The following is a 54,471-nucleotide window of genomic DNA, read 5'->3' on the forward strand; positions in this document are numbered from 1 at the left end:
CCCAGCCATCGCTGATCCTCCAATTTGCGGGACAAACTATCCCAGTTGGTGGACCACTTTCAGGGGGCTATTCCATCCGGTCATATTCGACTTCGGGGTAGTCGATGTTTGTCCGGTCGAGCGCGGCAAGGTCGATCAGCAGCACGCCAGAGGCATGGTCATAGGAGACGCTGTTGAGGTCGTCGGCCAAAGCGGTGGGAATATAGGTGTCCGACGGGGTATCGGAGTCCGGCGTATCGGCGTTGTCGGCAGCCCCGAAGTTGAACGGCTGCCCGTCGCCGCAGGCTGCCAGGAAGGCAAGGGTGCTCAGGGTCTGAACATCCGGGGCCTCTCTGCTCTGCCTCTTTCGAATTCGGCGTCAGAATCCGCGCCTTGGGGTTGAAAGTCAACGTTGGACTGGTGGTTTCCCCCTTGGGCGGCGCAATGTGCGGCAATTCGGCGTCAAACCACAGCATATGGAGGTTCCGCCACGGCCCCCCGTCACATATAGTGGCGGCTGAATCATTCAGCCGGAGGACCCCCGATGCCCGTCACCCCCGAACAGCAGGCCGAGATCGACGCGCTGCGCGCCAGCCCGAAACAGACCCTGCGGGCCGTGTCCGACGGGATGGAGGCGCATCTTTACAAGGTGAACCCGGTGCTGGACCACGGCTTTGTCCGGGTCATCGATTACATGGGCGACGATGCCGCCATCTGTCAGGCGGCGCGGGTCAGCTATGGCAAGGGCACCAAGTCGGTGCAGAACGACGAAGGGCTGATCCGCTACCTGATGCGGCACTGGCATTCGACCCCCTTCGAGATGTGCGAGATCAAGCTGCATGTCAAACTGCCGGTCTTCGTCGCGCGGCAGTGGATCCGGCACCGGACCGCCAACGTGAACGAATACTCAGCCCGCTATTCGATCCTCGACCGGGAATTCTACATCCCCGAACCGGACGCGCTGGCGGCGCAATCGGTGGTCAACAATCAGGGCCGGGGCGAGGCGCTGTCGGGGGAAGAGGCCGCGCGGGTGCTGGAATACCTCAAGGGCGACGCGGCGCGCTGCTATGACCATTACGAGGAAATGATCGGGCAGGAGGGGCAACAGGGGCTGGCCCGCGAACTGGCCCGGATGAACCTGCCCGCCAACATCTACACCCAATGGTACTGGAAGGTGGACCTGCACAACCTGTTCCACTTCCTGCGACTTCGGGCGGACGCCCACGCGCAATATGAAATCCGGGTCTATGCCGAGGAGATCTGCAAGCTGGTCGCCGATTGGGTCCCCGCCGCCTATGGCGCCTTCGAGGACTACCGGATGGGCGGCGCCACACTCTCCTCCCGCGCGATTGACTGCGTGAAACGTATGCTTAAAGGTGAAGAGGTCACGCAGGAAAGCTCTGGCATGAGCAAGGGCGAATGGCGGGAGTTCATGGAGGTGGTTGAGGGGTGAGATATGTCACCAAATTTTTGGGGGAACACGGTTTTGCCGCAGCTCAACAAGGCAGTTTCAAGTTCGGGACGCTTGAAGAATATCGGTCTTCCGAGAGTGGCCATTCGAGGATGTCCGATGATCGGGAAGGGGTTGCCACGGAGGATTTTCAATTCACTGAGGGGCGTGCGGACGACGTCACCATAGGTGGAATTCGAATATTGAATTGTAATTTCGAGGGCAATAAGATTGATTTCCGCCGAGAGACCCAGAGCAATGCTTTTGTCGCATGTTGCTCTTTCGGGCCATACGACAGGTCAACACATATCAAGATTATCAAAGGACAAGGCGAGTATCAGGGAAATGATGATCTCGGATATTACGTTGTCTATGATCTAGGCAAGCTCTCTGTTGCCCTTCATGACTGGGCTGCAAGAAATTTTCGCTGCAATGTCAAACTTCGTGGCGAGCAAGTCCGATATGCGGAGCGAGCAGTACATGAGGAAATTGGAGTAATAGGTTCCGTTCCGAGCCAGCCTAGTCGGGACGCAATTTGGAATGCGATCTTCGTGAAGCCCCGATTCTACTCTATAGAAAATGAGTTCCGATTTGCGCTATTTCCTGAGAAACTCGATTTTACGAACGGAAAATGGCTAAGCATTTTTGCGGAAAGCCGGGCTATCCAATCGGCGATTTGCCAAACCGGAAGAATATAGCGAAAGAGCAAAGGCAAGCTAGCGAGATTTGTCGCGCTCTAGCGTTGTAATGATGACGCGCATCTTCGATGCGCACGCGCCCGACCCGCCCCCATGGGCGGGCGCGTTCCGCACCCACCCTCGGGCCGGGCGCGTGGGTTTGGGTTTCGGAGGGCGGTGATTAGGTGTCGCGCTTTTCGCGCTTACCACTCGAACCCCTCGACCGTGATCCGCTCCCCCAACATGAACGCATCGGCCACGTGCCGCAGGGGCGAGAGGTCCATATCCGTGCCCCCCGTTTTCACCAGCCGCGCCATCTGCGCGTAGAGCGTCGGGTATTCCCCCAGCGCCCCCTCGGGCCGGGCGACGGGCGTGCCGTTCACCGTCATCTCGGCCCCGCCCTTGTCCAGCACCATCGTGCCTTCCTCCGTCTCGGCCTCGATCCGCCATGCGGGCGCGCCGGGTTCTAGCCAGTCCAGCTCCATCCCCACCTCGGCCCCGCCGGGGTGGTGGAAGGTGCAGCTGGCCGCGATGGGCGTGTGCCGGTTCTCGGGGAACATCAGCCGCGCCCGGGTCAGGTGCACCGGGACCGGCAGGATCTCGGTCAGGATGGACAGGGCGTTGATGCCGGGATCGAACACCCCCAGCCCGCCGGGGTCGAACACCCAATCCTGCCCCGGATGCCATTGCCGCACGTTTTCCTTCCAGGTGATCTGGAGCCGCCGCAGGGTCTTGTCGGCCAGCCATGCCTTGGCCGCGGGCACCATATCGGCCGCCCGCGAATGCCATGTGGCAAACAGGCAGACCCGCTGTTCCGCCGCCAGCGCCGCCAGCGCGTGGCATTCCGCCAGCGTCGCGCCGGGCGGTTTTTCCAGCATCACGTGCCGCCCCGCCGCGATCGCCTGCCGTGCGTAGTCGAACCGCGGCACAGGCGGCAGGCAGAGCGAGACGACCCGCACCTCGGGGTGCGCCTCCAGCATGGCGCCAAGGTCGGTATAGGCCGCGACCCCGTCAACCGTGCCCCGGCGTGACACCGTGGCCGCAAGCGTCCAGTCCGGGCTGTCGGCGATGGCGGGGACGTGCTGATCCACGGCGATCTTGCCGATCCCGACGAGGGCGATGTCCATCAAGGTGATCTCCTGTTCAGTCCTGTCGTATGGTTCGGGCGACCAGCCCGGCCTTCCGCCCATGGGGGCGGAAGGCCGGGGGCTAGTGACTGTCCTTGCCCACGGCCCGCCCCCGGCAGCCGCGCAGGAAGTCAAGGTCGGCCCCGGTGTCCGCCCCCTGCACGTGCTGCTGGTGCAGCCAATCGTAACCGCCTGCCGGTCGGTCGTGCGTCGGGGTCCAGTTCGCCAGCCGTGTGGCCAGTTCCGCCTCGCTGATGTCCAGATGCAGGCGCCGCGCCGCGACGTCCAGTTCGATCATGTCGCCGGTCCGCACCACGGCCAGCGGCCCGCCCGCCGCCGCCTCGGGCGAGGTGTGCAGCACGACCGTGCCATAGGCGGTGCCCGACATCCGCGCGTCCGAGACACGGACCATATCGGTGATCCCCTTCTTCAGCACCTTCGGCGGCAGACCCATGTTGCCCACCTCGGCCATGCCGGGATAGCCCTTGGGGCCGCAGTTCTTGAGGACCATGACGCAGGTTTCGTCGATATCAAGCGCGTCGTCGTTGATCCTGGCCTTGTAGTCGTCGATGTCTTCGAACACGACCGCGCGGCCGCGGTGTTTCATCAGGTGCGGCGAGGCGGCGGAGGGCTTCAGGACCGCCCCGTTTGGCGCGAGGTTCCCTTTCAGCACCGCGATCCCGCCCTGTTGGGTCAGGGCCTTGTCCAGCGGCAGGATCACGTCCTCGTTCCAGTTGGTCACATCCTTGACCTCGTCCCAGATGGTCGCACCAGAGACGGTCAGCGCGTCGCGGTGCAATTGCCCGGCCTCGCCCAACCGTTTCAGCACAACCGGCAGGCCGCCCGCGTAGAAGAACTCTTCCATCAGGTATTTGCCCGAGGGCATGAGGTTGACGATGGTAGCCACGTCGCGCCCGCAACGGTCCCAGTCGTCCAGTGTGATGTCGGCGCCGACCCGGCCCGCAATGGCCAGCAGGTGCACGACCGCATTGGTGGACCCGCCGATGGCGCCATTGGTGCGGATGGCGTTTTCAAAGGCCTGTTTGGTCATGATGTCGGAAGGTTTCAGGTCGTCCTTGACCATCTGCACGATCCGCCGCCCGGACAATTGCGCCATGGTCCGCCGGCGGCTGTCCACCGCCGGGATCGCGGCGTTGCCGGACAGGGCCATCCCCAGCGCCTCGGCCATCGACGCCATGGTGCTGGCGGTGCCCATGGTGTTGCAGGTGCCCGACGACCGGCTCATGGAATTTTCGGCTTCAAGGAATTCCTCGGGCGTCATTTCGCCGGCCTTCACCGCCTCGGAAAACTTCCAGAGGTGGGTGCCGGAGCCAACCCTCTCGCCCCGGAAATAGCCGTTCAGCATGGGCCCACCGGTGACGACGATAGAGGGGATATCGGTCGACGCGGCGGCCATCAGCAGCGAGGGTGTGGTCTTGTCGCAGCCGACCAGAAGCACAGCGCCGTCGATCGGCTGGCCACGCATCTGTTCTTCGATCGAGAGCGCGGCAAGGTTGCGATACATCATCGCTGTGGGGCGGAAGGTGCTTTCCGAGGCCGAGAAGACCGGCACTTCGACCGGGAAGCCGCCGGCCTCCCAGATGCCCGCCTTTACCTTTTCGGCCAGTTCGCGCAGGTGCCCGTTGCAGGGGGTCAGGTCGGACCATGTGTTCATGATGCCGATTATCGGCCGCCCGTCGAACAGGTCGTGCGGGTAGCCCTGATTTTTCAGCCAGCCCCGGTGATAGATCGTGTCGCGTCCGGTGCCTTCGTACCATTCCTGCGACCGAAGACGGCGGGGCCAGGGGGCGGGAGTAAAGCTCATGGGATGTCCTGCTGGTTGCGGGGGATGGGGCAGGGGTAGCAGGCCAAAAGGATAACATTCAATTTCATTATCTGGAGATGTTAATAACAAACATGGTATGTGGGGGCATGACCCTCGCCCATCGCCTGAAACCAACCCATCTGGCCCTGATGCTGCACATCGGGGAAACCGGGCAGTTGCAGCGGGCCGCCGCGCTGTCTGCCATGTCGCAGCCTGCCGCCTCGCGCATCCTGTCCGATGTCGAGCGCCAAGCGGGCGGCCCCCTGTTTGACCGCCACCCCAAAGGCATGGTGCCGACCCCGCTGGGCGAGGTGTTGTTGCGCCACGCGAGCCTTATCCTTGAAGGGTTCGAGGCGATGGAGGCGGACCTGCGCCGCGCGGAGACCGGAGAGGCGGGCCATGTCCGCGTGGGCGCGGTGACCGGCCCTGCCGTCGGTGTTCTGATGCCCGCCGTGCAGGCCGTCCGCGCCGCCGCGCCGGGGATCGAGATGACGATCGAGGTCGCCCCGTCCGTCGATTTGATGCGCGGGTTGTCCGAAGGGCGGTTCGATTTCACCATCGGTCGCCTGCCGCCTGGATATGACGGGCGGGACTATCACCTGCACCCGGCACGGCTCGAGGAGGTTGCGCTGCTGGTCCGGCCCGAACATCCGCTTGCCGGGCAGCGGGGCTTGCCGCTTGGCGCACTGCTGGGCGCGGATTGGGTCATGCAGGAACTGGGCTCGCCGATCCGGCAGGCAGTCGAGGCGGCGTTCACTGCGCGCGGGCTGGAGGTGCCCGCGCGGATCACCAATTCCTCGTCCCTTTTGGTGGCGCTGACCCTGTTGGAGGCGACCGACGTGATCGCCCCCCAGACCGCCGAGGTGGTGCAACTGTTGTCGGCAGGACGGATCGGGGCGCGATTGGTGACGCTGGACCTGACCGATCCGATCGCCGTGTCGCCCTGTTTCGTGATCCGGCCCCGGCATCGCAGGCTGTCCGCCGCGGCGGATCGCCTGCTGCACGCGGTGTTCGAGGCGCTCTGATCTCTATGGCAATTGCCCGCCTGTCGGGCATATGTTCGGGTTAACAATTGGGAGACATGCCGTGACCTATTTGGGAATCGATCTGGGAACCTCGGGCCTGCGGGCGCTGTTGGTGGACGAGGAGGGCAGGACCCTTGGGTCCGCCGAACGGCCCTATGCCCAATCCCATCCGCATCCCGGCTGGTCCGAGCAGGATCCGGCCCTGTGGGTCGCGGCGCTGGACGGGGCCGTGGCCGAGTTGCGCGCCACTTGCCCGCGCTTTGCCGATCTGAAGGGGATCGGCGTTGCGGGGCACATGCATGGCGCGACCCTGCTGGACGGGGCGGGCGCGGTGCTGCGCCCCTGCATCTTATGGAACGACACCCGCAGCCATGCAGAGGCCGCGCGGCTGGACGCGCTGCCGGGCGTGCGGGCCCTGTCGGGCAATATCGTCTTTCCGGGCTTCACCGCGCCCAAACTAGAGTGGGTCCGGACCCACGAGGGGGAGATCTTCGCGCGGGTCGCCAAGGTGCTGTTGCCCGCCGCCTATCTGAATTTCTACCTGACCGGGGACGCCGTGGCCGACATGTCCGACAGCGCGGGCACCTCTTGGCTGGATGTGGGCGCGCGGGACTGGTCGGATGTGCTGCTAGGGGCGGGGCATATGCGCCGCGACCAGATGCCAAGTCTGGTGGAAGGGTCGGACCGGGCCGGGGCGTTGAAGCCCGACATCGCCGCCCGATGGGGTCTGACCGGGCCGGTCGCGGTGGCGGGCGGGGCAGGGGACAACGCGGCGGCGGCCTGTGGCATCGGGGCCCTGTCAGAAGGGCAGGGGTTCGTGTCACTTGGCACCTCGGGCGTGCTTTTGGCCGCACGGGACGGATATGCGCCCGCGCCGGACACGGCGCTGCACACCTTTTGCCACGCGGTGCCGGGGCGCTGGTACCAGATGGGGGTGATGCTGTCGGCCACCGACAGCCTGAACTGGCTGGCCCGGATCACCGGCGACAGTCCCGCCGGGCTGACCCGTGCGCTGGGCGATGACCTGCGCGCGCCGGGCGTGGTGCGGTTCCTGCCCTATCTGTCGGGCGAACGGACGCCCCATAATGATGCGGCCATCCGGGGCAGTTTTACCGGGCTGGCCGGGGCCACCACGCGCGAGGATCTGACCCGCGCGGTGCTGGAAGGGGTGGCCTTTGGCCTGCGCGACAGTCTGGAGGCGCTGAAGGGCACCGGCGCCCATCTGGACCGGGTGTTCGCGATCGGCGGCGGGGCCGCGTCGCGCCTGTGGGTGCGGATGATCGCGTCGGTGCTGAACCTGCCGTTGCACCTGCCCGCCGGGGGCGAGTTCGGCGCGGCGCTGGGCGCGGCGCGGCTGGGTCTGTGTGCCGCGACGGGGACCGCGCCCGAGGCGGTGATGACAGCGCCCGAGGTGGGCGAGACGATTGCTCCGGATGCTGGTCTGGTTGCCGCCTTCGACGACGGCTACGCCGCCTTCCGCGCCGCCTATCCCGCGATCCGGGCGGTGCAATAGCGGCGAGGCCTCCGCAAGTTGCGGTTTTTTGCGCCCGGCGGCACCGCCGGGCTGCGCCTGCCTGCCCCCTCGGCAGGCGCATCAAACGTCGCAACGTGTTGTTTTGGTTTGAATCCATTCTCAGGTCCCGCAAATTGCGGCGTCCTGCCACTGCGCCTACCCAGGCAGGCGCTGCCCTTGGCCTGCAACTTTGGCCTGATATGCAGAGGGCTTTGAAGGGACATGCAACCCTATGGCCAGACGCCCGGCATAGGTGTATTGGGACGCCATGACACAGGATCCGATCACCCGACTGACCATTCGCCGCCCCGATGACTGGCACCTGCACCTGCGCGATGGGGCGATGCTGGAAGGGGTGCTGCCCTATTCCGCGGCCCATTTCGGACGGGCGATCATCATGCCCAACCTTGTGCCGCCCGTGGTCACCGCCGAACAGGCCGCGTCCTATCGCGACCGGATCATGGCGGCGCTGCCCGATGGCATGTCCTTTACCCCGCTGATGACCCTGTACCTGACCGAGGAGACGGACCCGGCGGATGTGGCCCGCGCCCATGCCGAAGGGATCGCCACGGCGGTGAAACTCTACCCGGCGGGGGCGACGACCAACTCTGCCTCGGGCGTGCGCGACTTCGACAAGGTCCGCCCGGTGCTGGAAACCATGGCCGAGATCGGGATGCCCCTCTGCGTGCATGGCGAGGTGACGGACCCGACCATCGACATCTTCGACCGCGAGGCGGTGTTCATCGACCGGGTGCTGAAACCGATCCGCAAGAAAACTCCCGACCTGCGCGTGGTGATGGAACATGTGACCACCCAGAACGCGGTGGATTACGTTCGCGACACGCATAAGAACCTTGCCGCGACGATCACCACCCATCACCTGATCATCAATCGCAACCATATCCTATCGGGTGGAATCAAGCCGCATTACTACTGCCTGCCCGTTGCGAAACGCGAAACCCACCGGATTGCCTTGGTCGAGGCCGCGACCAGTGGCGACAAGCGGTTCTTCCTTGGGACCGACAGCGCCCCGCATACGGACCCGGCCAAGTTGCAGGCCTGCGGCTGCGCGGGCTGCTTTACCGCGCCCAACACACTGTCCTGTCTGGCCGAGGTGTTCGAGGCGGCGGGCAAGCTGAAACAGCTTGAGGCGTTTACCTCGCTCAACGGGCCGCGGTTCTATGGGCTGGAGCCGAACGAGGAGACAGTGAGCTTGGTCAAGGGCGATCCGGTCGACTATCCCGAACGGATCGACACCGGGGCCGGACCGGTCACGGTCTTCGATCCCGGCTTTCCGCTGCACTGGCGGGTCGAAGGGTAGGACGAAGGGCAAAGATATCTGCCGGTCCCCGGCCTCGCGGACAGATCGGCCCTCTGGCCTCTCGACAAACGCGTTGCACACCGTTTGAAATCGCGCGACGCTATGCCTCGCCCGCTGCGGTCTGTCTTGTCCCGACGACCATCAGGAAGCTTGGTTGCATCCCGAAACCTGGGCACCTTGCAGGCACCTGCACCATTGCCGCCCCTTAACATCCCTCGCAAAACCCACTAGACCGCGCGCAGTTCAGAGACAGGAGCCCGCGCCATGATCCCCACCTCGTTCCCGCAGAAAGATGAAATCGCCCGGTTGACCGCCGGAATGCTGATCGAAGTAGGGGCGATCCACTTTAACGCCGCCGAACCTTTTACCCATGCCAGCGGCAAAAAGGCCCCGACCTATGTGGACTGCCGCAAGCTGATCTCTTTCCCGCGCATCCGGTCGACCCTGATGGATTTCCTGTCGGTCACCATCATGCGCGAAGCCGGCTTCGAGGCCTTTGACAATGTGGCGGGCGGCGAGACCGCGGGCATTCCCTTTGGCGCGCTGGTGGCTGACCGGCTGGCCCTGCCGATGACCTATGTCCGCAAGAAGCCCAAAGGTTACGGACGCAATGCCCGGATCGAAGGGGTGATGACCGAAGGCCAGCGGGTGATCCTGGTCGAGGATATGACCACCGATGGCGGGTCGAAACTGTCCTTCGTGGATGCGATCCGCGAGACCGGGGCCACATGTTCCGCCACCGCCGTGATCTTCTTCTATGGGATCCACAAAGGGGTCGAGGAAACGCTGGCCGATCACGGGGTGCAGCTGATCCATCTCTGCACCTGGTGGGACGTGCTGGAGGAAGCCCGGCGGCGCGGGGCCTATGACGCGGAAACGCTGGACGCGGTCGAGGCCTACCTGCGCGACCCGGCGGGCTGGTCAGCGGCGCACGCCTGATATTTGGCAGCACTGGCCCTTCGCAGAAAGGCCACACGCCGACCGCCCCCATGGGCGGCGCGTTCCGCGCCACCCGCGGTCGGCTTGCACTAAAATGACCAAGGTCGCCAAATCTTTTCCACAGCCCTGTGCACAATTCGGACCGGAGAATCGCCTAAGCGCGTACCGCCCTTGTGCATCTTGTGACAAATGCGGCGGGTTCTGCTATATCTGGTGCTGGGACGGCGCGGCCCGAGTTGTCCACAAGACTATCCATAGGGCTATCCACCAGGATACCAAAGTGGCGCAAATGACATCCGCCCGCTATGACACGCCCAAGGAAAGTCGGGGCAGGACATGAACGAGATCACGGTCTTCAATGCAAGCGGCACGGATGAGGCGAGCGCCGATGCGATGCCGCATTCCATCGAAGCGGAACAGCAGCTTCTGGGCGCGATCCTGACCAACAACGACATCTTTGACCGGGTCGCCGCGATCATCGGGCCAAAGCATTTCTACGAACCCGTCCATGCCCGCATCTTTGAAACCGCCTCTGCGCGGATTTCCAAGAACGCGCTGGCGTCCCCGGTCACGCTCAAGACTTTCCTTGAGGACGACGAGGGGCTGAAGGAACTGGGCGGCCCCGCCTATCTGGCCCGCCTTGCGGGGGCGGCGATTTCCGCCTTTGCCGCGCGCGACTATGCCCAGATGATCTATGACCTTGCCGTGCGGCGCGAGTTGATCCGGCTGGGGCAGGATATTTCCGGACGCGCCGCCAAGGTCGAGGTTGCCAGCGACCCGAAAGAGCAGATCGTCGCCGCCGAACAGGCGCTGTACCAGCTGGCCGAGCAAGGCACGTCCGAGGGCGGGTTCCAGAGTTTTCTGAAGGCGGTGACCGATGCGGTCAATGTCGCCAACGCGGCCTACCAGCGGGAAGGCGGGCTTGCGGGCGTCTCCACCGGCCTGATCGACATGGACAAGATGCTGGGCGGTCTACACAAGTCCGACCTTCTGATCCTTGCCGGTCGTCCGTCGATGGGGAAAACCTCGCTTGCCACCAACATCGCCTTCAACGTGGCCAAGGCCTATCGCAAGGGCAAGCTGCCGGACGGGTCCGAGGGGGCCGTGGACGGTGGCGTGGTCGGGTTCTTCAGCCTTGAAATGAGCGCTGAACAGCTGGCGGGCAGGATCTTGGCCGAGGCGTCGGAAATCTCGTCGCACAAGATCCGGCAGGGCGATATGGACGAAGGCGAGTTCCGCCGCTTTGTCGATGCCGCCAAGCAGTTGGAAGCCTGCCCGCTGTTCATCGACGACACCGCCGCGATTCCGATTGCGCAGCTTGCCGCCCGGGCGCGGCGGCTGAAGCGGACCCACGGGCTGGACCTGCTGATCGTGGACTACTTGCAGCTGGTGCGCGGCATGTCCGACAACCGGGTGCAGGAGATTGGCGAGATTTCCATGGGTCTGAAGGCCATCGCCAAGGAATTGAACATCCCTGTCATCGCCCTGTCCCAGCTGTCGCGTCAGGTGGAAAGCCGGGATGACAAGCGCCCGCAGCTGTCCGACCTGCGGGAATCCGGGTCGATCGAGCAGGACGCCGACGTGGTCATGTTCGTGTTCCGCGAGGAATACTATATCGAAAGAGACAAGCCTTCGGAAACTGATAGCTCGATGGAAGGTCAGCAAAAATACAATGACTGGGCGGAAAGGCTAAAGGCAGCTGGCGGTATCGCTGAGGTCATCATCGGCAAGCAGCGACATGGTCCAATCGGGACAGTCAAATTGAGCTTTGAGGCCCAATACACGCGATTTGGAAACCTTGAGCAACAGCGTGCCGCACCAGACGGCGACTTCGGCTAGGGCCGGTGCGCGGGCGGCACCCAATCGGCAGTGTCGCGGTTCCAGAACCGGTTGGGGTTATCCTCGTCCTGACCGCGCCGGTGCAGGGTTCTGCTTGCTGGCCAAAGGGTTATGACCGGTTCTTCGTATGGATGTGCCGCGTAGATCGCGGCAACGACCGCGGGGGCTTGTTCCGTCTTCAGGAATATTCGCAATTCGATGCAAGGCACGCTGACCGGGGACGGCGTTGCCGCGTTCCGCCCGCTGCCCAAGGATCGGAAGTCCTGCCGCCCTTCGGCACTGGCGAAACTGACCGCGTCATAGTCGCCCCAAGTCAGCGGGGCCGCGTTCCGGATGGCGTTCAGGACCCTTGCTTCGGCCTCAGCCGGAACCTGACAGGCCAGCATCAGCCCGGATTCGACGTCATAGCGGGCAGTTGAGGGGATCATGCGCCCAATTCCAATTCGGTTCGCAGCCAAAGCCGCCCGGTTTCGGTCACCGTGATTGCGCGGCCTGTTCCGCGACGGATGGCATCAGTTCCTTCCAATCTCCGGAACAGGGCTGTGGCAAATGGGCCGGAAAAATGGGGGTGTCGTTCGGACCAATCCAGACAGGGCCGCATCGGGCCGTGCCTGATGCCCTGCGCCGTGGCCCATGTCCGCCCATGTGGGGTCAGCGCCGGGCTGGTCAGGTCAGTGACAAATCCACGGGCGACCAGCGCATCGGCCATCGCAACCCCCAGCCGCCCGGCAAGGTGGTTGTAGCAGCATCGCGCCTCTCGTTCGGCCGCCGGGGCGCGGTGCAGGGCAGGGCGTGTGACAGCGGTTTTCAGGGGGAGTACCGAGAGGGATTCAAGCATCTCTGCCACCTCTGGCCCCGCGATCCGATGATAGGTGAACCGCCCCAACCGTTCCGCGATGACCAGCCCCGTCGCCGACAGCTGGGCCAGATGCCCGCTGGCGGTCTGGGCCGAGATGCCGGCGCCGATGCGCACGATCTGCGGGTCTGTGTTCATGGCCCGACCCTAACACCCCCGCGCGCCTGAATTGCAGCGGAATTGATACGGTCCTGGCCGAACTGATGCCGATGCGCGGGCCGGGTGTTGCTTCCCCCTTGCCGCCCCGTGCCCTGCCTGCCAAAAGGCGGACCATGACTGCTGGTATCCTTTCGATTGATCTGGACGCGATTGCCGCGAACTGGGCCGCGCTTGACGCCAAGACCGGGGTGGAAACCGCCGCCGTGGTAAAGGCCAATGGCTATGGGCTGGACGCGGGCCGTGTCGCGGGCCGTTTGTATCATGCAGGCGCGCGCCGGTTTTTTGTCGCCGTGGCCGAGGAAGGCGCGGCCGTCCGCGCCGCTGTTGGCGATGACGCGCATATCTACGTCTTTTCTGGCCATTGCCGGGGCGACACGGAAATGATCGGCGATCTGGGCCTGATCCCGATGTTGAATTCCATGGATCAAATGACCCGCCATTTCGAAAGCCTGCCGGGCCACCCGTTCGGGGTGCAGCTGGACACCGGCATGAACCGGCTGGGCATGGAGTGGGACGAATGGGCGCCTGTCGCCCCGATCGCGCTGGACCAGGGGCCGCAGCTTCTAATCAGCCATCTGGCCTGTTCGGACGAACCCGACCATCCGATGAACCCCTATCAGCTGGACCTGTTCCGCCGGATGACCGACGGCACCGGCGTGCCACGGTCGCTGGCGGCGACGGGGGGGATCCTTCTGGGCAAGGACTATCATTTCGACCTGTGCCGCCCCGGCGTCGGCCTCTATGGTGGCCACCCCTTTGTCGAGGCGCGACCGGTGGTGCGACTGGACCTGCCGGTGATTCAGATCCGCGATCTGGCCGAAGGCGAGGTCGTGGGCTACGGCAACAGCTGGCAGGCGGAACGGCCCAGCCGGATTGCCACGCTGGCGGCGGGCTATGCCGACGGTATCCTGCGGGCCCTGTCTAACGGCGCGACCCTTTGGCACGGCAAGACGCCTTGCTCCCTTGTGGGGCGGGTGTCGATGGATCTTCTGACCATCGACGTCACCGATCTGGATGAGGCGCCCCGCGCCCTGACCCTTCTGGGGCCGCGCCAGACCGTGGACGATCTGGCAGAGGCTGCGGGCACCATCGGCTACGAAATCCTGACCTCGCTCGGCCATCGCTACCAGCGGCGGTATACCACGTCATGATCCGGGCGCTGGCCTCTGTCGGGGCGGGGGTGCTTGCCCTTCTGGCCGTGGTCGGACGGTTCGCGATCTTCACTGGCCAAACGCTCAGCCACCTGTTCCGCCCGCCGTTCTACCCGCGCGAATTTGGCGTGGCGCTGATGCAGATCGGCTACTTCTCGCTTCCGGTCGTGGGGCTGACAGCGCTGTTCACCGGCGGGGCGCTGGCCCTGCAGATCTATGCCGGCGGCGCGCGCTTCTCGGCCGAGGCGGTGGTGCCGCAGATCGTCGCCATCGGCATGGTCCGCGAATTGGGGCCGGTGCTGGTTGGGCTGATGATCGCGGCGCGGGTCACATCCTCTATCGCTGCCGAAATCGCGACGATGAAAGTGACCGAACAGATCGACGCGCTGGTCACGCTCTCCACCCATCCGATGAAATACCTGACCCTGCCACGGGTGCTGGCCGCCACGCTGGTGATGCCGGTTCTGGTCGGCGTGGGTGACGTGATCGGGATCTTTGGCGGGTTTCTGGTGGGGACGGAACGGCTGGGCTTCAACGCGGCGACCTATCTGAAGAACACCGCCGATTTCCTTGAACCGCTGGACGTGATCTCCTCGCTGTCCAAAGGGGCGGTGTTCGGGTTCATCGCCGCGCTGATGGGCTGCTATTTCGGGATGAATTCGGCGCGGGGCGCAATGGGCGTGGGCCGGGCGACGAAAGGGTCGGTGGTGGCCGCCGCCGTGCTGATCCTTGCCGCGAACTTCCTTCTGACAGAGGCGTTCTTTTCCGCATGATCGAGCTTCGGGATGTTCATAAGGCCTTTGGCAGCAACCACGTCCTGCGGGGGATGAACCTGACCGTCACCTCGGGCGAAAGCATGGTGGTGATCGGTGGGTCGGGGTCCGGCAAATCGGTTCTCTTGAAGAACATCCTTGGTCTTATCCAGCCGGACAGTGGCCAGATCCTGATCGACGGGCAGGATGTGACCCAATTGCCCCGCGATGCCTTTCTTGCGCGGTTTGGGATGCTGTTTCAGGGGGGCGCTCTGTTCGACAGCCTGCCGGTCTGGCAGAACGTGGCCTTTCGGCTGCTGCGCGGGTCGCTGAAACGGCCAAGGGACGAGGCACGGGAGATCGCCATTGAAAAGTTGCGGCGCGTTGGGCTGGGCCCGGACGTGGCCGACCGGTTCCCGGCGGAACTGTCGGGAGGGATGCAAAAACGGGTCAGCCTTGCCCGCGCCATCGCCGCCGAGCCCGAGATCATCTTTTTCGACGAACCCACCACCGGCCTTGATCCGATCATGGCGGGCGTCATCAACGACCTGATCCGCGAGATCGTGACCGAGATGGGCGCGACCGCCATCACCATCACCCATGACATGACCAGCGTCCGGGCCATCGCCGACCGGGTGGCGATGCTGCACAACGGGAAAATGCGCTGGGTCGGGCCGATCGCTGATCTCGACACCTGTGGCGACCCCTATGTGACGCAATTTGTCTCGGGCAGCCCTGACGGGCCGATCGAGACCTTGCGCTAAGAGGGGCCGCGATCTAGGCTCGTCCGAGTAATTGATATTGGGCCGATGCCGTCCGGCGAGTCGTTGCCTCTTGTTTTTGAGATATGACCAAAATCATGTGCGGTTGCGGGCCAGAGATCAGCGAAACCGTTCTGATGACCAAGAACATCCTTGAGGCAGTGATCTTGGCCTCGGCGCCTTTTGGCGCGGCGGCGGCGCTGGTGTCCTCGGTCATCCTTCTGAAGGGTCCGCGGCGGGTTATCAGCATGGCGATGCTTGGGATCATGGTTCTGGCGGCGGTTATCGGGTTCAGCCCTTTTGGCATGTTCGATTTCTTGTCGTATCAGGTCGAAAACAGCTTCATCAGTCTTTCCGTGATCGTGTTTGTCGGGTTGGGGGCCGTTGCCTTGACATATTGGCCAAGCCAAAGCCGCTGGATCAACTGGCCCCTGCTGTCGGGGACCGGGTTGTCGATGGCGGCAGCGGCGGCAATTGTTCATTTTCCAAATTTCTGAGTCTGAACAATGCTGAATTTGATCGGTGAAAGGCCATTGATATGTTTGAAGCCTCGTTTCTGAGGGATCTGGCGAATTGGGCGTTGCTGGCTCCGTTTGCCGGGCTTGGGATTTCACTTTTGGCGGCAACCCGCCTAGAACCAGGGCCAAGACGACGGATCAGCCTTGTGATGCTTGTCCTTGCGGTCCTGAGTCTGGGGTTGTTCCTGCATAACCCGCTGGTCTCATACGAAGCAAAATGGCGACATGCCGAGAACGTCGGTTTTTCACTGTTGATGCTGGTTCTCTTCCTGCAGCTTCTTGCAATGATCTATTGGCCGGTCAGATCCGCCTGGGTGAACAGGCCCGTTCTGATCGGGCTCGCGATTTGTTTCCTTGCGGGAGTTGTTCTTTCCTTTGTGGAATGGTGGTGACGACGTGACAGGAAATACGCTGAAATTCGCCAATCTTTCCCTGTTGGTCCTGTTCCCCGTGGCCTGGTTCGCGCCGCTGATGCGGGCGGGGCTGGGGCTGCCGCTGTTTGACCTGAGCGAGATCAGCGTCATCTCGGGATTGCAGAGCCTGTGGGACAGCGATGTGTTCCTTGCGCTTCTGGTCACGGCTTTTGCGCTGTTCGCGCCCTATCTGAAAACCATCGGGCTGGCGCTGATGCATTTCGGGCTGCTGCACCGCAAGGTGCTGCCGGTGCTGAACTGGATGGGCAAGCTGGCGATGGCGGATATCTTTTTGATCGCGCTTTATATCGTCGTCGCCAAAGGTGTTGGCATCGGCAAGGTGGAAACCGCCTGGGGGCTTTACCTCTTCACCGGCTGTATCCTCGCCTCGCTCGCCATCTCGGCATTCAGCGGCAAGGCGAAGGGCGGGGCGGTGGGTTAAAACCCACCTTACGAAGGGGCTCTGCCCCTCTGCCCCTTTCGGGCCATTCACCCCGGGATATTTATTGACCCAAAGAAGGGGGCTGGACCGGGCGTCCATTCTACTTTGGGTTAGAAATATCCTCTGGGGGCCATGAATGATCTGGTGGGGGGCGAAGCGCCCCCGGGTAAGGTGGGTCTTGACCCACCACCCCTTGCGGATTGCCAAGCGGGCGACATTGGTCCAAAAGGTGAACATGGCCAAAGATCTTTCCTATGTCTGTTCCGAATGCGGGGCCGCGTTTTCCAAGTGGTCGGGCCGCTGTGACGCCTGCGGTGCGTGGAACACCATCACCGAGGAAAAGCCGCTGTCCGCCGGTCCTGCGTCGAAATCCCTTGGCGGCAAACGGGGGCAGGCCCTGACCCTGACCGATCTCGCGACCGAGGAACCCGACCCGCCCCGCACCGAGGCGGGCGTGGCCGAACTGGACCGGGTGCTGGGTGGCGGGTTGGTCAAGGCCTCGGCCCTTTTGGTCGGCGGCGATCCCGGCATCGGAAAATCCACGCTGTTGTTGCAGGCGGCGGCGCGGTTTGCGCGCAACGGGCTGAAGGTCATCTATGTCTCGGGCGAGGAATCGGCGGCGCAGGTGCAGATGCGTGCCCGCCGTCTGGGCCTGACCGAAAGCCCGGTGCAATTGGCCGCGGAAACCAACCTGCGCAACATCCTGACCACGCTGGAGGCGGAAAAGCCCGATCTGGCGATCATCGATTCGATCCAGACCATGTGGGCCGATAACGTGGACAGCGCGCCGGGGTCGGTGTCTCAGGTCCGCGCCTCGGCCCATGAGCTGACCACATTCGCGAAACGCCACGGCATCGCGGTGGTCATGGTCGGCCATGTCACCAAGGAAGGGGCCATTGCCGGCCCCCGCGTGGTCGAACATATGGTCGATACCGTCCTCTATTTCGAGGGCGAGCGCGGCCATCAGTTCCGCATCCTGCGCGCGGTGAAGAACCGCTTTGGACCGGCCGATGAAATCGGCGTGTTCGAGATGACGGGCAAAGGGCTGGCCGAGGTCAAGAACCCCTCGGCCCTGTTCCTGTCCGAACGGGGCAAGCCCGCGCCCGGCTCTGTCGTCTTTGCGGGCATCGAAGGCACCCGCCCGATGCTGTGCGAGTTTCAGGCCCTTGTCGCCCCGTCCCCCACGGCCCAGCCCCGGCGCAGCGTGGTCGGCTGGGATGGCGGGCGGCTGGCGATGATCCTTGCGGTGCTCGAGGCGCGCTGCGGCGTCACCTTCACCGGGCTTGATGTCTATCTGAACGTCGCGGGCGGATTGCGGATCAGCGAACCGGGGGCCGATCTGGCCGTGGCGGCAGCACTTGTTTCTGCCCGCGAGGACGCGGCATTGCCCCCTGATTGTGTCATATTCGGCGAAATCAGCCTGTCTGGCGCCCTTCGCCCGGTGGTCCAGACCGAAAATCGGTTGAAAGAAGCGCAAAAACTTGGTTTCACCTCGGCCATCCTGCCGGAACTGCCCAAGCGGGCGTCGGCTGCCGGACTGTCGCTGCGGGAAACCGCCGATCTTGCCGGTTTTGTGGAACAGGTATTCGGTCCGCGGCAGGCGGGCTGAAGGGACAAGAGGGACATATGGAAGGCTTTACCATCATCGACGGTGTCGTCGCGGTCACGATCATCGTCTCCGCCCTTCTGGCCTACAGCCGCGGCCTTGTGCGCGAGGCATTGGCCATCGCGGGCTGGATCGGGGCCACCATCGTGGCCTTTATCTTTGCGGACCAAGTGCAGCCGCTAGTCAAGCAGGTGCCGGTCCTGGGCGATTTCATCGGCGACAGCTGTGAATTGTCGGTGATCGCGGCCTTTGCGGCGGTCTTTGCCGTGGCCCTTGTGATCTTCTCGATCTTCACGCCGCTCTTTGCTTCGGTGGTGCAGCGCTCGGCGCTGGGCGGGCTGGATCAGGGGCTTGGGTTCCTCTTTGGCGTGCTGCGCGGCATTCTCCTCGTGGCGGTGGCCTTCTTCCTTTACGACACGATCCTGTCCAGTCAGGACCTTGCCATGGTGGATGACAGCCGGTCGGCCAAGATTTTCCGCGGCATGACCACCAGTGTCGAGGATCAGAACCCCGAGGCGGCGCTGGGCTGGATCCAGTCGCAATATGATCAGCTGGTCGGGGCCTGTTCGGTCGAATAAATGTCCACAATAAGGGCAGGGATATGGGGCCGCATCTGCGGCCCTTTGCTTTTGTGATCGGTTTGCATGTGATAGTTTGATGACATGCCCCGCCCGACCGACTATCAGGGGCGCAACTGCCCCAGACGGATTCGGAGCCCGACCCCGTGCGCACACAAATGCCCCCCGCCCATCCTTTCGACGACGACAAGCTGAAGGAGGAGTGCGGGATCTTCGGCGCCATTGGCGTTGCCGACGCGGCCAGTTTCATCGCGCTTGGCCTTCACGCCCTGCAACATCGCGGGCAAGAGGCCGGCGGGATCGTGACCCACGACCCCGAGACCGGCTTCAATCAGGCCCGCCGCATGGGCTATGTCCGTGACAATTTCACCAGCGCCGAGGTGATGCAGCTTTTGCCGGGCACCATCGGCATCGGCCACGTCCGCTATTCCACCGCAGGCAACAAAGGCCAGACCGCGATCCGTGACGTTCAGCCCTTCTTTGGCGAGTTTTCCATGGGCGGCGCGGCGATTGCCCATAACGGCAATATCACTAACGCCGACGCGCTGCGCCGCGAGCTGGTCGAACGCGGGTCGATCTTCCAGTCCTCGTCGGACAGCGAATGCATCATCCACTTGATGGCCCGGTCCATGGGCCGGTCGATCCCGGACCGCATGGAAGAAGCACTGCGCAAGGTCGAAGGCGCGTTTTCCGTCGTCGCCATGACCCGGACCAAGCTGATGGGGGTCCGCGACCCGCTGGGCGTGCGTCCGCTGGTCCTTGGCAAAGTCGGGGAAAAGGGCTGGGCCCTTGCCTCCGAGACCTGCGCATTGGACATCATCGGCGCCGAGTTTGTGCGCGAGATCGAGCCGGGCGAGATGGTCGTGATCAACACCGAGGGCAAGGTCGAAAGCAACTTCCCGTTCCGGCCGCAGAAGTCGCGGTTCTGTATCTTCGAACATGTCTATTTCTCGCGCCCCGACAGCATTCTCGGTGGCCGGTCGGTCTATGAGACCCGTGAAAACATCGGTCGTGAACTGGCCAAGGAAGCCCCGGTCGAGGCCGATTTGGTCTGCCCGGTGCCCGACAGCGGCACGCCCGCGGCCATCGGATACAGCCTGCAATCGGGTATTCCCTATGCGATGGGGATCATCCGCAACCAGTACATGGGCCGGACCTTCATCGAACCGACCGAGCAGATCCGCAACATGGGTGTGCGGCTGAAGCTGAACGTCAACCGCGCCCTGATCAAGGGCAAGCGGGTGATCCTCGTGGACGACAGCGTGGTACGCGGCACCACCAGCCGCAAGATCAAGGAGATGATCCTTGATGCGGGCGCGGCCGAGGTGCATTTCCGCATCGCCTCTCCGCCGACGGCCTGGCCCTGTTTCTACGGGGTGGATACGCCGCAGCGTGAAAAGCTGCTTGCCGCGACCATGAGCGAGGAAGAGATGTGCAAGCATCTGGGCGTCGACAGCCTGCGCTTCATCTCGCTCGACGGGCTGTATCGGGCCGTGGGCGAGGCCGGGGGGCGCGACCCCAAGGCACCGGCCTATTGCGACGCCTGCTTCTCGGGCGAATACCCGGTGGCGCCGTCGGACATGATCGAAAAAGGGTTCGAACTGAAGGCAGCGGAATAGCGGCCCGACGCGTCGGAGCACATTCCTTGCCGTCTTGGCGCGGGCGCCAGCCCGGGCCGCGCCCGACCCTCCCCCCGGGAGGGCGCATTGGCGATGTAGTGCGCAGCCAGCGCGACGCGTTTTTGCTGAAGGTCAGGCCCAAGCCAATCGCAGGACCGTGCCCACCCAGGGTCGGGCGCGGCCCTTGCTGTCAAACCGCCGGTTTTACCTGCATCAGCGCCATGACATCGGCCATTTCCGGGCCGCGTGCCTGACCGGTCACGGCCTTGCGCAGGGGCATGAACAGCCCCTTGCCCTTGCGGCCCGTCGCTTCTTTGACAGCCCCAGTCCAGCTGCCCCAGGTTTCAGCGGTGTAGGGCGGTTCGCCCAGCATCGACAGGGCGGTGGCCACGAACTCTGCGTCTTCTTCCGCCACGTCCGCCTGCGCCTTGCCGGTGAACACGTCCCACCACGGGGCCATGTCCGACAGGTAGGTGATGTTTTCGCGCACGACCGACCAGAACTGTTCGGCCACCGTGTCCGGCACGCCAAGGGCGGCCACGTCACCGGCAACGGTCGCGAAGGGCTTTGCTGCGTTCACACGCGCGGTCAGCGGTTCCAGATCGGCGGGGTCAAATTTCGTGGGCGCCGCGCCGAATTTGCTCACGTCGAAACCCGCCACGACCTCGGACAGGTCGCCGCGCAGTTCAACCGGGTCCGACGACCCCAGCCGCGCCATCAGCGAGGTGATCGCCATCGGTTCGATCCCCTGTTCACGCAGGTCGCGCAACGCAAGGTTACCCAGCCGCTTGGACAGCTTTTCACCGTCCGGCCCGGTCAGCAGGGAATGGTGCGCGAAGCGGGGCACCGCACCCCCCAGCGCCTGAATGATCTGGATCTGGGTCGCGGTGTTGGTCACGTGGTCGGACCCGCGCACGACGTCGGTGATCCCAAACTCCGTGTCATCCACGACCGAGGCGAGGGTATAGAGGATCTGGCCGCTGTCCTTGATCAGCACCGGGTCGGATACGCTGGCTGCGTCGATCGAGATCGGGCCGAGAATGCCGTCCTCCCATTCGATCCGTTCCCAGTCGAGCTTGAACCGCCAGTGGCTGCCGCCGCGTTCTTCGCGCAGCCGGTTCTTTTCGTCCTCGGACAGGTTCAACGCGGCGCGGTCATAGACCGGCGGCTTGCCCATGTTCAGCTGTTTCTTGCGCTTGAGGTCCAGTTCGGTCGGAGTCTCGAAACATTCATACAGCCGGCCCATCTCGATCAGCTTTTCCTTGGCCGCAAGGTAGCGGTCCAACCGTTCGGACTGCCGCTCGATCCGGTCCCAGTCAAAGCCAAGCCAAGTCAGACTGTCCTTGATCCCGTCCACGTATTCTTCCTTCGACCGTTCCTGATCGGTGTCGTCGATCCGCAGGATGAAGGTGCCGCCGTTCTGCCGGGCGATGGCATAGTTCATCAGCGCGGCGCGCAGGTTGCCGATGTGCAGCCAACCGGTGGGCGAGGGGGCGAAACGTGTCGTGGTCATGGGTCTGGTCTCCTGTCGCGCTTGGCTCTTTCATACCGTAGCGTTTTTGTCCATATCCGGCGCATGGACTTCACCGCGCCCACCTGTGACGAGATCGAGGAATTGGCCCGCGAAACCGTGGCGCAATTCCCCGATGTCTTTCGTGCGGCGGCCAAGGCGGTCGCGATCCGCGTGGCAGAATTCCCGGACGCAGAGATGCTGGCCGGGCTGGAGATGGACGACCCGTTCGAGCTGACCGGCCTTTATGACGGCATCCCGCTAACCCAGAAATCCAGCTTTGACCAACCCGAGGGGCCGGATGTGGTCTGGCTGTTCCGTCGCCCGATATTGGATGAATGGGCCGGGCGGGGGGATGTGACCCTTGCCGACCTCGTGTCCCATGTGACGGTGCACGAGTTCGCCCATCACTTTGGCTGGTCGGATGCGGATATCGCCGCGATAGACCGTTGGTGGGAATGATCCCGGCGCAAATGCGCAGGGGTTCTATGCAGAAATGCTGACTGGCCGGACCTTCGGACCGCGCTAGGCTTCTTTCCCGGGTAACGCCTTATCTGGGAGGTTTGAAATGAAACTGACACGTCGACAGGCCATCAAGGCCGGGGCCGCGCTGCCCTTTGCAGCCGCTACTGCCACGGTGCCGGGCGCGGGGGCCGCCATGGGCCATGCCGCCCGCCTGCCGCAGTCCCGCGATTTCACCCTTGGCGATTTCAAGGTGACGACCCTTCTGGCCGGGTCGCGCCGGGTCGAGAACCCGAAGGGCATCTTCGGCCTCAACGTCGATGACGACACCTTTGCCGAAGTCAGCGCGGCGGCCCACATCCCGACCGATGTGGCGCAGTTCTTCTTTACCCCGACCGTGGTCAACACCGGGTCCGAGGTGATCCTGTTTGACACCGGGCTGAACGCCGGTGGCCTGTTGGATGCGCTGGCGGGTGCCGGATATGCGGCGGGGGATGTCACCCATGTGGTCATCACCCACATGCACGGCGACCATATCGGCGGGCTTGCGGATGACGCGGGCAACCCGACCTTCCCCGATGCGGCCTATGTGACGGGGCAGGCAGAGTTCGATCATTGGGACATGTCCGGCAACGAAGGGTTCGAGGCCAAAGTGCGGCCGCTGGCCGACCGCTTTACCTTTCTTGGGGACGGCGGGGCGGTCCGGTCTGGTATCACCGCCGTAGCCGCATACGGGCACACGCCAGGCCATATGGGCTATATGCTGGAATCGAACGGCGAACAGCTATTGGTGATGGCCGATACCGCGAACCACTACGTCTGGTCGCTTGCCTATCCCGACTGGGAGGTCCGGTTCGACATGGACAAGACCGCCGCCGCTGAAACCCGCAAGCGGCTTCTGGGCATGGCCGCCGCCGACAAGGTTCCGCTGATCGGCTATCATATGCCGTTCCCGGGCCTCGGCTATGTGGACACGCGCGGCGAGGGCGGGTTCCACTTTGTCCCGCATAGCTATCAATTGATGTAGGCCGACCTTGGCATCGGGGCCGAAACCGGGCATATGTTAGCGCCAACAGAATCCCGGAGGCCCCGATGCGCCCGATCCTTGCGGTCACGCTTAACCCTGCGCTTGATATCGCCACCTCGGTCAACCATGTGACCGCAGGGGTGAAGCTGCGGTGTGGTGCACCGCAGATGGACCCCGGCGGCGGCGGGCTGAACGTGGCCCGCGCGATCCATCTGTTGGGTGGGCAGGCCACGGCCTTTGTGGCGCTGGGTGGCCATACCGGGCAGAAACTGCGGGAACTGATCGAAACGGCAGGTTTGACGCTGGTGGTGCATCCCGCGCCGGGCGAGACCCGGCAAAGCCTTGCCGTCACCGACGAGGGGCTGGGCGATCAATACCGGTTCATGCTGCCGGGGCCGGAGTGGGGCACGGCGGACCTTGCCAAGGCGTCCGAGGCGATCACGGCCGCATCCCCGGCCGACGCCATTGTCGTCCTGTCGGGCAGTGGGCCGCTGGGGGCCGCCCCTGACCTCTACCTTGATCTTTGCGCGGCGCTGGACGGCGACGGGCGGGATGTGATCGTCGATACCTCGGGCGCGGCCCTGCACCGGCTGGCCGAGGGGCAACACAAGATCAAGCCGTGGATCTTGCGGATGGATCAGGGCGAGGCCGAGGGGCTTGCCGGCCATGCGTTGCGGTCGAACGAGGAAACCGCCGCCTTTGCCCGCTACCTGCTGGTGCGCGGCGTGGCCGAAACCGTGATCATCGCGCGTGGCGCGCATGGGTCGGTTCTGGTGAATGCGGATGAAAGCCTAGCGGTCAAGGCGGCGACCGTCCCGGTCCGCAGCCGGGTCGGCGCGGGCGACAGTTTCGTCGGCGGTTTCGTCAAGGCGCTGGCCGAAGGCAAACCCCTGCGCGAGGCGCTGTCCTGGGGATCGGCCACCGCGTCGGCGGCGGTGATGACCGAAGGCACTGAACTTTGCCGCCCCGAGGATGCAGAGCGGTTGCTGGCGGAATCCCCCGTGACCCCGGTTCAGGTGGGCTGAACCGGCCAGCGGCTGTTCAGGTCGTCCAGACCGGCGCGGATCAGCTCTTCCAGAACAGCCAGGTCCACATCGGCCAGCTTGGTGATGTAAAGGCAGGATTTGCCCTTCTTCCACTTGCCCAGCCGGTCAAGGATCGGGCCGAAATCCGTGTAGCCCGGCAGGATGTAGATCACCTGGTTCGCCTTGCGTGGGGAGAATCCGGTGGCAAGGAAATCCCCCTCGCGCCCGCTGTCATAGCGATAGTGGTATCGGCCGTATCCGATGATCGACGGCCCCCACATGCGCGGTTTGAAGCCGGTGACACGACGGAACAGGGTGTCCAGAACCTGCGCGTCTTCCCGCCGCTGCGGATGATCCACGGCGGCGATGAAATCGGCGGGGTTGGTCGCGGTCACTTGGGTCTTGTTCTGGGCCATGTTCCGCAGCCTAGCACGGGTTGGCCCGCCGCTCTAGCGGAAGGCAGGACCATGCGCCCAGATAGTCAGCGAATGGCGTTCGCCGCGCGTCACCGGGGTGACCCGGTGCAGCATGTAGCTGGGAAACAGGGTTGCGGTGCCGCGCGTCTTCGGCGCCTCGACCGCGTGACTTGAGGGCATGATTTCCAGCGTGCCGCCGTCATACCCCTCGGGCTCCGACAGTTGTACCACCATCGTCAGCTTGCGTTTCGACGCCAGTTGTCCGTCGCCAATATCGGAATGCCATGTGAAATGGCCCTCGCGTTCGGCGCCATAGCGGGCGACCTGCGCGCTTTCGGAAAAATCGGTGAGGGCAAAGTCAAAGACATCGCGGTTGGCGATCCGCACCACGTCGATGATCCGGTCCATGACCCAATCCGCGCCTTCCACATCGTCCAGCCAGACCAGATCCGCACGGCGCAGATTGTGGTCGCGGGCCTGTCCGACAAGACGCGCATCCGACGCTTCGGCGGCGCGGGCGATGGCAACGATACGGTCGCAATCGGTGGCGGAAAACGCGGCATCGACCGAATGGATGGCGATCATGGAAAGGGTCCGTCCTGAGTGAAGGAAGACCCCGCCTAGGGCCGGACCTGATACCGATCTTGTCTGTTTTCGACCTGAAGGTCTGTTTGCGCCCTAAATCCGCGTCAGCCCATGATCCGCTCGCGCAGGCTGCGGTGGCTGACAATCGGGCCTTGGTCGAAACTGTCCGTTGCCTTGCGCGTCGCCGGAACCGGGCGCGGGGCGCGGTGTGACCGGGCCGGGGTTGGCTGTGCCGTTGGTTCTGCGGTCTTGGGGGTGGCAAACAGATCGTCAAAGACCTTGTTCTTCGCGGCGTCAATGTCCTTATCCACCGGCTTCTGGTGCCGTGCCAGCAGGGCGCGCGCGGTCGAGGCACCGGCGGCATTCAGGATTTCGTCGGCCATTTCCCCGGCGGGGCCGTTCAAATGGGTCCAGCGGATCTGGATCTTCTTGGCAAAGACCTTGCCCTTGCCGACCTTCACCTCGACCCATTTCGTCGTGGGAATCCACCAGATGCGCAGGGTCCGCACCTGCACGCCCTGAAGATCGGACCACGGCCGTTTCGATTTCCCCATGACCGAGAACCCTTCCTCGTCCGCATAAAAGCTCGGTGCGGGACGCCAGAGGGCAAAGGCACAGGTGGCCGTGGCCCAAAGCCCGAACAGAAGCGACGCGCCGCCGATCAACGGGGAAAAGGCATCGGTCCCGCCCGAACCATTGGCAGCGCCGGCCATCAGGGCCTTGCCGAACAGGGCAAACCCGATCCCGATCCCGACGCCTGTGATCAGGTTCTGTTTGCGCGGAAAAAGAACAATGGCCATGAATGCCTCCCTCAAAATTCGTCCAAGGGTTGCAGGGGCATTCCGGCCGATTTCGACCGCATTCTGGGTATTTTTGGGGCGGCGGGCTAGGCTGGCGCGGGGCCAAGTGAATGACGCCACTTGATCGTGGTTTCCAGTTCCTCGCCCGGTCCGGGGTCTTCGCCCGCCCGCAGCGCCAGAAGCCGCCGGGCCGCCCGCCGCCCCATTTCGCGGTGGGGAACGTGAACGGTGGTCAGCCCCGGCGTCACGATTCCAGCAAGGTCGATGTCGTCAAACCCGGTGATCGACACGTCCTGCGGCACCCGCAGACCCATTTCCCGAGCCTTCATTAGCGCCCCGGCGGCAAACACATCGTTGCCGCACAAAACCGCGGTGGGGCGTGGCGTCTGGTCCATCAGGCGGGCGAACCGCTTTGCGCCATTGCCGATGGAATAGGTGGTTTCCTCGACCAACAGGTCAGCGGGGTCCAGCCCGTGATCGGCCAACGCGGCACAGATACCCCGGAAACGTTCGCGAGCCCGGTCGTTGCCTGCCCGTTCCGCAGTGATCACGCCAATGTCGCGATGCCCGCGTGCAAGGACCTCTTCGGTCAGGGCCTTCATCGCGGCGAAGTTGTCAAACCCAACCGACTGCCGCCGCACCGAATTATCATGCACCCAGGCCACGACATAGGGAATGCCGCGCCGGTCCAGGAAATCGTAGGTCTGGGCGGTCCGGTCATGGCCGATGAGCAAGAGCGCATCAGCCCCCCGCGCGACAAGCGCCCTGATCTGGTCTTCTTCGCGGTCAGGGTCATAGCTGGATGACGCGACCAGAAGGGTGATCCCGTTGGTCTGCAATTCGTTCTGAAAGGCCTGAAGACCCCGGGCGAAGATGGCGTTCTCCATGGTCGGGATGATCGCGCCGAAGGTATTCGTGCGTTTCGCCGCCAGCGCGCGTGCCCCGAAATTGGGTGCATAGCCCAGGTCGCGGACGGCGGACATGACCCGCTGCTGTGTGCGTTCGCTGACCTGCCCGGGAGAGTTCAGACAGCGCGAGACCGTGGCCGTCGAAACGCCCGCCCGCGCCGCCACGTCTTCAAGCGTGGGGACCGCAGCAGTCAGGTCTCGGTCTTCCCTGGTCAAGGCGGGGTTGGCTCCTGTTTGGCGGGACTGGCCCGGTTTCTATCCTTCTACATCGCGGTCAGAGGCGAGGTGTATCCCAAGATACAATGTAAGCGCTTGCATTTGCAAATGTAAGCGCTTACATTTTTCAAGAATCGAAAGATCTCGGGAGTGGGCACATGGCATTGGCGGTATCGGCGGTTCTGTTTGCCTGCTTCGTTCTGGATGTCGTGGCGGGGGCGTTCTTCAACATGTCCGCGCTGTCCGACGTGCAAGAGATGATGGTTCTGTCCGCCGCTTCGGTCGCCTTTGTCGTGGCGATCCTTCGGCGGGAACGTGAGTCCAAAAAGGAACACTGACAAAAGCTCATAGGGAGGAGCACATGCGTAACAAGACACCCGAACTGGCGTCCGAGGAACGCCGGAACTTTCTGAAGCTGGCCGCGTCGGGCAGCTTTACCGCCGCATTGGTGGCCGGGGCAGGGGGGATGCTCTGGTCGTCCGAGGCTGCCGCCCAGATCCAGCAGGAAGAGGCGGAGCGGGAGGCTGCCGCCGAATACACCATGACGCTGGCCACGGCCTATGTGATTGGCGCGTCGCGCAGCTATCCGATCATGCAGCTGGACCTGAAGGAAAACATCCAGAACGCCACCAACGGCAAGGTTTATGTGAAACTGGCCCCGGGTGGTCAGCTGGGCTCCGGTGGCGCGCTGGCGCAGGCGGTTCAGACCGGCACCATCCAGTGTGCCCAGCATTCGCTGGCCAACTTTGCGCCCTTTGCTTCGACCGTTGACCTGATCAACATGCCCTACCTGTGCGGGTCGAACCAGCGCTTCACCAACCTTGTGAATTCCGACACTTGGAAATCCGAAGTGCACCCCAAGGTCGAGGCAGCGGGCTTCAAGGCGCTGATGTATATCAACATCGACCCGCGCGTGGTTGCCGTGCGTCAGGGCGGCGATGCGGTCATCACCCCCGCCGACATGGCCGGTGTGAAGTTCCGCGTGCCGGGGTCCGCGATGCTGCAGCAATACTACCGCATGGTCGGCGCAAACCCGACCCCGGTGGCATGGGGCGAAACCCCCTCGGCGATCAAGCAGGGCGTGGCCGATGCGCTTGACCCCTCGGTCGGCGCGCTGTTCGTCTTTGGCTTCAAGGACATCCTGAGCCACGTGACCTTTACCCAGGCCGTGCCGGACAGTCAGGTCTATTCGATGAACCTGGAATGGTTCAACTCGCTGCCTGCCGACGTGCAGGAAGGCATCGAATGGGCCGGCGAAATGACCGCGCACCAGAACCTTGCCAAGGTTCCGTCCGCCCGCACCCACGCCATGTCCGAGCTGGCCAAGGCAGGCGTCCAGTTCCATTCGCTGACCGACGATCAGCTGGCCGAATGGCAGGCCGCCGGTGGCTACCAGCGGTCCGAATGGGACGAGTTCAAGGTCGAACTGGCCGGGTCCATGGACACCTTCGCCAAGCTGGAAGAGGCCGCTGGCACCCAGGGCCGCTACTACGTGCACGACGCCTGATCGGCGCCACTTGCGGACCGGCGCAGACCGCGCCGGTCCGATCCTTATTCGCAAAATTGCCGTGACCGATAGGGTCGGGGGTCGCAAGCTGCGCGCCCCGGCGGCGGGAGGTGTGGAATGTCGGGCATCCTGAAAGCCCTCAACCGGAACGCGGAGCGCTGGCTGTTGCTGGGGTTCTATGTGATGCTTGTGGCGACCATGTTCATCGAGGTGCTGCGGCGAGAGTTGTTCGCCTATTCCTCGATCTGGGGCGAGGAGATCGTCCGCTATTCCTTCATCTACCTTGCCTGGATCGGCGCGGCATCCGCCGTCCGCGAACGCGGCCACATCCGGATCGACGTGATCCTGCAATACGTCGGGCCGCGGGTGAAGGCGCTGCTCTATATGTTCGGGGATGTGGTGATGTTCGGCGTGGCGCTTGTCGCGCTTTACTGGTCGTTCGAAACGGTCCTCGTCTCGGCAAAGTTCGGGTCGGTGACCCACGGGCTGCGCATCAGCCAGGTCTGGTTCCTGATGGCGGTGCCTACCGGCTTTGCGCTGGTTGTGGTGCGGCTGGTCCAATCCTTCCTGCGTGACCTTCACGATCTTCGGCACGGGCGCCCCGTGTACGAAGGCGACAAGCTGTTCGACTGAGGGGGCCGCGATGCTTTGGAATACACTTCAGGAACAGACCATCGACCTTGGATGGGAGTTCTACGGGCCGGTCCTTCTGTTCGTCCTGCTGGTCGCGCTGGCGGTGCCGGTCTGGGCCGCGATCGGATCGGCCGCGATCCTGATGCTGATGATCTCGGGTGCCTTGCCGCTCAGCCTGATCGGCGAAAGCCTGTTTCACGGGATCGACCATTTCGCGCTGACGGCCGTGCCGCTGTTCATCCTGACGGGGGACGTTCTGGTGCGGACCGGGCTGTCGCGCAAATTTCTGGACGTGGCAGAGGCGCTGACGCAATTCGCTAAGGGCGGGTTCGGGTCGGCCACCGTGCTGGTCTGCGGCATGTTCGCGGCGATTTCCGGGTCCGATGCCGCAGGGGCCGCCGCCGTGGGACGGATGACCATCGACCGGCTGGTCGAGAGCGGCTATCCACGCCCCTATGCCTGCGCCCTTGTCGCCGCGGGGGCCTGTACCGGCATCCTGATCCCGCCGTCGATTGCCTATATCATCATCGGTCTGGTGCTTGGGATCTCCGCCTCGACCCTGTTCCTTGCGGCACTGATCCCGGGGATCGCGATCCTTCTGTCGATCCTTGCCACCAACATCATCATGAACCGGCTTTATGGCTGGGAAGGTGGCGGCAACATGTCCTTCGGCGAATGGGCATCGCGTCTGGGCACGGCGCTGCAATCCGGCTGGTATGCTTTCATCGTGCCGGGGATCATCTTCTATGGCATCTTCTCGGGCCGGCTGACCCCGACCGAGGCCGGGGCGACCGCCGTTGTCGTGACCATCATCATGGGGTTCATCCTTGGCACGCTGAAGCTGTCTGACTTCCCGGCAATGCTGGTCAGTTCGGCCAAGGTCAACGGGGTGATCCTGCCGATCATCGCCTTTTCCCTGCCGCTGGCGCAGGCGCTGGCAATCCTTGGGGTGCCGCAGGGGTTTGTCTCTGCCGCAACCTCGCTCAGCGATGAACCCTGGGTTCTGATCCTCTTGATGATCGGCATCCTGATCGCCGCGGGCTGCGTCATGGAAACCACGCCCAATATCGTGATCCTTGCGCCGATCCTGAAGCCGCTGGCCGATAACATCGGCATGAACGAGATCCAGTTCTGCATCATGATGATCACCGCGCTTGGGGTGGGCTTCATCACCCCGCCGCTGGGCCTGAACCTTTTCGTCGTGGCTGGCCTGACCGGGGAATCCATTCTACGGATTGCCTATCGGGCCATTCCCTTCGTCTTTTTCATGCTGATCGTGACGCTGTTCATCGCCTATATCCCGGCGATTTCCACCACCCTTCTTCCCGACATCTATAAGTAACAGGACCACACCATGCCCAGAGAGTATCTCAAGAAGGCCGAGCTTCATTCGCGCAGCGATGCGACGGAAACCAGAGAGATCGTTCGTGGCATCCTCGACGATATCGAGGCGGGCGGGGACGAAGCCGCGCTGCGCTATGCCGCCAAGTTCGACCAGTACGAGGGCGACATCATTCTGACGCCCGAAGCGATCGAGGCCGCCACCGCATTGGTGCCGGAAAAGCTGCGCCGGGACATCGAATTTGCCCATGCCAACGTGAAGAAATTCGCCGAGGCGCAGCGCGACACCGTCGCCAATTTCGAGGTTGAGGTGGTCCCCGGCCTGATCGCAGGGCAAAAGGCGATCCCGGTTCATGCGGCGGGCTGCTATGTGCCCGGCGGGCGTTACAGCCACATCGCCAGCGCGATCATGACCGTGACCACCGCCAAGGTCGCGGGTTGCAAGAACATCGTGGCCTGTTCGCCCCCGCGCCCCGGCGTGGGCATCGCCCCGGCCATCATCTACGCCGCCCATGTCTGCGGCGCCGACAAGATCCTTGCCATGGGCGGGGTGCAGGGCGTGGCCGCAATGACCTTTGGCCTGTTCGGTCTGCCCAAGGCCAATATCCTTGTCGGCCCCGGCAACCAGTTCGTGGCCGAGGCCAAGCGGATGCTGTTCGGTCGGGTGGGGATCGACATGATCGCGGGCCCGACCGACAGCCTGATCCTTGCCGACAAGACCGCCGATCCGATGATCGTCGCCGCCGACCTCGTGGGGCAGGCAGAGCATGGCTATAACTCTCCGGTCTGGTTGGTCACGGACGACCGGGCCCTGGCCGAAGAGGTGATGCGCCTTGTCCCCACCCTGATCGACGACCTGCCGGAGGTGAACCGCGACAATGCCGCCGCCGCATGGCGCGACTATGCCGAAGTGATCGTCTGCGCCGACCGCGAAGAAATGGCCGCGACCTCGGACGACTATGCGCCTGAACACCTGACCGTGCAGGCCGCCGATCTGGATTGGTGGCTGGAACGTCTATCCTGCTACGGGTCGCTGTTCCTTGGCGAAGAAACCACCGTGGCCTTTGGCGACAAGGCGTCGGGCACCAACCATGTGCTGCCGACCTCTGGCGCGGCCAGCTATACCGGGGGGCTGTCGGTTCATAAGTACATGAAGATCGTCACCTGGCAGCGGGCCACCCGTGAAGGGTCGAAGCCGGTGGCGATTGCCACCGCCCGGATCGCCCGCCTGGAAGGGATGGAAGGCCACGCGCGAACCGCGGATATTCGTCTGGCGAAGTATTTCCCGGATGAAAACTTTGACCTGACGCCGGAAGATGTCTGATCTGTTCAGCGTCGCGGGTCGCGTCGCCTGCGTCACCGGGGCCAGTTCCGGCCTTGGGCGGCAGGCGGCGCTGGTCCTTGCGCGGGCCGGGGCGCAGGTTGTGGGGGTGGCGCGCAGGCGCGACGCCCTGCAATCCCTGTGCGACGCGGCTGGTCCGAACTGCGCCGCCGTGGATGCTGATATCGCCGACCGGGGCGCTTTGGCCGATACGGTCGCCCGGATCGCCGCGCCCTTTGGCCCGCCCGACATCCTGATCAACGCCGCCGGACTGAACACCCGCGAACCGGCGGATGATGTGACGGATGCAGGCTGGGACGCGACGCTGGCGATCAACCTGTCCGCGCCGTTCTTCCTTGCCCGCGCCATGGTGCCAGCGATGAAGGAAAAGGGCTGGGGAAGGATCGTCAACTTTGCCTCGCTTCAATCCACGCGGGCCTTTCCGGGCGGCATTGCCTATGGCGCGACCAAGGGCGGCATCGCCCAGATGACCCGCGCCATGGCCGAAGCCTGGTCGGCCCACGGGATCACCGCCAACGCCATCGGGCCGGGGTTCTTCCCGACCGAGCTGACCAAGGCGGTCTTCGATGATGCCGACCGCGCTGCCCGGAACGCGGCGCAAACCTGCATTGGTCGCAACGGCCGCCCCAACGATCTGGATGGCACGGTCCTGTTTTTCTGCTCGGAGGCGTCGGCCTATGTGACCGGGCAAATCCTGATGCTGGATGGGGGGTTCACCGCGAAATGAAGGCGCTTGTCTATACCGGGGTTGAAACCCTTGCCTTTCAGGACGCCCCGAACCCGACCCCGGGGGCAGGCGAAGTCCTGATCCGTGTGGACAGCGTGGGCATCTGCGGGTCCGATATGCACGCCTATCTTGGCCATGACGCGCGCCGCCCCGCGCCGCTGATCCTTGGGCACGAGGCGGCAGGCGTGATCACCGGCGGGCCGCGCGATGGCGAGCGGGTCACGATCAACCCGCTGGTCACCTGTGGTACCTGCCCCGCCTGCCGAAGCGGGCGGGAAAACCTGTGCCCGTCGCGGCAGATCATTTCGATGCCGCCGCGCGAAGGGGCCTTTGCCCAGTGGGTCACCATGCCCGAACGCAATCTGGTCACGGTGCCGGAGCATGTATCGCTTGGGCAGGCCGCGCTGGCCGAACCGATCGCGGTCAGCTGGCATGCCGTGCGCCTTGGGTTGGCGGCGCTGCATTCGTTGGACGACCGCCGCGCGCTGGTGATCGGCGGTGGGGCCATTGGGCTGGCCGCTGCCCTGGCGCTGCGGGCGATGGGTTGCGTCGATGTGACTGTGGCCGAACCGAACCCGACCCGCCGCGCCTATCTGGAACAGCAATGCGGGCTGACGACTGTTCCGACGGCAGAGGGGGCGTTCCCGATTGTCGTCGATGCGGTTGGCTTTGCCGCGACCCGCGCCATCGCCTCGGCCCACGTGACGCCCGGCGGGGTGATCGTGCATATCGGTCTGGGCGAAGACACGGGGGGCCTCGATATCCGGCGGATGACCCTGCAAGAGATCACCTTTATCGGCACCTACACCTATACCGCGCAGGATTTCCGCGACACCGCGCAGGCGATGTTCGACGGGCGGCTTGGGGCCTTGGACTGGGTCGAGGAACGGAGCCTATCAGAGGGGCAGGGGGCCTTTGCCGATATCCGCGCCGGCAAGGTTGCCGCGCCGAAGATCGTGCTGAAGCCCTGAATTCATGACGAATTGGACCGGGCGGCCAGCCCGGGCCGCGCCCGCCCCGCCCCATGGGCGGGCGCATTGTGAAGTCTTGCATAGCCCAGCTGGTCGACGGCGTGGTGCGATAAAACGCAAAGCATTGCCGGGTCAAAGCGCCCACCCCGGTGCGGGCGCGGCCCTCATCAACGATGACGGGTCGGACCTTAGCCCGCGGCGTAGTAAAACCCGTCGGTCAGGCAGTTCGACAGGCGCAATTCCACCGGCGTGCCGCCCAAATCGCGTGCCACCCGTTCGATGCACAAAAGCGGCTCGCCCTCGGCACAGCCCAGCCGCGCGGCCTCTTCCGCGGTGGCGGCACCGGCCCGCAGCCGTTCGTCGGTGCGCCCGACCCGGATGCCCCAGCGTTTGGCGTAGAGGTTGTAGAGGTTGTTGGGGATCTCCGCCGCGCCGGGAAAATCGGGGAACAGGGCCCGCACAAGGATCACGGTTTCCGAGATCGCGGGGCGCCCGTTCAGGCTGCGCACCCGGTCGATTCGCAGGGTTTCGGCCCCGCGATCAATTTCCAGAAGGCGGGCGACCTGCGCGTTTGCCTTTTCCTTGCGGACGGCCAAGACATGGGATGTCGGCAGCACCCGGTCGCCATCGTCGGGCTGGATGCGGAAGAACTGGAACACGAATTCCGCGTCGTCGGAACTGGCGACAAAAGTGCCCCGGCCCTGCTTGCGCCGCAGGATGTTGTCGCGGACCATCTCGTCCAGCGCCTTGCGGACCGTCCCCTGCGACACGCCCAATTCCTGCGCCAGTTGAATCTCGCTCGGGATCACGTCGCCCGCCACCCAGTCGCCGTCGATCAGGCGCAAAAGCAGGCGTTCGCGCACCTGCTGGTACAGCGGCTTGAGGCTGATCGCGTTGCTGTCCTGTGGCATCCCTTTGCCCCGGCTAATTCCCTGCTTCTGTCCCAATACTCTACCGACTCGGATTGACAAGTCCATGGTCTTGAGTCTTATATAAGACAAAAGACACACGATAGGAGTCCCCGATGGCTGAAATTCCCCACCTGCTCGTCCACGAGCACGACGACAATGTCGGAGTCGTTGTTGTCGAAGGTCTGACCGCCGGCACCGACATGCTGTGCTGCGTGACCCACGACAATTCCACCTTCCGGATGACCTCGGGCGCCGATGTGCCGATTGGCCACAAGATCGCGCTGAAGGATCTCAAGGCCGGGGACACCGCCATGAAATACGGCGAGGACATCGGCAAGATCATCGCCGACATCCCCAAGGGCGGCCACGTTCACACCCACAACTGCAAAACCAAGCGCTGGTAAGGAGACCGGATCATGGCATCGAAATATTCCAACATGACTGTCCGGGCCTACCGCCGCGAAAACGGCCGGGTCGGTGTCCGCAACCACGTCGTCATCCTGCCCGTGGACGACATTTCCAACGCCGCCTGCGAGGCCGTGGCCAACAACGTCAAGGGCACCATGGCGATCCCGCACGCCTATGGCCGTCTGCAATTCGGCGAAGACCTTGAACTGCACTTCCGCACCATGATCGGCACCGGGGCCAACCCGAACGTCGCCGCCGTTGTCGTGATCGGGATCGAACCGGGCTGGACCAAGCGCATCGCCGACGGCATCCGCGCCACCGGCAAGCCGGTCGCCGAGTTTTCCATCGAACAGAACGGCGATTTCGAAACCATCCGCCGCGCCTCCTGGGCGGCGAAGGATTTCGTGCACATGACCTCGGAATACCAGCGCGAGGAATGCTCGATCTCCGAACTCTGGGTCTCGACCAAATGCGGTGAATCCGACACCACCACCGGTCTCGGCTCCTGCCCGACCGTCGGCAACATGTATGATAAGCTGCTGCCCGAAGGGATCACCGGCTTCTTCGGCGAAACCTCGGAAATCACCGGGGCGGAACACATCTGCCAGAAGCGCGCGATCAACGAAGAGGTCGGCGAGCGTTGGTACAAGATGTGGAAAGCCTATCAGGACGACGTGATCTTTGCCCACCAGACCGACGACCTGTCGGACAGCCAGCCCACCAAGGGCAACATCGAAGGCGGCTTGACCACCATCGAGGAAAAGGCGCTGGGCAACCTTGAAAAGATCGGCCGGACCTCGAAGTTCATCGACATTCTTGAACCTGCCGAACAGCCGAAGTCGGGCAATGGCCTTTACTTCATGGACTCCTCTTCGGCGGCTGCCGAATGTGTGACCCTGATGGCTGCCGGTGGTGCCGTGATCCACACCTTCCCCACCGGGCAGGGCAACGTGGTCGGCAACCCGATCGTCCCGGTGATCAAGATCACCGCCAACCCGCGCACCGTGCGCACCATGTCCGAGCATGTGGACGTGGACGTGTCCGGTATCCTGCGCCGCGAACAGACCATCGACGAGGCGGGCGACGCCCTGATCGAGATGATCTGCCGCACCGCGAATGGCCGCAACACTGCTGCCGAAGCGCTGGGCCATCGGGAATTTTCGATGACGAAGCTGTATCGCAGCGCCTAAGATAAGGGGCGGGCGGCCCATCGCCGCCCGCCTTTTGACAGGATGACCGCACCCACAGAAACCCTTACCCTGTCCGAGGCGACAGACCTCTTGCACCGGGCATTTGCCGCCAGCGGCGCGCCTGAACCGGTAGCGCTGTCCGTGGCCCGCGCCCTTGTCGCGGCCGAGGCGGAAGGGCAGGTGGGGCACGGGTTTTCCCGCCTGACGGATTATGTCGCGCAGATGCAGGCGGGCAAAGTGCGCGCCGATGCCACCCCCGAACTGACCCGCACCGGCCCCGCCGCCCTGCATGTGGATGCGGGGTTCGGCTTTGCCTATCCGGCCATGGATCTTGGGATCGAGGCGGGACTTGGGGCCGCGCAGGAGTACGGCACCGCCTCCGTTGCCATTTCCCGATCGCACCATTGCGGCGCCCTGTCAGTGCAGGTGGACCGGATCGCCCGCGCCGGAATGGTCGGGCTGATGGTGGCGAACACGCCAAAGGCGATGGCCCCTTGGGGCGCGAAAACCCCCCTGTTCGGCACCAACCCAATTGCATTTTCTGCACCGCGCCCGGACGGGCCGCCGCTGGTCATCGATCTGTCCCTGTCGAATGTCGCGCGGGGCAAGGTGATGAACGCGAAGAAGACCGGCCAGCCGATCCCGGAAGGATGGGCGCTGGACCGCGACGGCAACCCCACGACCGACCCCGAAGCCGCGCTGGCCGGGTCGATGGTGCCAATTGGCGGGGCCAAGGGCACGGCGCTTGCCCTGATGGTCGAGGTTCTGGCCGCCGTTCTGACCGGCGCGCAGTTCAGTTCCGAAATGTCATCCTTTCTATCCGCCGAAGGGCCGCCGCCCGGCGCGGGCCAGTTCCTGCTGATCATGCGGCCCGGTGACCCTGCCGCCTTCGCGGCCCGGATCGAGACGCTCCTGTCCCAGATTGCAGCGATGGACGGCGCACGGTTGCCGGGTCAACGACGACTTGCCGCGCTGGCGAAATCGCAGGCCGAGGGGCTGACCATTCCGCGTGCCTATACCGACGCCGCCCGCGCGATGGCGGTTGCCGCCTCCTGACGAAAGTTTTCCCATGAATACCACCCTGACGAATGGCCTGATGCAGCGGGCAAATACGCTCTTTCCGGGTCTGCTTGTCGCGGTGATCATCGCGCTTGCCAGCCGCTTTGTGGCCGAACACTACGGCGCCCCGGCAATGCTTCTGGCGCTATTGTTCGGCATGTCGCTGAACTTTCTGGGGTCCGAGGCCCGGACCCGGCCCGGCATCGACTTCGGCTCGCGCCAGGTGCTGCGGCTGGGCGTCGCCCTTCTTGGGGTGCGGATCAGTGCCGACATGCTGGGGGTTCTGGGCTGGGACGTGATCGGGCTGGTCGTTGCCGGGGTAGGGGCAACCATCGGGTTCGGACTTTTGTCGTCACGCCTGTTTGGCTTCCGCTACCGTTTTGCCTTCCTGTCCTCGGGGGCGGTGGCGATTTGCGGGGCCTCTGCCGCCATGGCCATCGCCGCGATCCTTCCCAAGGACGACCGGTCCGAGGAACGGCTCATCTTCACCGTGGTCGGGGTCACGCTTCTGTCCACGGTCGCGATGATCCTTTACCCCGTGTTGGCGCAATTCATGGGGTTTGACGACCGGACGACGGGGATCTTCATCGGGGCCACGGTGCATGACGTGGCGCAGGTGGTGGGAGCGGGGTTTTCGGTGTCCGAGGAAACCGGCAACGTCGCAACCCTCGTCAAGCTTCTGAGGGTGGTGATGCTGGCCCCTGTGGTCATAATCGCGGCCATGGTGATCCGCGCGGCCGCCGGTGGGGGCGAGGTCGGGGGCAAACGCCCGCCGCTGGTGCCGCATTTCGTGATGGGGTTCATCGGGTTGGCGGCGCTGGGCGTGGCGGGGCTGCTGCCCGCCGGGGTCACCGCCGCGGCCTCCGAAGGGTCGCGCTGGCTCTTGCTGATCGCCATCGGGTCGGTTGGGCTCAAGACCCTGCCCAAGGACATCCTGAACGTCGGCACCACGGCGGCGCTGTTCCTCGTGGCCGAGACAGCCTTTCTCGCGCTCTTCATCGTGGTCGGGCTGACCGCTCTTGCCCCGTGACGCGAGCAGGGCGTTCGACTATCTGGATAGATATCTGTTCTCAACTGGACCTAACCTTCGCCGGGCGCTGAGTCATAGTGACCTAGGGTAAGCGTTGTCGCGGGCACCCGAGGCGGGATCGTCTTTCGACCCGCCGGACCGTCCGCGCCGGCTGTGCATCTGGCACCGGCACGACGTGTCATCCCGGCGCATTGCGGAAGTCGGCAACCGGGATCGGCCGGTGTCTTTTCCGCAGCGCCGAAACGGCTGGTCCAAACATGTTTGGCCATCAGGAACAGGAGGCGATGATACGACCCGGCTTTCCCGTGAATGAAAGTTCAAGCGATGACTCAGGATCAGCCTATATGATCTTGAAAAGGAATGGAAAAGAGAACGTCCGAACGGAGCCAATTTTCATCATCGCAGGGCGCTTTGAAGATGGAAAATTCGGTCGGCATAATTGCTGCGGCGCGGCGGATAATCTTTGGACGCAGGCGTTGCCGCACAGGCCCCGGGGCTTTAGGCTGACGGGGTGAACAACAAAAAGCCAGCCGGGGACACGCCGGAAATGGTGGTTCTAAAACAAGGGAGAAAATGATGAAGATTGGACGTTTCAAGAATACGGTTGCGACCATTGCAACCGGGGCCGCGATGCTGATGGGCGCGCAGGCCATGGCGGAGGAAATCACGGTCGCCTACTTCCTCGAATGGCCGATGCCGTTCGAATACGCCAAGCAGATGGGCACCTATGAAGAAGCCCTTGGCGTAGACATCAACTGGGTCAGCTTTGAATCCGGCGTGAAGATGTCGGCCGCCATGGCGTCGGGCGATGTGCAACTGTCGGTCAGCCAGGGTGTGCCGCCCTTCGTGGTCGCCACCTCTGCCGGGCAGGACCTTCAGATCCTCGACGTTGCCGTGTCCTATGCCGACAACGACAACTGCGTGGTCCGGGCCGAGCTTGAGATTGACAAGACCAACGCCGGGGAACTGGCCGGTCGTCGCGTGGCCGTGCCGCTGGGCACCGCCGCGCACTACGGGTTCCTGAACCAAATGAACCACTTCGGCGTCGATGTGGCGTCGATGGACGTGGTCGATATGGACCCGCCAGATGGTGCGGCTGCCTTCGCGCAGGGCGCGGTTGACATGTTCTGTGGCTGGGGCGGATCGCTGCGCCGCGCGCTGGAACATGGCAACGTGCTTCTGACGGGCGCGGAAAAGACCGATCTTGGCATTCTCGTCTTCGACGTGACCTCGGGCCCGGCGGATTGGGTTGCCGAAAACGGCGATCTGGTTGCCGCCTTCCTGAAGGTGACCGCCGATGCCAACGCCATGTGGGCCGATCCGGCGAACCACGCGGAAATGCTGCCGCTGATCGCAAAGGATGCGGGCATGTCGGAAGAAGCGACGATGGAAACCATTTCCACCTTCGTCTTCCCCACCATCGAAGAACAGCTGAGCCCGACCTGGCTGGGTGGCAACGCGCAGGCCTTCATGAAGGGCGTCGCCGACGTCTTTGTCGAGGCGGGGTCGATCGACGGTGCGCTGGACACATATGAAAACGCGGTGAACACCGGCCCGCTCGCGGCTGCCGCTGACATGTAAGACCTTCGTGGAGGGGCGGGTTGTCCCGCCCCTCCCGTTTCGGCCGGACGCACGGCTGTGCGCCCGAAAATCCCACACGTGCGAAAGCAAAGGCCGATATGTCGGGACTATCAATTCAGAATATTTCGATGCGCTTCGATCTGCCCAATGGCAGTTCGGTTCAGGCGCTTCAGAACGTGTCGCTTGACCTGAAACCAGGCGAGCTGATGAGCGTGCTTGGCCCGTCGGGCTGCGGCAAGACCACGCTGTTGAACATCGTCGCGGGGTTTCTGGCCCCGACCGACGGCAAGATCGTGATGAATGGCCATACCGTCACCGGCCCCGATGCCGAACGCGGCATGGTGTTCCAGCAGGGCGCGTTGTTCGAATGGATGGACGTGCGGTCCAACGTCAGCTTTGGACCCCGCATGAAGGGCCAGTCAGAGGTGGAATGGGGCGCGCATGTCGATCATCTTCTCGACGTGACCGGTCTGGGTGATTTCAAGGACAAGGCGATCTACGAATTGTCCGGCGGGATGCAGCAGCGGGTCGCACTGGCGCGCTGTCTTGCCAATGACCCGGACGTGATCCTGATGGATGAACCGCTGGGCGCGCTGGACGCGCTGACCCGCGAAAAGATGCAGGGCCTCGTCCTCAAGCTTTGGAAAGAGACCGGCAAGACTATCATCCTGATTACCCATTCGGTGGAAGAGGCGCTTCTGCTGGGCGAACGGCTTCTGGTCATGGCCCCGCGTCCGGGCCGTATTCACAAGGAATACCGGCTGCCCTTTGCCGATATGGGCGTGGGCGCGGACCTGCGCGACGTGAAGAAGGCCGAAGGCTATGCCAGCACGCGTGAAGAAATCCTCGAGATGATCTGGGACATGGAAGAAGAAATCATGGGCCGGACGGAGGCGGAGAAATGACCGGGTTTATCATCCTTCTGGTATATGTGGCGATCTTCGTCGGGTCGTTCTTCCTGATCCGTACTTTGGTGCACCGCACCACCAACGATTTCACCTCGCTCAAGACCGTGACCTTCGGCGATGAAAGCGCGGTGACGTCGAACCGCTGGGCGTCGATCATCTCGGTCCTGACGATCTTTCTGATCTGGGGGTCGTTTACCGGGTCCAACTGGATCCCCGGCTTCCTCCATGCGCCCGGCCCGTTTGTGGGCGAGACCAGTTTCACCTACACGGTCGAGGCGGCGGATGGATCGCGCGATGACGCGACCGTGCATGTGCGGGTTGTCGGGTTCGGCGAAGAGACCGCCAATTTCGAGGTCGATCCGGGCGACGGTTTCGCCAAGGATGACGCGGTGTCAATGAACGCCTCGCGTTCCACGACAATCCTGTTTGACCGCAATGACGAGATCAAGCGCAGCGATGACGCCCGCGTGGTCGCGATCAACGGCGAGGCCATCGGGCCGGATACCGGCCTGACGCTGGACGTTGGCCGCTTTGCCCTGACCGACAAGGGCGCGATCAGCTTTGCCCCGCCGTCGGGCCTTCAGATGGAGCCGATCTGGCTGCCCCCGCCCGAGGCCGTGGTGTCGCGCGTGATTGAAATTGCCAACGATGGCTATCGTGACAGCACCTTGTGGCGCCACCTTGGCTATTCCCTGTTCCGGGTTGTGGCCGGGTTCTTCTTCGGGGCGCTTCTGGGCATCCCGCTGGGCTATGCCATGGGCCTTAGCAACTGGTTCCGGGGCTGGTTCGAACCGATCGTGGAATTCATGCGCCCGGTGCCGCCCCTTGCCCTGATCCCGCTGGTGATCATCTGGTTCGGGATCGGCGAGACGGGCAAGATCATCTTGTTGTTCCTTGCCTCGCTCTGGATCATGGCCATCGCGGCGCGGGCCGGGGTGTCCGGAGTCAATATCACCAAGGTGCACGCGGCCTATTCGCTTGGTGCGTCCAAGTTCCAGATCATGCGCCATGTGATCGTGCCCAACTCCTTGCCGGAAATCTTCACCGGCGCCCGCGTGGCAATGGGGGTCTGCTGGGGCACCGTGGTTGCCGCCGAACTGGTCGCCGCGTCGGAAGGGGCGGGGATGATGATCATGGTCGCGTCCAAGTTCCAGCTGACCGATATCGTGCTGATGGGGATCATCCTGATCGGGGTGATCGGGTTTGGCATCGATATGCTGATGCGCAAGATCGAACAGGAGCTGGTGCCGTGGAAGGGCCGCAGCTAGGCCCTGCGACCCCTTGAAACGCGAACCGCCCCGCTGGTGTTCCAGCGGGGCGGTTTCGTTTTGGTCGGCCAGAGCTGCGGTCAGCTTTCGTCGCGCCAGCGGTTCACGATGGGATAGCGGCGGTCCAGCCAGAACGCCTTTTTCGACAGGCGGGTGCCGGGGGCGGACTGGAACCGCTTGTATTCGGCGATGTAAAGCAGGTGCTCGACCCGCTTGACCACGTCCCGGTCATATCCGGCGGCGACACAGTCGGCGACGCTGGCATCCTCGTCCACCAGCATCTCAAGGATACCGTCCAGCACCTCATAGGGCGGCAGACTGTCCTCGTCCTTCTGGTCGGGGCGCAGTTCGGCGCTGGGCGGCTTGTCGATGATGTTGGGCGGGATCACCTCGCCCTCCGGCCCCAGCATCCAGTCGCGGTGATTGGCGTTGCGCCAGCGGCAGCTTTCGAACACCCGCATTTTGTACAGGTCCTTGATCGGGTTGTAGCCGCCCGCCATGTCGCCATAGATCGTGGCATAGCCGACCGCGACCTCGGACTTGTTGCCGGTGGTCAGCAGCATTTCCCCGAACTTGTTCGACAGCGCCATCAACAGCAGGCCGCGCAGGCGGGACTGGATGTTTTCCTCGGTAATGTCGGGGCTTGTATCTTCGAACAGCGGGGCAAGGGTGTTGGTGATCGCCTTGCGCCCTTCCGAGATCGGGACGAAATCGTATCGGCACCCCAGCCGGGTCGCCGCGTCCTTGGCATCGTCCAGCGAGGCCTGAGAGGTGTATTCCGAAGGCAGCATCACGCAGCGCACGTTTTCCGCGCCAAGCGCATCCACCGCGATGGTGGCAACGATGGCGCTGTCGATGCCGCCCGACAGGCCAAGCAGCACCTTCTTGAACCCGGTCTTGCGCAGGTAATCGCGCAGCGCCAGCACCATAGCGTGGTAGTCCTGTTCGACCAGCGGCGGGTAGGTGGCCTTGGGGCCGTCCTCTGCCTCCCAGCCGCCGTCCTCTGTCTTGTGGAAGTCGACGTGGGCGATCGCCTCGTCAAACACCGGCAATTGCAGGGCCAGCTTGCCGCCGCGGTTCAGGATGAAGCTGCCGCCGTCGAACACCTGATCGTCCTGCCCGCCCACCTGATTGAGATAGACCAGCGGCACGTCATTTTCGACAACGCGGGTGACCATCGTGCTGATCCGCTTGTCGAACTTGCCCCGGTAATAGGGTGACCCGTTGGGGGCGAGGATCATCTCGGCCCCGGATTCGACCATCGCCTCTGCCACGTCCACATACCAGTTGTCTTCGCAGATCGGGCTGCCGATGCGCAGCGGCCCGGCGTCATAGGGGCCCGAAATCGGGCCGCGCCGGAACTGGCGAACTTCGTCGAAGACATCGTAGTTGGGCAGGAAATGCTTGTATTGCTTGGCCACGATCCGCCCGCCCTTGCAGATCAGATAGGCGTTATACAGCCGCCCCTCTTCCATCCACGGCCCGCCGATGGCCAGCATCGGACCGTCCGCGCAGTCGGCGGCCAGCGCCTCGACCGCGGCCATGGCGTCCTGATGGAACGCCGGTTTCATCACCAGATCCTGCGTCGAATAGCCGGTGATGAACATCTCAGGCAGGGCCACAAGGTCGGCGCCCGCTGCCTTGCCCTGCTCCCATGCATCGCGGGCCTTGGCGGCGTTCCCCGCCAGATCGCCAAGGGTTGCGTTCAGCTGCGCAAGGGTCAGTCGGAAGGTGTCACTCATGGCGGGCCTCGTTCACGGTCTGCCACAGGGTTTAGCAGATCAGGGGGCAGGGGAAAGCCGGATCGCGCCATTGAACGGCCCGCGCCCGACCCGGCCCCGCGCGGGAATCCCCGCTAAACCGTTGTCGGCGCGGGTTTCCTCCATTAGTCTCCGACCGGCTGACAGTGGGGACCAAACACATGGCTTTGAATCGGGCGCATTCGGGCGTTTTCGGACTGACGCTTTTTCTTGCTGCGGGGCTGCCGGGGTTTGCAGCGGCGCAAAACGTGCAGACCAAGCAGTATGACGATGGCGGGGTCTATGAAGGATCGTTCCTCAACGGAAAGCAGCATGGGATCGGCACTTACCGCCTGCCCAACGGTTATGAATACACCGGCGAATGGTTCGAGGGTGAGATTCGCGGCAACGGCACCGCGCGATTCCCCAACGGGTCCGTCTACGAGGGCCAGTTCGCGGCCGGCAAACCCCATGGTCAGGGCAAGATCACCTTTGCCGATGGCGGCACCTACGAGGGCGAGTGGGTCGAGGGGAACATGACCGGGCAGGGCGTGGCCCTTTATGCCAATGGCGTCCGCTACGAAGGCACATTCCGCAATGCGATGCACCACGGCAGCGGATCACTGACCAGCCCGACCGGCTATGCCTATACCGGCACCTGGGAAAACGGGGTCAAAGAGGGGGCGGGCACCGTCACCTATGTCGATGGCGCGGTCTATGTGGGCGAGATGTCGCGTGATCAACGCGAAGGGCAGGGCGAACTGACCATGCCCGACGGGCTGGTCTACGCGGGCAACTGGGTCAACGGCCAGATTGAAGGGCAGGGCCGGTTGGTCCAGCCCAACGGCGATATCTACGAAGGCGATCTGGTTGAAGGTCGGCGGCAAGGGACGGGCACCGTCACCTATGCCAATGGCGATGTCTATCAGGGCGGGTTTCAGGATGACAAACGCCACGGGCAGGGCACGTTCCGGGGCGTGGACGGCTATGTCTACGTCGGCAGCTGGGCCGACGGCAAGATCGAAGGGCGGGGGCAGGTCACCTATCCCGACGGGTCGGTCTACACCGGTGAATTCTCTGACGACCTTGCCAACGGGCAGGGCAAGATCACCTATCCGGACGGATCGACCTATGAAGGGTCGTGGGAAAACGGCGTCATCAACGGGCGCGGCATTGCGACCTATGCCAACGGTCTGGTCTACGAAGGCGAGTTCCTGAACGCCAAGAACCACGGTCAGGGCACTATGACCTATGCCGACGGCTACAGCTACTCCGGGGAATGGGCCAACGGGCAGCGCAACGGTCAGGGCGTGGCAACCTATGCCGATGGGACAGTCTACGAAGGCCAGTTCCTTGACGGGCAGCGGCACGGGACCGGCAAGATCACCATGCCCGGCGGCTTCACCTATGAAGGCCAGTGGCAGAACGGCGAGATTTCGGGCCTTGGGGTCGCGACCTATGCCAATGGCGATATCTATGAAGGCATGTTCGTTGCGGGCCGCAGGCAGGGCGACGGCACCATGCGCTATGCCAGCGGCGAGGTTGCCAGCGGTGAATGGCAGGAAGGCGCATTGGTATCCGGCGCCGACGCCCCAGAGGCGACCGATGCCGACCCGGTCCCGGAAGATGCGACTGAAGAGGGCACAAGCGGCAACCAGTGAACGCGGTCGAACACCTGCACAGAAGATTTGACCGAAACGGTCAGATGGCGGTTTTGAGCCCGACTTGACGGATGCTGCGAAGAGGGTTGGACGGCCGCTTTGTTGGATGCGGCGCGCAAATCAGGATCGTGCCTACGCTGTCGATTAGACCAAGCTGCGCAGATTGACTTGAACCTGTGGAACATCAAGCCCATCCGATTTAATCTCGCACAAGGATGTATTTTGTTGAATTTGCAGGAGGGCGATCAAGATCGGCGAAGCAAAGAAGAAACGAGGCCGACATTCCAAAGTTCTGCAAGCGGCACGGGGGTGCGTCTACTGTGCAGGGAGAGGCCCGGCGGAACAAATAGATCACATGCCGCCACGCATGTTGTTTCGGTTGAATCAACGGCCCAAGGGGTTGGAATTTCCCAGTTGCGGGCCCTGCAACCAAGGGACCAGCCGTCTCGACGTAGTGGCAGCATTCATTGCGCGCACATTTCCAGGGATCGTTACGGCCCACGATAGTGCTGAGTGGGAAAGGGTTATGAAAGAAGCTCAGCGCGTCGCTCCGGACCTGCTTCGCGAGATGTGGATGCCACCACAGGAAATGCGACAAATGATGGCGAACGAAGGTGTCTTCGACCAAGAGCTTGCCGCCTTTAGAGCTGATGGCCCCATCTTGAGTGCCCATATGCAAGCCTTTGCAGCCAAGGTCGGATTCGCTTTGCACTATGAGGCGACGGGGAGCTATGTGCCACTGAATGGCCGAGTTCAGGTGAGATGGTTTACGAGCGCGGAGGTGTGCCGGGGTCGCCTCCCTCCCAGCCTGCTTTCCAGCATTGGAGCGCCTCGCACTATGCAGCAGGGCAAGATCACTTCAGAAGGCAATTTCGAATACGGCTGGGGAAGCTTCACCGAAAAACCCGATGTGCCAATCTACTACGCAAGGGTCAGGGAAGCGTTTGCCGTTGCGGCCTTCGTTGTCATGGACGAGGCATCACTTCCCTTTCCAGATGGCCAACTTGCAACCTTCGCTCCAGGGGATCTCGTAATGCCTCTCTCTGACCGGATCATGGTAGAATAGTAAGTCGAGACAAACCGGACTTTTGTAGACGGCGCAGCGAATGTCGGTTCCGTCCCGCAAAGCTGCCGCTCCGGCCCTTTGGGTCATCGTGGCCGAACCAGAATGTAAGTGAGCATCTCTTGTCAGGTGCCAAACGCCAGACCCTGCTGAAACATTCACGCACGGGCTATCACGCTTTGGTCAGGGGGCTTTCGGCAAGCGGCGGCAGCCGCCATCCTAGGGGCATCCATCCAACCACGGACCCTGCCATGCTGACCCGCCGATCCCTGATCCTCTCCGCCGCGTGCCTGCCCTTTGCCCACGCCGCCCGCGCCGCCACGCCCGAGGTCTTCGCGACCCATGGTATCGCGATCCACGGCACCGACCCGGTGGCCTACTTCCGGCAATCTGCGCAGGTCGATGGGGATGCCGGTTTCGCGCTGGTCTGGCGCGGGGCGGAATGGCGGTTTTCCAGCGCCGAGAACCGGTTGGCCTTTGAAATGGACCCATTGGCCTATGCCCCGCAATACGGCGGCTATTGCGCCTATGCGATGGCGCAGGGGGCGGTGGCCCCGACCGTGCCAGAGGCCTGGACGGTGCATGAGGGCAAGCTCTACCTCAACTTCTCGACCGGGGTGCGCGATCTGTGGCGGCAGGACATTCCGGGCCATGTCGCGGCGGCGGACGATCATTGGCCCCGGGTTATCGGCGGGTGATTGCCGATCTTAGGGCTTTGTTCACAATTCGCTGAGAAGCTCTTTAAAGACGCCGCCGGCTGCCTATTTCGTGGATCAGACGCGCGAATTTGGAACATCCGCTGCGTCATTTCACTGTCCCTCGTTCCAACACTTGCGCCCGGTCCCCACCGGGCGCTTTTTTCTGCTCCGAAGGCCGTGTAGAGGGCGGATATGGAAACGCAAGATGACATGATCCGGCGGGTGCTGGCCGAGGCGCGGGTGATCGCATTGGTCGGCTATTCGGCCAATCCGGACCGGCCCTCGCATCAGGTGGCCCGGTTCCTTCAGGACCGGGGGCACCGGGTGATCCCCGTCAATCCGGGGCTGGCCGGGCAGGAGCAACTGGGCGAAGTGGTTCGCGCCGATCTCGCCTCGGTCCCCGAAGAGGTCGACATGGTCGATGTGTTCCGCGCCTCCGACGCGGTGCCCGAGATCGTCGAGGCGGCGCTGGGGCGCTGGCCGGATCTAAAGACCCTCTGGCTGCAACTGGGCATTTCCCATGCTGAGGCCACCGCCCGCGCCCGCGCGGCGGGGGTCACGGTGATCGAGAACCGCTGCCCCAAGATCGAATACGCCCGCCTGGGCCTTTGACGGGATGGTGGGTTAGAACCCACCTTACCCGGGGGCGCTTCGCCCCCCACCAGATAATTCATGGCCCCCCGAGGATATTTAGAACCCAAAGAAGAACGGACTCTCATTTTGCCCCAAATACTCCGGGGTGAATGGCCCGGAACGGGCCAGAGGGGCAGCGCCCCTGAACCGTAAGGTGGGTTTTAACCCACCACGCCCCTAGCGCCGCGCGGCCTTTTCGGCGATGCCCGATTGCACCGTGCGCCGGGTTAGTTCAGCCTCGATATCGGCCAGGGTCACATCGCGGGCCGCGCACATGACCAGCAGGTGATAGAGCGCATCCGCTGCCTCTGCGGTCAACTTGTCGCGGTCACCCTTCACCGCCTCGATGATCGCCTCGACGGCCTCTTCCCCGAATTTCTCGGCGCATTTTTCTGGCCCCTTGGACAAGAGCATCGCAGTCCAGGAGCTGTCCGGGTCCGCGCCCTTTCGGGCCTCGATCGTGGCCGCGAGATTGGAAAGTGTCATTAATGGAACCTCTTGAGGCGGCTGTCTTTCATGATGATGGCATCAATCATCGCCCAAAACCTTTCGGCGAAGGGCGTCCCGATGACATCACATCGGTCCAAGGGTGTAAACTTCGCAATTGACGCTTTGGCTGTGGGGTCCCAGTCGAGGACACCCAGTCCTTCGGGGCGCCATTCCACCCGCACTGCCCAAGCGTCTTCTCGCTTTGCGGTTTCGGTAAGGTCGCCCAGAAACAGGATGATAAGCGGGGGATGACCATCGCCGTTTTCGGCGAATGTCACCGTATATAGTCCGAGGAAGGATTGCCCTTCACTCAAATCACCATGAGCCCTCACCGTCACGGCGCGGCAGCAGTCGCAGTGCGTGTATTCTGTCTCGGCCTCTGCAATGTCGAACGACATCCAGGCGGTCATGTCATCCTCATGGGCAGACCGGCGGCGGCCATATGGGCCTTGGCCTCGCCAATCGTATAGGTGCCAAAGTGGAAGATGGAGGCGGCAAGCACCGCGCTGGCCCCGCCCTTCGTCACCCCTTCGACAAGGTGATCCAGCGTGCCGACCCCGCCCGATGCGATCACCGGAATATCCACGGCGTCGGAAATGGCCCGGGTCAGCGGCAGGTTGAACCCCGCCTTGGTCCCGTCCCGGTCCATCGAGGTCAGCAGGATTTCCCCGGCCCCTTTCTCGGCGGCCGTCCGGGCGAATTCGACCGCGTCGATCCCCGTGGGCTTGCGCCCACCGTGGGTGAAAATCTCCCACCGGCCCGGCTCGACCGTCTTGGCGTCGATGGCGCAGACAATGCATTGCGACCCGAACCGCAGCGCGGCATCGGTCAGAACATCGGGGTTGGCCACGGCGGCGGAATTGAACGACACCTTGTCGGCCCCGGCCAGCAGCAGGGCGCGCACGTCCTCCTGTGTCCGCACGCCGCCGCCGACAGTCAGGGGGATGAAACAGGCCTCGGCGGTGCGGGTCACCAGATCGAACATCGTGCCCCGGTTTTCATGGGTCGCGTGGATGTCGAGGAAACACAGTTCATCCGCGCCCGCGGCGTCATAGGCCTTGGCCGCTTCCACCGGGTCACCCGCGTCGATCAGATCGACGAAATTGACGCCCTTGACCACGCGCCCATCGGCGACATCAAGGCAGGGAATGATGCGGGTCTTGAGCATGTGTCAGCCTTTCAGCGCCGCCAGCGCCTGTGCCAGGTCAATCGCCCCGTCATACAGCGCCCGGCCCGAGATCGCACCGGAAATCACGCCGGTTTCCTTCAGCCGCAGAAGGTCGTCCAGCGACGACACCCCGCCCGAGGCGATGACCGGGATGCTGACCGCGCGGGCCAGCGCCTCGGTCGCGTGGATGTTCGGGCCGCCCATCGCGCCATCGCGCAGGATGTCGGTATAGATGATCGCCGCCACGCCCGCGTCCTCGAACGACCGGGCGAGGTCGGTCACCATCACGTCGGTTTCCTCGGCCCAGCCCTTGGTCGCGACCTTGCCGTTGCGGGCGTCGATCCCCACGGCTACATGACCGGGGAAGGCGCGGGCGGCTTCGCGGACAAGATCGGGGTTTTCAACCGCGACGGTCCCTAGGATCACCCGTTGCAGCCCCTTGGACAGCCAGTTTTCGATCGTGCCCATGTCGCGGATGCCGCCGCCCAACTGGGCAGGCACCTTGCAGTCGCGCAGGATCGCCTCGACCGGGGCGGCGTTGACGGGTTCCCCTGCGAAGGCGCCGTTCAGGTCCACCAGGTGCAGCCATTCACAGCCCGCTTCGACAAAGGCGCGGGCCTGCGCTGCCGGGTCGTCGTTGAAGACGGTGGATTTCTCCATGTCCCCGTGCACCAGCCGCACGGCTTGCCCGTCTTTCAGGTCGATGGCGGGGTAAAGGATCATCGGGCGGCTCCGTCGTTGTCTGGTTGCCGCCCTTATGCACCCCCGGCGGCGGATTGCAACAAATCCCCCCGACCCAACGTCAGTCTTGCCCGGAATCACCAAGTCGCGGCAGGGTTCGGGCAACGTTCAGGGAGGATACGTTGATGAAGAGTTTTGTTCTGGGTCTTGTCGCGGCGGTCGGGCTGGCCGGGGCTGTGGCCGCTGACCCGCTGGAAGGCATCTGGCAGACCGAGGTGGATGACGGCGCCTATGCCCTTGTCACGGTCAGCCCCTGTGGCCCGGCCTTCTGCGGGGTGATCAGCCGCACCTTCAATGCGGACGGCGAATACCAGTCGGAAAACATCGGCCGTCAAATCGTGATTGATATGGTGCCCGAAGGGGACGGCCACTACGAGGGCAGCGTCTGGCGCCCGTCGAACGACAAGATCTACATCGGCAAGATGGATATCGAAGGCAACACCGTGCGTCTGCGCGGCTGCGTCGCCGGTGGTCTGATCTGCGCCAGCCAGACCTGGACCAAGGTTCAGTAATCTTCGCCAATCACAATTGATGGGCCCCGGTTTGCGCCGGGGCCTTTCTTGTCAGGTCGCCTCGATCGGGATCAGGTCGGTGTAGATAAACCCGTCCCGCTCGACCGTTTCACCGGTTTTAACGGGGATCGGCGCGGAAAAAATAGGCCCCGCCACGACGGCGGAATGGAACTCTCCGTTCTCGCCGCAGGGGTCCACGCCCTCGGGCAGCTCGGCCAGAAAGCGTTTGTCATAGCGTCGTCCGCACAGCGCGCGCGGCATTTTCGAGGGGTCACAGGTGACGATCCGCGTGTCGAACCCATCTGCGATGATCATCCGGGCCAATTGGTCGGTGGGAATGCCCCAGACCGGGAAGACCGGCGTGATGCCGGTCGGCGCCAGTTGCTTGATCCGGTAGTCCCGCACGTCCTCAAGGAAAAGGTCGCCAAAGACCATATGGGAAACGTCCAGCGCCTTCACCTTGTCCATCGCGGCCGCCATCCGGGCCTCGTATTCGGCATTGGAACAGGGAAAGGGCAGGGGCACTTCGATCAGCGGCAGACCGGCGGCGTGGGCCTGCGCCCGAAGGAGCGCGTTGCGTGTGCCATGCATCGCGACCCTGTCAAAGGCCTCGTTCGTGGTGGACAGCATGGCGACCACCTCGATCTCGCCCTCCTGACGGACCTTGTGAAGCGCATAGGCGCAGTCCTTGCCGGAGGACCAGCCGATGACGGCGCGGGGTTTGGTCATGGGGTCCACGTCAGGAAATTGCCGATCAGGCGCAGGCCGACGGCCTGGCTTTTCTCGGGGTGGAACTGGGTGCCGATGATGGTGTCGCGGCCGACAATGGCGGTGATGTCCCCGGCATAATCCACATGGGCGATCCGCTGGGACGGGTCCGTGACCTGCATGTGCCAGCTGTGCACGAAATAAGCGTGGTCGCCGGTTTCGATGCCGTCCAGAACCGGGTGGGGCTGGTCGATCACCAGATCGTTCCAGCCCATATGCGGCACCGGCAAGGAAGGGTCCGCCGGGGTGATCTTGACGATCTCGCCGAGGATCCAGCCAAAGCCGGGGGTTTCTTCATATTCATGGCCGACGGTTGCCAGCATCTGCATGCCCACGCAGATGCCAAGGAAGGGCACCGCCCGCACCTCGACCGCCTCGCGGATCGCCTCGGCCAGACCGTCGAACCGGTGCAGCGCCGCGTGACAGGCGGGAAAGGCCCCGTCGCCGGGCAGAACGATCCGGTCGGCACGGGCCACCACATCGGCGTCCGAGGTCACGACGACCGTGCCGCCGCCCACCTCGCGCGCCATCCGTTCCAGCGCCTTTTGCGCCGAATGCAGGTTGCCGCTGTCATAATCGACAAGCGCCGTCAGGGTCATAGGGCACCCTTGGTCGACGGGATCGCATCCGCCTTGCGCGGATCGGTTTCCACGGCCATGCGCAGGGCGCGGGCGACGGATTTAAATGCGGCCTCGGCAATGTGGTGGCTGTTGAACCCGTGCAACCGGTCGATATGCAGGGTGATGCCGCCGTGGGTCGATAGCGCCTGAAAAAACTCGCGCACCAGTTCGGTGTCGAAGCTGCCGATCTTGGGCGTCGGCAGATCCAGATTGCAGATCAGGTAGGGGCGGCCCGACAGGTCCAGGGCGCACCGCACCTGCGCGTCATCCATCGCAAGGTGACATTCGCCGTAGCGGCGGATGCCCTTCTTGTCGCCAAGCGCCTTCGACAGGGCCTGCCCGATGGCAATGCCCGTGTCCTCGACCGTGTGGTGGTCGTCGATGTGCAGGTCGCCCTTGGCCCGGATCGTCATGTCGATCAGCGAATGGCGCGACAGTTGGTCCAGCATGTGGTCGAAGAACCCGACCCCGGTCTGGTTGTCATAGGTGCCGGTCCCGTCAAGGTTCAGCTCGACCGAGATCTCGGTCTCGGCGGTCTTGCGGGTGATCGTGGCGCTGCGCATGGGCCTGTCCCTCGTCGTTTCGCGTCTTTGGCAGGCTATAGGCCGAAGCGGGCGCGGGGAAAAGGGGCAGGGCGCAGACCGGGCGGCTTTCGAATTCTCTGTGCCCTTTCAGCAAGTTTTAACTGAATGCTGCGAATCCTTCAGGAAGCCGGAGCCAGAAAGGACCGTTCAAATGCACGCACTGATTTTCGATACCGACCCGACCGCGATGGTGCGGCAGGCTGCCATCCTGATGGACAAGGGGTTCAACGTGTCCTGCGCCGAAAGTCCCGCAACCGCGCGGGCCTTCCTGTCGTCGGGAACGGTGGACCTGTTGATCGCGGGGGCATCAGGCCCGGGGATGACCGACAGGCTGCGCGCGATGCTGCCCGTTTCGGGCAATGCCGACCTGTCGATCCTCGTGATCGGCGATGTGTCCGCGACCGAATTTCAATCCCTGTCGTCTGGCTTGCCCGGGTTCTACGGGATGATCGGCCGGGCATCGGGGCCGGATGTCCTCACACAGCTTGCGGTGTCTGCAGTCGACGGGATCGACCTTGAACAGGGGCACCGGCGGCGGCAGCGGTTTGTCGCGGCGGCAATGGCTGCCTTGTCCCAGCGGGCAAAGGCGACCACCGCGGCCATAGCCCCTGCTGCCCCGGCGCGGCCCGCCCGCCCGGACCCTGTCCTGCCGTCGCTTGATGATTGGGCGCCGGTCCCAGCCTCTGCCCCCGTGGTCGAAACGGGGATCATCGGGCCACTTGCGCCGCCTAACCGCGACCCGATGCCGGACCGGCGGTTGCACCTGTCCTGACCGGCGCGCCGGGGATTGCAGCGCCCGGGCCAATGGGGCAGGGTGGCGGCCAAAGAAAAGAGGCCGCCATGACCACCTGCGTATTCGTCCAGATCCGCTGCAAACCCGGCACCACCTACACGGTGGCCGATGCCATCGCGCTCAAGGAAATCCATTCAGAGCTTTATTCGACCAGCGGCGAATGGGACCTTCTGATGAAACTCTATATCCCCGCCGACGCGGACGTCGGGCATTTCATCAACGAGGCGCTGGGCGACATCCCCCAGATCGAACGCAGCATGACCACGCTGACGTTCAAGGCGTTCTGACCTTACCGATTGGGGCACCAACATCCGGTCCAGCATTGCGCCATCGGCATTTGTTGTGCCAGACTTTTCCCAAGCCAGCTGTCGATCAACTGGCCATTGGGAAAAGGACATAGGATGAAATACTTTTCAAAACTGCGCATGGCCGGTGTTGCCATCACGTTGATTGCAGGTCTTGCGACCGTGGCAGAGGCCCAGAACCGCCGGGTTTATGCCGGTGCGGAGCTGCAGGCGATCAGCTGCGCGCGACTGTTCGCGATCACCTCGCTCGATCTGGAGGCTGCGGGATACCTTTCGCGGCGTGATACCGAGGACATGGTAACCTACGCTGCCCTGATCCTTG

General features: G+C 63.7%; 60 protein-coding genes (1 of these 60 only partly in view). 41 read left to right on the top strand and 19 right to left on the bottom strand.

The annotated features are described in order from the left end of the window. Window positions 1–67 precede the first annotated feature (67 nt). Complete coding sequence (locus U3648_RS11620; RefSeq protein ID WP_420859400.1) at window positions 68–190, bottom strand: hypothetical protein; 123 nt, start codon at window positions 188–190, stop codon at window positions 68–70. A gap of 333 nt (window positions 191–523) precedes the next feature. Between U3648_RS11620 and thyX the strand changes: the two genes are divergently transcribed. After that, window positions 524–1,432 carry an FAD-dependent thymidylate synthase gene (gene thyX / locus U3648_RS11625; protein WP_420859401.1) on the top strand — a complete coding sequence of 303 codons (909 nt, stop codon included), beginning with the start codon at window positions 524–526 and terminating at the stop codon, window positions 1,430–1,432. Further along, on the top strand, window positions 1,429–2,127 hold the full coding sequence (locus U3648_RS11630; protein WP_420859402.1) for a hypothetical protein: 699 nt from the start codon (window positions 1,429–1,431) through the stop codon (window positions 2,125–2,127). Before thyX ends, U3648_RS11630 begins: the two co-directional genes overlap by 4 nt. A gap of 182 nt (window positions 2,128–2,309) precedes the next feature. On the opposite strand, the gene U3648_RS11635 is transcribed toward U3648_RS11630, so the two are convergent. Both U3648_RS11635 and araD read right to left on the bottom strand, forming a co-directional pair. Continuing rightward, entirely contained in the window at window positions 2,310–3,233 is a 924-nt protein-coding gene (locus tag U3648_RS11635) for a Gfo/Idh/MocA family protein (protein ID WP_420859403.1), read from the bottom strand. Between the two features lie 82 nt (window positions 3,234–3,315). After that, on the bottom strand, window positions 3,316–5,058 hold the full coding sequence (gene araD / locus U3648_RS11640) for an L-arabinonate dehydratase (RefSeq protein ID WP_420859404.1): 1,743 nt from the start codon (window positions 5,056–5,058) through the stop codon (window positions 3,316–3,318). A 107-nt stretch (window positions 5,059–5,165) separates the two neighbouring features. Here araD and U3648_RS11645 point away from each other — a divergent pair, with 107 nt between their 5' ends. The 5 genes from U3648_RS11645 (at window position 5,166) to U3648_RS11665 (ending at window position 11,695) form a co-directional block, all read left to right on the top strand. Further along, on the top strand, window positions 5,166–6,083 hold the full coding sequence (locus U3648_RS11645) for a LysR family transcriptional regulator (RefSeq protein WP_420859405.1): 918 nt from the start codon (window positions 5,166–5,168) through the stop codon (window positions 6,081–6,083). A 61-nt stretch (window positions 6,084–6,144) separates the two neighbouring features. Further along, window positions 6,145–7,596, top strand: coding sequence for a xylulokinase (gene xylB, locus U3648_RS11650; RefSeq protein WP_420859406.1), 1,452 nt, complete (start codon window positions 6,145–6,147; stop codon window positions 7,594–7,596). Between the two features lie 268 nt (window positions 7,597–7,864). Further along, a complete protein-coding gene (gene pyrC / locus U3648_RS11655) occupies window positions 7,865–8,917 on the top strand; it encodes a dihydroorotase (RefSeq protein WP_420859407.1) in 1,053 nt (350 codons plus the stop codon). A 264-nt stretch (window positions 8,918–9,181) separates the two neighbouring features. Beyond that, on the top strand, window positions 9,182–9,856 hold the full coding sequence (locus tag U3648_RS11660) for an orotate phosphoribosyltransferase (protein WP_129679567.1): 675 nt from the start codon (window positions 9,182–9,184) through the stop codon (window positions 9,854–9,856). Window positions 9,857–10,192: 336 nt separating this feature from the next. Then, on the top strand, window positions 10,193–11,695 hold the full coding sequence (locus tag U3648_RS11665) for a replicative DNA helicase (protein WP_420859408.1): 1,503 nt from the start codon (window positions 10,193–10,195) through the stop codon (window positions 11,693–11,695). Here the strand turns inward: U3648_RS11665 and U3648_RS11670 are convergent. Both U3648_RS11670 and U3648_RS11675 read right to left on the bottom strand, forming a co-directional pair. Further along, window positions 11,692–12,123: a YqfO family protein gene (locus tag U3648_RS11670; RefSeq protein ID WP_420859409.1), complete on the bottom strand. Its 432-nt coding sequence runs from the start codon at window positions 12,121–12,123 to the stop codon at window positions 11,692–11,694. The two genes, U3648_RS11665 and U3648_RS11670, sit on opposite strands and share 4 nt — an antisense overlap. After that, window positions 12,120–12,689, bottom strand: coding sequence for an ArsR/SmtB family transcription factor (locus U3648_RS11675; protein WP_420859410.1), 570 nt, complete (start codon window positions 12,687–12,689; stop codon window positions 12,120–12,122). Before U3648_RS11675 ends, U3648_RS11670 begins: the two co-directional genes overlap by 4 nt. Before the next feature lie 134 nt (window positions 12,690–12,823). Between U3648_RS11675 and alr the strand changes: the two genes are divergently transcribed. From alr to purF, 9 genes are all read left to right on the top strand, one after another. Next, window positions 12,824–13,861, top strand: a complete 1,038-nt coding sequence (gene alr / locus U3648_RS11680) for an alanine racemase (RefSeq protein WP_420859411.1) — start codon at window positions 12,824–12,826, stop codon at window positions 13,859–13,861. After that, a complete protein-coding gene (locus tag U3648_RS11685; protein WP_420859412.1) occupies window positions 13,858–14,634 on the top strand; it encodes an MlaE family ABC transporter permease in 777 nt (258 codons plus the stop codon). The genes alr and U3648_RS11685 overlap by 4 nt, the downstream gene beginning before the upstream one ends. Next, window positions 14,631–15,377, top strand: a complete 747-nt coding sequence (locus tag U3648_RS11690) for an ABC transporter ATP-binding protein (protein ID WP_420859413.1) — start codon at window positions 14,631–14,633, stop codon at window positions 15,375–15,377. Before U3648_RS11685 ends, U3648_RS11690 begins: the two co-directional genes overlap by 4 nt. An 83-nt stretch (window positions 15,378–15,460) precedes the next feature. Beyond that, the gene (locus U3648_RS11695; protein WP_420859414.1) at window positions 15,461–15,871 is read left to right on the top strand and encodes a hypothetical protein; all 411 of its coding nucleotides are present in this window, start codon (window positions 15,461–15,463) and stop codon (window positions 15,869–15,871) included. A gap of 41 nt (window positions 15,872–15,912) precedes the next feature. After that, entirely contained in the window at window positions 15,913–16,284 is a 372-nt protein-coding gene (locus U3648_RS11700) for a hypothetical protein (RefSeq protein ID WP_420859415.1), read from the top strand. 4 nt (window positions 16,285–16,288) lie between these two features. Beyond that, window positions 16,289–16,747 carry a paraquat-inducible protein A gene (locus U3648_RS11705; protein WP_420859416.1) on the top strand — a complete coding sequence of 153 codons (459 nt, stop codon included), beginning with the start codon at window positions 16,289–16,291 and terminating at the stop codon, window positions 16,745–16,747. A gap of 235 nt (window positions 16,748–16,982) precedes the next feature. Then, window positions 16,983–18,356, top strand: a complete 1,374-nt coding sequence (gene radA / locus U3648_RS11710; protein ID WP_420859417.1) for a DNA repair protein RadA — start codon at window positions 16,983–16,985, stop codon at window positions 18,354–18,356. A gap of 17 nt (window positions 18,357–18,373) precedes the next feature. Further along, on the top strand, window positions 18,374–18,931 hold the full coding sequence (locus tag U3648_RS11715; RefSeq protein ID WP_420859418.1) for a CvpA family protein: 558 nt from the start codon (window positions 18,374–18,376) through the stop codon (window positions 18,929–18,931). 158 nt (window positions 18,932–19,089) lie between these two features. Beyond that, window positions 19,090–20,550 carry an amidophosphoribosyltransferase gene (gene purF, locus U3648_RS11720; RefSeq protein WP_420859419.1) on the top strand — a complete coding sequence of 487 codons (1,461 nt, stop codon included), beginning with the start codon at window positions 19,090–19,092 and terminating at the stop codon, window positions 20,548–20,550. Window positions 20,551–20,740: 190 nt separating this feature from the next. Here purF and gltX read toward each other — a convergent pair whose 3' ends face one another. Continuing rightward, on the bottom strand, window positions 20,741–22,063 hold the full coding sequence (gene gltX / locus U3648_RS11725; RefSeq protein ID WP_420859420.1) for a glutamate--tRNA ligase: 1,323 nt from the start codon (window positions 22,061–22,063) through the stop codon (window positions 20,741–20,743). A 63-nt stretch (window positions 22,064–22,126) separates the two neighbouring features. On the opposite strand from gltX, the gene U3648_RS11730 reads away from it, so the two are divergent. The 3 genes from U3648_RS11730 (at window position 22,127) to U3648_RS11740 (ending at window position 24,574) form a co-directional block, all read left to right on the top strand. Next, window positions 22,127–22,522: a metallopeptidase family protein gene (locus tag U3648_RS11730; RefSeq protein WP_420859421.1), complete on the top strand. Its 396-nt coding sequence runs from the start codon at window positions 22,127–22,129 to the stop codon at window positions 22,520–22,522. 106 nt (window positions 22,523–22,628) lie between these two features. Next, a complete protein-coding gene (locus U3648_RS11735) occupies window positions 22,629–23,549 on the top strand; it encodes an MBL fold metallo-hydrolase (protein ID WP_420859422.1) in 921 nt (306 codons plus the stop codon). Window positions 23,550–23,614: 65 nt separating this feature from the next. Further along, a complete protein-coding gene (locus tag U3648_RS11740; protein WP_420859423.1) occupies window positions 23,615–24,574 on the top strand; it encodes a 1-phosphofructokinase family hexose kinase in 960 nt (319 codons plus the stop codon). Here the strand turns inward: U3648_RS11740 and U3648_RS11745 are convergent. The 4 genes from U3648_RS11745 to U3648_RS11760 form a co-directional block, all read right to left on the bottom strand. Then, the gene (locus tag U3648_RS11745) at window positions 24,562–24,990 is read right to left on the bottom strand and encodes a DUF1801 domain-containing protein (protein WP_420859424.1); all 429 of its coding nucleotides are present in this window, start codon (window positions 24,988–24,990) and stop codon (window positions 24,562–24,564) included. The two genes, U3648_RS11740 and U3648_RS11745, sit on opposite strands and share 13 nt — an antisense overlap. A gap of 33 nt (window positions 24,991–25,023) precedes the next feature. Beyond that, on the bottom strand, window positions 25,024–25,575 hold the full coding sequence (locus U3648_RS11750) for a 2OG-Fe(II) oxygenase (protein ID WP_420859425.1): 552 nt from the start codon (window positions 25,573–25,575) through the stop codon (window positions 25,024–25,026). Window positions 25,576–25,679: 104 nt separating this feature from the next. Further along, on the bottom strand, window positions 25,680–26,375 hold the full coding sequence (locus U3648_RS11755) for a hypothetical protein (RefSeq protein WP_420859426.1): 696 nt from the start codon (window positions 26,373–26,375) through the stop codon (window positions 25,680–25,682). Between the two features lie 86 nt (window positions 26,376–26,461). Continuing rightward, window positions 26,462–27,499, bottom strand: a complete 1,038-nt coding sequence (locus U3648_RS11760; RefSeq protein ID WP_420859427.1) for a LacI family DNA-binding transcriptional regulator — start codon at window positions 27,497–27,499, stop codon at window positions 26,462–26,464. A gap of 158 nt (window positions 27,500–27,657) precedes the next feature. Here U3648_RS11760 and U3648_RS11765 point away from each other — a divergent pair, with 158 nt between their 5' ends. From U3648_RS11765 to U3648_RS11795, 7 genes are all read left to right on the top strand, one after another. After that, entirely contained in the window at window positions 27,658–27,837 is a 180-nt protein-coding gene (locus U3648_RS11765; RefSeq protein WP_420859428.1) for a hypothetical protein, read from the top strand. A 23-nt stretch (window positions 27,838–27,860) separates the two neighbouring features. Further along, a complete protein-coding gene (locus U3648_RS11770) occupies window positions 27,861–29,006 on the top strand; it encodes a TRAP transporter substrate-binding protein (RefSeq protein WP_420859429.1) in 1,146 nt (381 codons plus the stop codon). 117 nt (window positions 29,007–29,123) lie between these two features. Further along, window positions 29,124–29,639, top strand: a complete 516-nt coding sequence (locus U3648_RS11775; RefSeq protein WP_420859430.1) for a TRAP transporter small permease — start codon at window positions 29,124–29,126, stop codon at window positions 29,637–29,639. Window positions 29,640–29,649: 10 nt separating this feature from the next. Further along, complete coding sequence (locus U3648_RS11780) at window positions 29,650–30,981, top strand: TRAP transporter large permease (RefSeq protein WP_420859431.1); 1,332 nt, start codon at window positions 29,650–29,652, stop codon at window positions 30,979–30,981. 12 nt (window positions 30,982–30,993) lie between these two features. Beyond that, on the top strand, window positions 30,994–32,304 hold the full coding sequence (hisD, locus tag U3648_RS11785; RefSeq protein ID WP_420859432.1) for a histidinol dehydrogenase: 1,311 nt from the start codon (window positions 30,994–30,996) through the stop codon (window positions 32,302–32,304). Further along, complete coding sequence (locus U3648_RS11790) at window positions 32,297–33,049, top strand: SDR family NAD(P)-dependent oxidoreductase (protein ID WP_420859433.1); 753 nt, start codon at window positions 32,297–32,299, stop codon at window positions 33,047–33,049. The genes hisD and U3648_RS11790 overlap by 8 nt, the downstream gene beginning before the upstream one ends. Next, entirely contained in the window at window positions 33,046–34,020 is a 975-nt protein-coding gene (locus U3648_RS11795) for an alcohol dehydrogenase catalytic domain-containing protein (protein WP_420859434.1), read from the top strand. The genes U3648_RS11790 and U3648_RS11795 overlap by 4 nt, the downstream gene beginning before the upstream one ends. A gap of 188 nt (window positions 34,021–34,208) precedes the next feature. Here U3648_RS11795 and U3648_RS11800 read toward each other — a convergent pair whose 3' ends face one another. Further along, window positions 34,209–34,931, bottom strand: coding sequence for a GntR family transcriptional regulator (locus U3648_RS11800; RefSeq protein WP_420859435.1), 723 nt, complete (start codon window positions 34,929–34,931; stop codon window positions 34,209–34,211). Between the two features lie 113 nt (window positions 34,932–35,044). On the opposite strand from U3648_RS11800, the gene U3648_RS11805 reads away from it, so the two are divergent. The 7 genes from U3648_RS11805 to U3648_RS11835 all read left to right on the top strand — a co-directional run bounded on the left by U3648_RS11805 (window position 35,045) and on the right by U3648_RS11835 (window position 42,375). Further along, the gene (locus U3648_RS11805) at window positions 35,045–35,335 is read left to right on the top strand and encodes a UxaA family hydrolase (protein ID WP_420859436.1); all 291 of its coding nucleotides are present in this window, start codon (window positions 35,045–35,047) and stop codon (window positions 35,333–35,335) included. 12 nt (window positions 35,336–35,347) lie between these two features. Next, complete coding sequence (locus U3648_RS11810) at window positions 35,348–36,529, top strand: UxaA family hydrolase (protein WP_129679675.1); 1,182 nt, start codon at window positions 35,348–35,350, stop codon at window positions 36,527–36,529. 42 nt (window positions 36,530–36,571) lie between these two features. Further along, on the top strand, window positions 36,572–37,585 hold the full coding sequence (locus tag U3648_RS11815; RefSeq protein WP_420859437.1) for an Ldh family oxidoreductase: 1,014 nt from the start codon (window positions 36,572–36,574) through the stop codon (window positions 37,583–37,585). A gap of 13 nt (window positions 37,586–37,598) precedes the next feature. After that, the gene (locus U3648_RS11820) at window positions 37,599–38,618 is read left to right on the top strand and encodes a YeiH family protein (RefSeq protein WP_420859438.1); all 1,020 of its coding nucleotides are present in this window, start codon (window positions 37,599–37,601) and stop codon (window positions 38,616–38,618) included. Between the two features lie 576 nt (window positions 38,619–39,194). Then, complete coding sequence (locus U3648_RS11825) at window positions 39,195–40,199, top strand: taurine ABC transporter substrate-binding protein (RefSeq protein WP_420859439.1); 1,005 nt, start codon at window positions 39,195–39,197, stop codon at window positions 40,197–40,199. Window positions 40,200–40,297: 98 nt separating this feature from the next. Then, window positions 40,298–41,104 carry an ATP-binding cassette domain-containing protein gene (locus U3648_RS11830; protein ID WP_420859440.1) on the top strand — a complete coding sequence of 269 codons (807 nt, stop codon included), beginning with the start codon at window positions 40,298–40,300 and terminating at the stop codon, window positions 41,102–41,104. Then, entirely contained in the window at window positions 41,101–42,375 is a 1,275-nt protein-coding gene (locus U3648_RS11835; RefSeq protein WP_420859441.1) for an ABC transporter permease, read from the top strand. Before U3648_RS11830 ends, U3648_RS11835 begins: the two co-directional genes overlap by 4 nt. 80 nt (window positions 42,376–42,455) lie before the next feature. On the opposite strand, the gene U3648_RS11840 is transcribed toward U3648_RS11835, so the two are convergent. Continuing rightward, window positions 42,456–44,117, bottom strand: a complete 1,662-nt coding sequence (locus U3648_RS11840) for an NAD+ synthase (protein WP_420859442.1) — start codon at window positions 44,115–44,117, stop codon at window positions 42,456–42,458. Between the two features lie 179 nt (window positions 44,118–44,296). Between U3648_RS11840 and U3648_RS11845 the strand changes: the two genes are divergently transcribed. The 4 genes from U3648_RS11845 to U3648_RS11860 all read left to right on the top strand — a co-directional run bounded on the left by U3648_RS11845 (window position 44,297) and on the right by U3648_RS11860 (window position 48,148). Continuing rightward, a complete protein-coding gene (locus tag U3648_RS11845) occupies window positions 44,297–45,775 on the top strand; it encodes an MORN repeat-containing protein (RefSeq protein WP_420859443.1) in 1,479 nt (492 codons plus the stop codon). A 526-nt stretch (window positions 45,776–46,301) separates the two neighbouring features. Next, complete coding sequence (locus U3648_RS11850) at window positions 46,302–46,841, top strand: hypothetical protein (protein WP_420859444.1); 540 nt, start codon at window positions 46,302–46,304, stop codon at window positions 46,839–46,841. Window positions 46,842–47,089: 248 nt separating this feature from the next. Then, window positions 47,090–47,536: a YHS domain-containing (seleno)protein gene (locus U3648_RS11855; RefSeq protein WP_420859445.1), complete on the top strand. Its 447-nt coding sequence runs from the start codon at window positions 47,090–47,092 to the stop codon at window positions 47,534–47,536. A 192-nt stretch (window positions 47,537–47,728) separates the two neighbouring features. Continuing rightward, window positions 47,729–48,148, top strand: a complete 420-nt coding sequence (locus tag U3648_RS11860; protein WP_420859446.1) for a CoA-binding protein — start codon at window positions 47,729–47,731, stop codon at window positions 48,146–48,148. Between the two features lie 198 nt (window positions 48,149–48,346). Here the strand turns inward: U3648_RS11860 and U3648_RS11865 are convergent, their stop codons facing one another. From U3648_RS11865 to hisA, 4 genes are read right to left on the bottom strand one after another with little or no spacing between them, the layout of a single operon-like run. Next, entirely contained in the window at window positions 48,347–48,655 is a 309-nt protein-coding gene (locus tag U3648_RS11865; protein WP_420859447.1) for a phosphoribosyl-ATP diphosphatase, read from the bottom strand. Beyond that, window positions 48,655–49,068 carry a hypothetical protein gene (locus tag U3648_RS11870; RefSeq protein WP_420859448.1) on the bottom strand — a complete coding sequence of 138 codons (414 nt, stop codon included), beginning with the start codon at window positions 49,066–49,068 and terminating at the stop codon, window positions 48,655–48,657. Before U3648_RS11870 ends, U3648_RS11865 begins: the two co-directional genes overlap by 1 nt. Further along, window positions 49,065–49,826, bottom strand: coding sequence for an imidazole glycerol phosphate synthase subunit HisF (hisF, locus tag U3648_RS11875; protein ID WP_420859449.1), 762 nt, complete (start codon window positions 49,824–49,826; stop codon window positions 49,065–49,067). The genes U3648_RS11870 and hisF overlap by 4 nt, the downstream gene beginning before the upstream one ends. Before the next feature lie 3 nt (window positions 49,827–49,829). Then, window positions 49,830–50,549, bottom strand: a complete 720-nt coding sequence (gene hisA, locus U3648_RS11880; RefSeq protein WP_420859450.1) for a 1-(5-phosphoribosyl)-5-[(5-phosphoribosylamino)methylideneamino]imidazole-4-carboxamide isomerase — start codon at window positions 50,547–50,549, stop codon at window positions 49,830–49,832. Between the two features lie 143 nt (window positions 50,550–50,692). Here hisA and U3648_RS11885 point away from each other — a divergent pair, with 143 nt between their 5' ends. Further along, window positions 50,693–51,079 carry a DUF2147 domain-containing protein gene (locus U3648_RS11885; RefSeq protein WP_420859451.1) on the top strand — a complete coding sequence of 129 codons (387 nt, stop codon included), beginning with the start codon at window positions 50,693–50,695 and terminating at the stop codon, window positions 51,077–51,079. Between the two features lie 51 nt (window positions 51,080–51,130). Here the strand turns inward: U3648_RS11885 and U3648_RS11890 are convergent, their stop codons facing one another. Genes U3648_RS11890 through hisB form a run of 3 tightly spaced genes read right to left on the bottom strand, consistent with a single transcriptional unit; the run spans window position 51,131 to window position 53,030 of the window. After that, window positions 51,131–51,808, bottom strand: a complete 678-nt coding sequence (locus U3648_RS11890) for a Dph6-related ATP pyrophosphatase (RefSeq protein WP_420859452.1) — start codon at window positions 51,806–51,808, stop codon at window positions 51,131–51,133. Next, window positions 51,805–52,446 (bottom strand): imidazole glycerol phosphate synthase subunit HisH, encoded by a 642-nt coding sequence (hisH, locus tag U3648_RS11895; protein ID WP_420859453.1) that lies wholly within the window; start codon window positions 52,444–52,446, stop codon window positions 51,805–51,807. The genes U3648_RS11890 and hisH overlap by 4 nt, the downstream gene beginning before the upstream one ends. Further along, the gene (gene hisB / locus U3648_RS11900; RefSeq protein ID WP_129679711.1) at window positions 52,443–53,030 is read right to left on the bottom strand and encodes an imidazoleglycerol-phosphate dehydratase HisB; all 588 of its coding nucleotides are present in this window, start codon (window positions 53,028–53,030) and stop codon (window positions 52,443–52,445) included. Before hisB ends, hisH begins: the two co-directional genes overlap by 4 nt. Before the next feature lie 172 nt (window positions 53,031–53,202). Between hisB and U3648_RS11905 the strand changes: the two genes are divergently transcribed. The 3 genes from U3648_RS11905 to U3648_RS11915 form a co-directional block, all read left to right on the top strand. Then, window positions 53,203–53,823 carry a hypothetical protein gene (locus U3648_RS11905; RefSeq protein WP_420859454.1) on the top strand — a complete coding sequence of 207 codons (621 nt, stop codon included), beginning with the start codon at window positions 53,203–53,205 and terminating at the stop codon, window positions 53,821–53,823. 68 nt (window positions 53,824–53,891) lie between these two features. Further along, on the top strand, window positions 53,892–54,131 hold the full coding sequence (locus U3648_RS11910) for an Lrp/AsnC ligand binding domain-containing protein (protein WP_129679715.1): 240 nt from the start codon (window positions 53,892–53,894) through the stop codon (window positions 54,129–54,131). 114 nt (window positions 54,132–54,245) lie between these two features. Continuing rightward, window positions 54,246–54,471: the 5' portion of a hypothetical protein gene (locus U3648_RS11915; RefSeq protein ID WP_420859455.1), read on the top strand. 137 nt of this gene lie beyond the right edge of the window; only the first 226 of its 363 coding nucleotides appear in the window; it begins with the start codon at window positions 54,246–54,248; the stop codon falls past the right edge of the window.

Source organism: Marivivens marinus (genome assembly GCF_035969385.1).
GTDB lineage: Bacteria > Pseudomonadota > Alphaproteobacteria > Rhodobacterales > Rhodobacteraceae > SELP01.

What these genes read in the sequence shown, in the direction of transcription:
- thyX (WP_420859401.1), top strand. Translation starts at nt 524, where the DNA reads ATGCCCGTCACCCCCGAACAGCAGGCCGAGATCGACGCGCTGCGCGCC.
- U3648_RS11635 (WP_420859403.1), bottom strand. Translation starts at nt 3,233, where the DNA reads ATGGACATCGCCCTCGTCGGGATCGGCAAGATCGCCGTGGATCAGCAC.
- araD (WP_420859404.1), bottom strand. Translation starts at nt 5,058, where the DNA reads ATGAGCTTTACTCCCGCCCCCTGGCCCCGCCGTCTTCGGTCGCAGGAA.
- U3648_RS11645 (WP_420859405.1), top strand. Translation starts at nt 5,166, where the DNA reads ATGACCCTCGCCCATCGCCTGAAACCAACCCATCTGGCCCTGATGCTG.
- pyrC (WP_420859407.1), top strand. Translation starts at nt 7,865, where the DNA reads ATGACACAGGATCCGATCACCCGACTGACCATTCGCCGCCCCGATGAC.
- U3648_RS11660 (WP_129679567.1), top strand. Translation starts at nt 9,182, where the DNA reads ATGATCCCCACCTCGTTCCCGCAGAAAGATGAAATCGCCCGGTTGACC.
- U3648_RS11665 (WP_420859408.1), top strand. Translation starts at nt 10,193, where the DNA reads ATGAACGAGATCACGGTCTTCAATGCAAGCGGCACGGATGAGGCGAGC.
- U3648_RS11670 (WP_420859409.1), bottom strand. Translation starts at nt 12,123, where the DNA reads ATGATCCCCTCAACTGCCCGCTATGACGTCGAATCCGGGCTGATGCTG.
- U3648_RS11675 (WP_420859410.1), bottom strand. Translation starts at nt 12,689, where the DNA reads ATGAACACAGACCCGCAGATCGTGCGCATCGGCGCCGGCATCTCGGCC.
- alr (WP_420859411.1), top strand. Translation starts at nt 12,824, where the DNA reads ATGACTGCTGGTATCCTTTCGATTGATCTGGACGCGATTGCCGCGAAC.
- U3648_RS11685 (WP_420859412.1), top strand. Translation starts at nt 13,858, where the DNA reads ATGATCCGGGCGCTGGCCTCTGTCGGGGCGGGGGTGCTTGCCCTTCTG.
- U3648_RS11690 (WP_420859413.1), top strand. Translation starts at nt 14,631, where the DNA reads ATGATCGAGCTTCGGGATGTTCATAAGGCCTTTGGCAGCAACCACGTC.
- U3648_RS11695 (WP_420859414.1), top strand. Translation starts at nt 15,461, where the DNA reads ATGACCAAAATCATGTGCGGTTGCGGGCCAGAGATCAGCGAAACCGTT.
- U3648_RS11700 (WP_420859415.1), top strand. Translation starts at nt 15,913, where the DNA reads ATGTTTGAAGCCTCGTTTCTGAGGGATCTGGCGAATTGGGCGTTGCTG.
- radA (WP_420859417.1), top strand. Translation starts at nt 16,983, where the DNA reads ATGGCCAAAGATCTTTCCTATGTCTGTTCCGAATGCGGGGCCGCGTTT.
- U3648_RS11715 (WP_420859418.1), top strand. Translation starts at nt 18,374, where the DNA reads ATGGAAGGCTTTACCATCATCGACGGTGTCGTCGCGGTCACGATCATC.
- purF (WP_420859419.1), top strand. Translation starts at nt 19,090, where the DNA reads ATGCCCCCCGCCCATCCTTTCGACGACGACAAGCTGAAGGAGGAGTGC.
- gltX (WP_420859420.1), bottom strand. Translation starts at nt 22,063, where the DNA reads ATGACCACGACACGTTTCGCCCCCTCGCCCACCGGTTGGCTGCACATC.
- U3648_RS11730 (WP_420859421.1), top strand. Translation starts at nt 22,127, where the DNA reads ATGGACTTCACCGCGCCCACCTGTGACGAGATCGAGGAATTGGCCCGC.
- U3648_RS11735 (WP_420859422.1), top strand. Translation starts at nt 22,629, where the DNA reads ATGAAACTGACACGTCGACAGGCCATCAAGGCCGGGGCCGCGCTGCCC.
- U3648_RS11740 (WP_420859423.1), top strand. Translation starts at nt 23,615, where the DNA reads ATGCGCCCGATCCTTGCGGTCACGCTTAACCCTGCGCTTGATATCGCC.
- U3648_RS11745 (WP_420859424.1), bottom strand. Translation starts at nt 24,990, where the DNA reads ATGGCCCAGAACAAGACCCAAGTGACCGCGACCAACCCCGCCGATTTC.
- U3648_RS11750 (WP_420859425.1), bottom strand. Translation starts at nt 25,575, where the DNA reads ATGATCGCCATCCATTCGGTCGATGCCGCGTTTTCCGCCACCGATTGC.
- U3648_RS11755 (WP_420859426.1), bottom strand. Translation starts at nt 26,375, where the DNA reads ATGGCCATTGTTCTTTTTCCGCGCAAACAGAACCTGATCACAGGCGTC.
- U3648_RS11765 (WP_420859428.1), top strand. Translation starts at nt 27,658, where the DNA reads ATGGCATTGGCGGTATCGGCGGTTCTGTTTGCCTGCTTCGTTCTGGAT.
- U3648_RS11770 (WP_420859429.1), top strand. Translation starts at nt 27,861, where the DNA reads ATGCGTAACAAGACACCCGAACTGGCGTCCGAGGAACGCCGGAACTTT.
- U3648_RS11775 (WP_420859430.1), top strand. Translation starts at nt 29,124, where the DNA reads ATGTCGGGCATCCTGAAAGCCCTCAACCGGAACGCGGAGCGCTGGCTG.
- U3648_RS11780 (WP_420859431.1), top strand. Translation starts at nt 29,650, where the DNA reads ATGCTTTGGAATACACTTCAGGAACAGACCATCGACCTTGGATGGGAG.
- hisD (WP_420859432.1), top strand. Translation starts at nt 30,994, where the DNA reads ATGCCCAGAGAGTATCTCAAGAAGGCCGAGCTTCATTCGCGCAGCGAT.
- U3648_RS11790 (WP_420859433.1), top strand. Translation starts at nt 32,297, where the DNA reads ATGTCTGATCTGTTCAGCGTCGCGGGTCGCGTCGCCTGCGTCACCGGG.
- U3648_RS11795 (WP_420859434.1), top strand. Translation starts at nt 33,046, where the DNA reads ATGAAGGCGCTTGTCTATACCGGGGTTGAAACCCTTGCCTTTCAGGAC.
- U3648_RS11800 (WP_420859435.1), bottom strand. Translation starts at nt 34,931, where the DNA reads ATGCCACAGGACAGCAACGCGATCAGCCTCAAGCCGCTGTACCAGCAG.
- U3648_RS11805 (WP_420859436.1), top strand. Translation starts at nt 35,045, where the DNA reads ATGGCTGAAATTCCCCACCTGCTCGTCCACGAGCACGACGACAATGTC.
- U3648_RS11810 (WP_129679675.1), top strand. Translation starts at nt 35,348, where the DNA reads ATGGCATCGAAATATTCCAACATGACTGTCCGGGCCTACCGCCGCGAA.
- U3648_RS11815 (WP_420859437.1), top strand. Translation starts at nt 36,572, where the DNA reads ATGACCGCACCCACAGAAACCCTTACCCTGTCCGAGGCGACAGACCTC.
- U3648_RS11820 (WP_420859438.1), top strand. Translation starts at nt 37,599, where the DNA reads ATGAATACCACCCTGACGAATGGCCTGATGCAGCGGGCAAATACGCTC.
- U3648_RS11825 (WP_420859439.1), top strand. Translation starts at nt 39,195, where the DNA reads ATGAAGATTGGACGTTTCAAGAATACGGTTGCGACCATTGCAACCGGG.
- U3648_RS11830 (WP_420859440.1), top strand. Translation starts at nt 40,298, where the DNA reads ATGTCGGGACTATCAATTCAGAATATTTCGATGCGCTTCGATCTGCCC.
- U3648_RS11835 (WP_420859441.1), top strand. Translation starts at nt 41,101, where the DNA reads ATGACCGGGTTTATCATCCTTCTGGTATATGTGGCGATCTTCGTCGGG.
- U3648_RS11840 (WP_420859442.1), bottom strand. Translation starts at nt 44,117, where the DNA reads ATGAGTGACACCTTCCGACTGACCCTTGCGCAGCTGAACGCAACCCTT.
- U3648_RS11845 (WP_420859443.1), top strand. Translation starts at nt 44,297, where the DNA reads ATGGCTTTGAATCGGGCGCATTCGGGCGTTTTCGGACTGACGCTTTTT.
- U3648_RS11850 (WP_420859444.1), top strand. Translation starts at nt 46,302, where the DNA reads ATGAAAGAAGCTCAGCGCGTCGCTCCGGACCTGCTTCGCGAGATGTGG.
- U3648_RS11855 (WP_420859445.1), top strand. Translation starts at nt 47,090, where the DNA reads ATGCTGACCCGCCGATCCCTGATCCTCTCCGCCGCGTGCCTGCCCTTT.
- U3648_RS11860 (WP_420859446.1), top strand. Translation starts at nt 47,729, where the DNA reads ATGGAAACGCAAGATGACATGATCCGGCGGGTGCTGGCCGAGGCGCGG.
- U3648_RS11865 (WP_420859447.1), bottom strand. Translation starts at nt 48,655, where the DNA reads ATGACACTTTCCAATCTCGCGGCCACGATCGAGGCCCGAAAGGGCGCG.
- U3648_RS11870 (WP_420859448.1), bottom strand. Translation starts at nt 49,068, where the DNA reads ATGACCGCCTGGATGTCGTTCGACATTGCAGAGGCCGAGACAGAATAC.
- hisF (WP_420859449.1), bottom strand. Translation starts at nt 49,826, where the DNA reads ATGCTCAAGACCCGCATCATTCCCTGCCTTGATGTCGCCGATGGGCGC.
- hisA (WP_420859450.1), bottom strand. Translation starts at nt 50,549, where the DNA reads ATGATCCTTTACCCCGCCATCGACCTGAAAGACGGGCAAGCCGTGCGG.
- U3648_RS11885 (WP_420859451.1), top strand. Translation starts at nt 50,693, where the DNA reads ATGAAGAGTTTTGTTCTGGGTCTTGTCGCGGCGGTCGGGCTGGCCGGG.
- U3648_RS11890 (WP_420859452.1), bottom strand. Translation starts at nt 51,808, where the DNA reads ATGACCAAACCCCGCGCCGTCATCGGCTGGTCCTCCGGCAAGGACTGC.
- hisH (WP_420859453.1), bottom strand. Translation starts at nt 52,446, where the DNA reads ATGACCCTGACGGCGCTTGTCGATTATGACAGCGGCAACCTGCATTCG.
- hisB (WP_129679711.1), bottom strand. Translation starts at nt 53,030, where the DNA reads ATGCGCAGCGCCACGATCACCCGCAAGACCGCCGAGACCGAGATCTCG.
- U3648_RS11905 (WP_420859454.1), top strand. Translation starts at nt 53,203, where the DNA reads ATGCACGCACTGATTTTCGATACCGACCCGACCGCGATGGTGCGGCAG.
- U3648_RS11910 (WP_129679715.1), top strand. Translation starts at nt 53,892, where the DNA reads ATGACCACCTGCGTATTCGTCCAGATCCGCTGCAAACCCGGCACCACC.